Source organism: Barnesiella propionica (assembly GCF_025567045.1).
GTDB classification, from domain to species: Bacteria; Bacteroidota; Bacteroidia; order Bacteroidales; family Barnesiellaceae; genus Barnesiella_B; species Barnesiella_B propionica.
Map to the genome: position 1 here is coordinate 1 of NZ_JAOQJK010000002.1, position 57,671 is coordinate 57,671.

Genomic DNA, 57,671 nt, shown 5'->3' on the forward strand with positions numbered 1-57,671 from the left:
AATACACGGAAAGAATAGATGTTACCCGTCCATCCTTCCGTTTTGTCAGTCGAACCGCTAAATAGTTCGCTACCATCTATTAAATGATTCCAGATATACGACTTATTTCCGTTTTGCGCTACAAATACACCGTCAATATACATTTTACCTCCGGTTTCATCTATCACATAAACCATGTGATACGTCTTTCCCAGCTTGATATCAAAGGGAAACCTTGTATCCTCTGAGGCGGCTCCATCCCTCGTAGGATTATAGAAGTATTTCCCAGGTACATGATACGCCAGATAGGTATTATTGTTAGTTGCCGTACTCCATATTATAGGAACGTATGAATTGAAAGAATCAACACGGAAAATAAATTCTACGGAAAAAGGCTTCATCTGTTCCCCTTTACCCAAAAATACCCTGTTATCAAAACGAAAGGTATTATTTATCCCGTATCTCGGAAATTTACTTATCATGCTCATAATACAACAGGTTCTTTAAATGTTACCAGTGCCAATAATTTCGTAGGATCTTGCACACATATTTTAAATTCTACATGATAAACCCCGGGCTGGGAAAAATCGGGGGTTTCCAGCCACACAATATGATCCGGGAATATAATTTGTGATACCAAAGTTTGGTTTATGACAAGTTTTTTCGGCAATTCATAATCTGTACTATCCACCGTAATAGTAAATGTAGATGTCGATGATACGTTAACTATGAATATATTTTTTTCTTTCGAAAAAGCTATATTATTATCTTGCACGATAACCGGGGTGTAAAATACTGGAGTAATTGCATCTCCGGCTTTTACGATTTGTTTAGGATTGTATTTCCGGGCTACATTATCCTTTGTATCCAATCCTATAAATAAAGTGTCAGGATTACTCTCATTCGCCATTTCCAATCCTTGTGAATCGAATAAAGCATGATACGCCCCCTGCGGTACAACATCTCCATCCTCTTTGCTGGAAATGGCATCTGGAATAAAGTTATAATAGTTATCTGTGGCGTAAAATTTCAGAGTATACCAGTCTTTTGTGTCACCGTTGGCTCGAAAACATACATCGATGCTGCAATTTTTTTCGAATACAGAACCCGATAAATTATGTTCAGTTATCTCTTCCTTAGTGGGCGAATATATCCAGGTAGTACCCGTTACCAATGAGAAAAAATCAAATCCATCATCATTCTGTCTTTTAAAATCCAAAAAATCAGTATATGAAATGGGGCCGCATGGAGTAGGGGAATATATCAGGCTCCATTGTTTCCAGTCGTTAAAATCGTTCGAATCAGATAAAGCAACAAATTCGAATATGTTATTTTTATAAGTACAAGTTACCTTAATTACATCGTCCGCAAAATCGCTATCATAAAGAGGAATAACTTCTACTACACCGCCAAAAAATAAACCCAAAAACTGATTCGAAGTTGCGAACGGATATTTAATGTTATATTTCCATGCACCAGTATTATCCTTTAAATACCCTATAATTTCTTGTAACGATACATCATCTAAATACTCTACTTCATTATTAGAAGATGCGAGATACATCCCATTTTCAGTAGAAAAAAGATAGATTTTTGCCGGATCATTTTTGTAAATATAAATACTATTATCGATGGGGGCATAATCTTCGGTAATGGGGCTTTTCGCAGGTTCGGTAAATCCTACAATCTCACGTATCTTTTTGGTATCGGTTAAGTACCATCTGTCATGAAGATTTCCTCCCGCAATAAGCAGATCGGATGTAGTATTACCCTGTAGGTATACCGTATTTGAACGGTTAATTTTAGCGATAGCATCCGCATTGGCTTTTCCTTTACTACCTTCATACGCCGTACCTGCAGTTTCGCCCAGAGATAAAGTATTTTTTCTCATCCCTTCTTCGGGAGAAAAAGTATATATTTCATTCGGATTATCCTTATAAATAAAGATGCTGTCAGGGTAAGGAACGTAATCCGTCGTACGTACACCGCCTATTTCCGATACACCTGTTATCTCCCTGATTTGCTTTGTGTCAGTCAAATACCATTTATCATGAAGATTTCCTCCCGCAATAAGCAGATCGGATGTAGTATTACCCTGTAGGTATACCGTATTTGAACGGTTAATTTTAGCGATAGCATCCGCATTGGCTTTTCCTTTACTACCTTCATACGCTGTACCTGCAGTTTCGCCCAAAGATAATCCACCACTTCCGCCGGACATAGGTGTCATTCCATTTTCAGTAGAAAAAAGATAGATTTTATCCGGGACTCCTTCTTTTAAATAAATACTTTCTGGAAATGGGGGATATTCTATTGTATCATTTATAATACCGATAGAATCAACTTTAGTTACCTCACGAATTTTTTTCGTGTCAGTTAAGAACCATTTATCACCAACAACACCAAATAACACTTGTATATTAGAAGTTATAAAATCTTTTAAATATACTACATTTGAGCGGTTGATTTTTAGAATGGAAAACAGTAAGTTTTTGATGTTCGTTTTGTCGGTAGAACTCATCAATCCAGCAGTCTCGTAACTTGCTGCCGGATAAACTATCGAAAATGGAGTATAAGTATTGTCGAGCTTTTTGATATTAAAATTTAATGTCATTTTGTCGGTAAAATATTCCATCTTTACGCTGTTTACATCAATTAGCCCGATCGAAATAAAATCTTGCAGGGATGTGACCATACTTTCCAATTCCGACAGATTCTCTATTTCTAAGACAGGGTTTCCGCCTGTCTCTCCGGTTGCTACCCATGCGCCCGCATCTGCCCGGTAAATAGCAGCGGGAATAGCGTTGCCCACCATGGCCCACCACCCATTGTGAGGAGTAGGATAACTCTGGTTAAGTCTGGCTTCCGTAACGAATAAACCTTTGCATGCTCCTTTTATATTCCGAGCCTTTAGCCACCCCTTGACTTCAAAGTCCCTTTCTATTACGCCGCTACCTCTTACCGTAACATTACCGCCTGTGGTTAGATTTCTTCCAACCGATACATCACCTTCAAGTTCGGTTGTTTTTATTGCTTTCATATAATCAAACTCTTTGATATTTCAAAAAACGATGTTGCATCGATGCCAAATTCTTGTTGTACTAATCCCGCTGCGTAATAAACAATGGCACGGTAACATCTTTCACATATTTCTATTCCTCCATCCTTCAGTTTGGGTATAGGTAAATACACCGCTTGCTTTACGTTGGCATTTTCGGTTTTGCACGAATAGAATTCAAGAACCTTACCCTCGGCTCGGACAACGATCGCACAAACCGGTTTTTGTGGTGTACCTCGTAAACCTTGCCATCGGGACGATTGTAATTCATATTGTGGGTTGTTTTCCGGTATGGCTGAATATACGGCGCGAGTCCAATCGTTCATTTTGAATACGATTAGACGCATAAAGTCATCGGGTAAGATAGTCCAGCCCCAATAGCCATCTTCCCAATATATAGCATCTGCAAAATTATTTCCGCTGTTAAGCATATAAATAGGTGCGGACATTTCAACGATTCTCACGGCATCTTCTATCTTATTTTCGATGATTTCATCAAGAGTTAGAGTATCGATATCGTCCGTGACGATAAGTTGCGTGCTACTGTTGTTCTGGTCAATAGCTATTCGGATTGATTTCTTAATGTCGCAAATATTGTATATCATGGTATCATGAATTAAATACCTTCAAAGGTGATACCGTTCGCTTCCGCAGCCTCTTTAATAGCTTTGGTACTTCTTAATTTAGTACGGCTGATGCCGAATTTTTCACTAAGATAATCCTTCGCATCTTCCAGGCATGATACATAAATTATTGTACTACCGTTGGTTCCGGATTCTTTGTTATCTTCCATATCCCTGTTTATGGCTCCCTCCGTTTCAGTAAGAATTATCTGTTTTTCTATTTTCTTAATTTCAGCCTCCCCGGGTAAAGCATCTTCTTTAAACAACTTGCCCATTTTGCGGTGCTGTTTGAGACCTTGCTGTATATCTTTGTCATCGGTATAGAATACGCTGCTTCCCCCGGTTAAAGGAGAGAATGTGATGTGAGTGCTCTTTCCGCTTGGCAAAATAATGTTGACGCTGATGTTCGTCTTTGCTATATATCTTTTAAGCATATCGTTGATAGTTATGGAGTGGTAAAATATTAACCGGGATGGGCAGAGTTGCCCGCCCCGGTTATGGTTTATCTTAGAATGAGAATCTGTTAAGAATTTGATGAAGGTGCTTGGGCAAGCTGCATGCGGGCATGCGCTTTAGCATAACGCAAATATAAGCAAGCGACTTCTTGGATAACTACGGCATCGGTTCTGCGCACTCCGGCTTTTTGCAAGTCGAGAATGTTGCGGCTCCAGGACACATGAGTTTTCTTTGTCAGATATTCGGGATCGAGGGCAAAACCGCAATCACTCATGCCGTTGGAATCAAAGAGTTCATGATGGATAGTAAGAACCTCGCCAAAGTCTGTGTCCCAGCTCTTGAACTTTAAGTTCCATACCTCTACAGTATCTTTTAGGCGAAACTTCTCACTCTTAATTTTTGAAAATGCAGATAGCATATCACTGCCGCAGAACAAAATCTTACGCTTGTTTCCTATACCTGTTCCTACAAAAAGGTCCTTAGTAATATCTACAAGGTTTTCGTCACTGATAACGGCGCATTTCTTTGTATCATCCCATTCTCCCACCTCGATGTCTTTACCGGCCATCCACCAAATTCCTTTAGTAAACCAAGTAGCCGCACCATTTTTAGTAGTGTGATGAATAACATTGCGTACACCAAAAAGGAATGTGTTCTCTTGGGAGAGGCGCATATCATAAATACCGTCCTCTTCGATGTCGCTAAAGTTCCAGTCTACTTCTTTGGCGGCGATTTTATCGAATGTAGACTGTTCGACTTGTATCATAAAATTCTGGCAGTATTGGATTTCGGCCGTTGGTATATTATTAAAACGTCCGGTTTGTACGTCCAGCTCTCCGCAAGCCTTACCCATTCTTACGAGAGTTGTTCCGCTTGGAATGGCAGGAACATAAATGGCTTGTTTATTGCTGTCTAGGTTTCCATTGACCGCATAAACCGTAGGCATATTCGTACTGTCGTTACGTCCGCACACACACAAGACTAAGTCCGGAGTGTTTTCGTCGTCAGCATCATAGGCATTTCCTTTGTCATCATATTTAGCTTTTACTCCTACAACACGTATAGTATCGTCTAAAGTAAACATATTCGCATCATCTACGCTCAGTGTCACGCTTGCACCGCTTGTTTGAACGGTTGTGTCAGAGGTGGTTTTGCAACTAATGGGACGAGTACCAACACTGTAATATTTTACTTCGAAGCTGTCGCTTGGCTGTGCCTTGGCATATCGGCTTATTTGGTCGATAGGGGTTGCCATAGGACGAATTTTGATAATACGTTTATCAATGTCTTTAGTGTACATCTCCGGATCACCGTCACGTCGTCCTTGAGTTTCCGTAGCAATACCGCTGGTTCCGTCCGGCCCACCCGAGTCGGTTATACCTGCATCAGGCAATGCGGAAGCATCCGCCATCATTACTCCTGTTCCGGCTCCCGTAAGGAGAGTAAGAAGAGTAAGGAAAATTCCCCACATAAATTTAAATGTTTTCTTTGCGTTACTCATTTTTTGTTGAAATTAAAAATTAATATTGTGTTTCAAAATCTCGTTATATTGTGGTCTTTCGGCGTTTTTCCCCTCCTCGTTCCCATATGCTTTGGTTCCCCTCTCCAAATTGGTCGAGGGCTCCGAGATTAGGCATAGATTTGCGCTCTCCGCCGTGGCCGTTCTTCCCGTCCAGTTGTGCTGTACCGTCAGTTTTCTTGTTGGCACGCAGCTTTTCTTCGATTTTTGTATTCTTGCCTTTCAGTTCCCCTTCTTGGATAGCTTGCTCCACATCTACGTCATGTTTAATAGCTTTCATCGCCATTTTGATGCTTTCCGGTGTGAACTTTCCCATAACACCGTCACGTACTATGGTAATTAGAAATTCCATTGCATTGTCGATCTCTTCATCGCTCATTCCCTCATTCTGTTGCAGGCTGTCCAAAACGGAGAGCGATTCAGCCAGATTTTTCTGATAAGTTTCGTCAAGTTCCTTTTCTTTGGCAACTCTCTTAATAAATTCTTGATTTGCGGCAGCAATTTCTTCCTGCCGTTCAGGGTCGTCAATGACTTCTTTGATTTCTGTCCCGAACTGACGAATTAATCCAATGGCAGGATCTTCGCCGTTCTTCCAGTTCATAATAAAATTAGCGCTGCGTGGGTCGCTTGTAAACATCTCCGAAAATTTACCCTCACGTTCTTTGTACCCTGCTATTTGTTTATCGTAATCATCGTAATCGTCATTAATTTGACCGAAAAACAAATCTTCGTCGTCGAAATTTTTATCCGGATATTTCCCTTTCATTCTCTCTAAAGCCAAATCTCTTTTGCTCTTAACTGTGTTGTTATCAACGTTTGCCATATTTTTATGATGATGTTATGAATTTATGTCATAAAAATAAGTACAAACTTTAGTCGGCTACTTTTATTTATTAATTCTTGGTTTGTCTATCTTAGTAAGTAGTTAATAGCTTAATTGTCATATAACTAAATATGAATTTTAATTCATTTAGGCTATATATGGAGCAATGGGTACTTAAAATTTAATTCTATATATTATAAAAAACTTTGGCTGTATATTCGAATACGAAGATGAGCGGAATAAAGACCTGATGAGGGTTTACCGTGAACAAATCTTGCACTGTGATACCATAAAATTACCACAGATATTTGACCTCGTGGTTAATACTCCTTCAGTTCGTTTTTGGGTATCAGAAGAACGGGCGGCCATTGTCATTGCAAATATGATGCGTGGCGATAAATTATTGAAAATGCGCAATACCAAGAGGGAAATGTTTTTTGAGATTTATAAACGTGCGATGAAATTGCGACAAGAATATCCGGAAATGTCGGTCTATGAGCTGGCTTTTCACGTTGTACGCCAGCCGGCACCTAAATTCTACCTCACAGCAGGATCTGCAAAAGTCATAGTTCACAAAATAAAGAAAAAATGGTACGAAGAACGAAAGCGAAAACAGCGGTACTTGTTTTAGCCGTTATTATTATCGTATTACATAGCGTAGGCATATCACCGGAATGTGTCGGTATTTACAAAGGCTCGGCCGTATTTACCCGGTTCATATACCCGTTTTTTCACGCTACATGGTTGCATACATTACTCAATATGTGGTGTTTGATTTCTCTGGTATTCAATTACAATATTTCTTTATATAGCTTGATAATTGCATATATGATAACTATATCTTTTCCGGTCGATACATTTAATTTAATTCTGGGTCCTGGGAATTTCCTTTTACCTACAGTAGGTTTCTCTGGCATATGTTTTGCTTTGATGGGGCGTGTCGCTTTATTTGTTAAAAAAAAATGGCTCTTTCAGTCGTGGATTTGGGTGTATATCATTATAGGCTTCTTATTTCCGGCTTCAAACGGATGGTTACATCTTTACTGTTACAGTGTTGGGCTGTTTGCCGGATACCTTAATAAGCCTGTCAGATGAGACAAGAAATAATGGACATACTAGCTGAAAACCGTCGGCGTAATGACCGGATAAACGCAAAGTTCAATCCTATTACAGGCGAAGGAGCAATTCTTGAACGTATCAAGATTGAAATTTCCGATTTTTCCATACCGGTACAGTACATCCCAAAGGAGATGATGCGTGTACCGCTAGTTAGTAAATTAGCTAAATTAGGCTCTATCCGGATATTTATTGAAAAATTAGGTGTTGAATATTCCGATGAAGAAAAAGAAAAAGTAGCACAACAGTTTGTTCGCGTGCGATGCCGTTACGATTTTTGTTTTTGGGCGGCGCTTTTCGTCTTCATAAAAGGAAAAGGAGAAGGAGGGGAAGATATTCGTTTTCGGCTTATTAGTCCGCAGCGTAAACTCATTCTTTGCTTTGAGAAAAAACGTATAGCAAACAAACCCATCCGGCTCATACTCTTAAAAGCCCGGCAATGGGGCGGATCTACAGCCACGCAAATTTATATGGCATGGTTGCAACTCATTCACAAAATAGGACTCAATTCGCTTATTGTAGCCCAGGTTAGTAGCACATCCACCGAAATAAAAGATATGTTCGACCGGATGATAAATGCTTATCCGACATATATGCTGCACAAATTAGGCGATATCTACGATGACAATGAACCTAAAATGATAGGGGTAGGGCAAAGCGGAAGCATTCACCGCATACCTCAGCGAAATTGCAAAATAAAGATAGGTTCGGCCGAAAGCCCTAATTCTTTCCGTGGAGGCGATTACAATCTCGTACATTGCTCCGAGGTAGGACTATGGAAAGCTACGGATGGAAAATCACCGGAGCAGATTGTGCGATCAGCCTGTTCCGGAATACTTTACAAGCCTTACACGATGATAGTTTACGAGAGTACCGCCAATGGAACCGGTAATTTCTTCCAGCGTGAATACGATGCGGCCAAAGAAGGTAAATCACAGTTTGAAGCTTTGTTCGTAGCATGGTATGAAATTGATTGGAATACCGTTGCAGTTGAAAATATCGAAGAATTTGCAACAATGTTGTATGATAATAAACAAAATGGCAATGCTAATTCCAATCGGGAGGAAAACGGAAAATATCTCTGGTGGCTATGGGAACAAGGTGCAACCCTTGAAGCTATTAATTGGTACATTTTGGAACGCCGTAAATATACCGATCATGGTGGAATGGCATCCGAATGTCCGTCCGACGATGTAGAAGCTTTCGTTCATTCAGGAGCTCGTGTATTCGACAAATATAAGGTCGAGAATCTTAAGTCTGCCTGTCGTGAACCTCGATATATAGGAGATGTCTGTTCCGAAGCGGACAATGGAGAAGGTGCATTGCGTAATATTCGTTTTGAACAAGATAATCAGGGCTTATTATGGATATGGTCGTTACCCGAGATAGATGAAGAAGAAGACGTTACCGACCGCTATTTGGTAGTTGTTGATGTCGGCGGCCGCTCTTATAAAGCCGATTGGTCGGTTATCTGTGTATTCGACCGCTTGTATATGGCCGAAGGAGGAAAACCCATGGTAGTGGCGCAATGGTATGGGCATATCGATATGGACTTGCTCGCTTGGAAAGCTGTACAAATTGCGGCATTTTACGATAATGCATTACTCGTTATCGAAAGCAATACACTCGAAACAAAAGATAAAGAACGGCAAGTTGATGGCGATCAGTCCGTTTTCATACTCAATCAGATTAAAGATATCTATCCCAATCTGTATGCACGAAAACAGAATGAGCAGGAGATAGTCGAACGGGTACCGAAAAAATATGGTTTCCATACCAATATGGCCACAAAGCCTATGATTATTTCGACATTGGTGAAGGTAGTCCGTGAAAACCTGTATATCGAAAGAGATAAGCGTTGCTTGGATGAATATATAACCTATGAAAAGAAAAAGAATGGGGCATTTGGTGCAATAGTAGGGAAACACGACGATTTGTTGATGACAAGAGCGATAGGTCTGCACATCTGTTTCTTTGAGATGGAATTACCGGTGTTTGTCAAACGTGCGAAGAAACTTAATCATGGTAGAAAACGGAAAGCGATATCCGCTGCAACAATATAAACTTAATATAAAATAGTTATGAAATTTTCAGTAAAAAAAATGCAGAATGAGAATAAACTTCATTCTCACGGACAAAGGAAAAATAGAGCTGCCCTCAACAAGTTTCAAAAGTTTTTGGCATGGCTTCGGTTACGTAAAGCCATAAATATGGCGGATGAGGCTCATGCTAAAAACGGAGAGCGTTATTATGTAATGCCTTCCAGTAGCTCGAAGTCTGAATTAATAATCATGGATAGACGTAATTTTCGCATCCTTAAAAACAAATATTATATAACTTCCGAAGCCCGAGTACGTGATTTAGTTGCAGAATCCTTCTATTTCACGCCATATAAAAACGGATACGGTTATATGCCAGCGGAGATTCGTCGTATAAAGATGGAACAATATTTCCGTTGGTGTGAGGGAAAATTGAACGGAAAAAAATGAATAAATCAAAATGAAGGGAGTAAATACATCAGTTGCATTACTCCCTTTGTTAAATTAGTTTGATTTTGCTTGTTGCTCCCCTCTAAGCATTCCATATGCTTTATTGACAGCATCCATATTTGCACCTTGTTGAATTTGTGTAAGCATTTCTGGTGAAAGCTCGCCGGGCGTTTGGCCTTGCTCCATCTGCTCCTGTTGGCTTTGAAGACTCTGTAGCAGTTCGTCGGCAAATGGAAAATCACCGTGTTGCAAAAGTTGTTGCAACGAAATCTGGCCTGTACGCCATATTTCCATGAGGAAGTCATTGGCCATTTGCCGGTAGGCTGGAGTAGAAGTACTCTCTGTAATACTAAGGTCAAACTCTATATCCCTTATCTTTTTGGGATCATACTCTATTTGTGCTCCGCTCTTTCCGGCGATATTAAATACCCGTTTGGTGTCGTAATATTGTTGAATATTTTTGACATCTTTATAAGCTGAATCTATGACAAACATGCTGAAACTTTCAAGCAAGTCAAGCAACGAAGTTGTGGCGTTTTGTGTCTGTTGGGAGTATAGGCTGGCGCTCATGCCCGAAAAACCAGGTTTTCCTTGCAGAGCACCATTTACACCGGATATATCCTCAAAGAATTTAAGTTGTATATTCAGCAATTCAGTTATACCGATATTGGTCGAATTATTAGCTATCTGCTGAGGTAATGGGTTACCTGCTTTAGCTTTGATAGCTATAACACCGTTAAATCGGCTCCATTCATCTGCTATATCTTCAAGGCTCATACCCTTGGGTAAACATTCTTCAGGAAATAATAAGACTCCCTTCGCACTGGCCCGCATAATCCAGTCGTATAACGTTATAAGGCGGTTCGTATATCGTTGCTGGTCTATAACATCACTCACAAAGGAATGTATTTCACTGTCTATATAGGGGTAAGCCTTAAAGACATACGGATGGCTTTTGTGCTCATATGGCGTTTCACCTTCCTTTAGTATATCACCGAAGGGAGTGAGATAATAAAAATACCAGTAATCATCCATAAACCAGGTTGCTTTTATAAAAGGAATCTCCTCTTTGGGTATTCCACAGGCAACACCTTTTTGTAGTCGATCCCTATTTACAGCCTCTACCATATCCGCATAATCTTCTGTTTCTATCTTATATACGTCCCCGTTATTATAGTCGTGGCAACGGTAGCGAGGTTTACTCTCTCTCCGCCACACCTCTATGACCCGGCACCGTGTCGGATCGCTCGTAAAAAGAAAATCATAATTTTCCATTTTCGAATAACCGAAACGCTCACAGTTCGTACTGATGAATTGTCTGTTATGGGCAAAAGTGTAGATGCGTTTCAGCCGTTGGTAATCATCCGGACTTTCTGCAAATTGTTGACATAAAGTTTCAAAAGTAACGTCGTGGACTTCTCCCAGACAGTTTACGTCCCATCCCCGGAAATCCCTCATATGGTTGTCGATAAAAAAATTATTCGGTTGAACATAGTCCGTCCAGCAATCACATTTATCGTTACGCCAGCCAAACCATTTACGATGAACAATTAATCCGCTTATTAAGAACTCTTCCATAGTACGGGCATAAAGTTCGTTCATTCTGTTCATCTGCATATTACATTGCAGAATGATACTCATCGTTTCGCCGAGTTTCTGTTCATCTCGGTCGCGGGCCGTACAAGTGGGTTCTTTTGCTTGACTGCGGTACACTCCGAGCACGTTGCGAACCAGTCGGCGGATAAGGTTATTTTTTAAAGGAACGTTCCCCTGCTCCTTAATATATTCTTCTTCCGTTTTATAACACCCGTCCACTTTGATTACATCTTTCCATTGGTCACCGTATGTATAACGTTTGTTGCGTTCTCTGTCTTTACGAAAATAACTCATATTGTTCCAGTGCTGTTGAGCCTCCATAAGCACTTCAAATGCCCTGCGATAGCCATTTTGTCTCGCTCTTTCTACGGTATCCATTTCCACGCTGGGCGTAATTTTACTCAATCGGTGTAGTATTTCTTTTGCCATTTATTACTTCATATTATAGATATAGCTGTAAAGTTAGTACCAGGCAACCATAACCTTGTTTTATTTGTTACTTTCCGTAGCTTCGAGTTTTTCGACCAATTCTTTTTTTAAATTTCGCAACACTTCCGCCAATTCTTTTTTCTTATGAGGATCCTCTGTTGTTCTTAATTTTTTTATCAGGTAATTGATATCAGGCTTATAAGCCTCAAAGATGCTGTAACGTTTAAACTCATGGGTATTCAGAAGACGGTCGTAACGTTCGGCATTTCTCCATACGTCGTTGTCCATTTCATTCTCATAGCCTTTCACCTGCTTTTTAGTAATACTATATTCATTTCCATAATATTTGTATGCAGCGTCTATCTGGCTGCTCTGGGCATAATCATTATCTGTGCTGGATACCATTTTGCTTATAAAAGGATAATTCCTGATGTCTTGATATTCTTCATTTCCAAGCAAGGCTCCGCCCATTTTCCAGCTCTTTTCGGCAAATGTCGCAATACCACCCAAATAACTTACGAAGATGTGCTCTATGGCACTCGGATTAAATGCATAGCCGAAAGAGCGGTCGATCCAGCCTTTAGAATAATCCGTTCCCCCTGTGGCGTTGTTCATCCATCGGCTTGCATCGACAAGCCACTGTAAAGTGCCTCTGCTTACTTTCCGGTATTCAGGATCTAAATTGTCGTCATATGGGGTATGGCCCGTTATAGGTCTTCCCATAAAATCTTTATTCCATAAGTAGGACTCAAAGATGGGCTGTGCCATGGAAGGAGTGATACCTTTCGCAAAACCTTTCCAAATAGATTCGTTATTTTGTACGATTCCGTTTGCATCCACTATGTCCAAAGGCATAAGCTGGCTTAACTGGCTGATGATAGCGGCAAATGTATTTTCATATTTGTCATGTCCTGTTAAAGAACCGTAAGCGATTTCTCCAAGTCCGTACATAGCCCTGATTTCAGGGGGTAATGCGATTTTTCCGAACTTATTATTACCTATTGGAAAAACAAAGTTATTTCTTCGGGTCCAGGCACTAAGGTTATAATAATCCTCGTCATCACCGCCCATGGCTGAAATGATGAGACGTGTAACAATAGGCATCAGTACCCCTATCCCTATAACACCCCCGAGAATAGGAAGCATATGTTTCGGATATTTTCTGGTTAAGTCGATATATTGCATCAATCCCTGTATGGCAGGATTCAAAAACATAAACCAGCTCTTTGCGATTTGATTGCCCATCGCTCCGCTCCCTTTTCGGTTGAAGTTCACACTAGTCTCTTTGGCGTCCGTGATACTCTCAAGAACACTTCTTCCCATTTCCCGGCTCGTAACATAGGCTGCAAAACGGCAGGAATTTTCTATACCCCTGTTGGCAAATTCCAGCGCAGTACCTACAGCACTCATCGCACTTTCGGCATTTCCCCGGATGGAATATTTACGCAACGCTTTTTTGATTTTTTTCTCGTAGTCGTCGATAGTCCAGAGTTGGCTGTATCCCGTTTCACCTCCATTTTTTATGAACTCTGCAAAGTACCTGTCACGTTTGTTGTTCATATCTAAAGCACCGTCTTTATATCTGCGGTAAAGAGCATAGATGCTGTTATGCTGGACCGCCCGGTCGCCCCGGACATCAACCAGGCTAAGGTTATCTTTTAGGTTTTGGTTGAATTTTCTGAAATACTTAAGCCCGTATTTAGCAAAACCCACCACATTGGAAGATATAATATCACGTTGCAAGTTTGAAATCAGAAACTCTGGACTCAGTGAGGTTACATTTTTAGCTCTGAAACGGTTAACCTTATTGATAAAACTATTCAACATATTTAATTTAGCCGCATCAGGATTAAGAATGCCGTTGATGGCCTGAGCAGCTCTCGGACTTCCGTTTACCCATACCTGATACTCCATGCCGTTACGCATCACCCTGACACAATGTTCGTTGGCCTGCCACTTTTCAGAACGCCTGTTAATCTCAAGACCTCGGCTGCGCTTTATAACTTCACCGGATTTTTCTTTCTCTTTCATTTCCCTGTCGAAACGTTCCACCTCCTCACGCTGTTCCTTTGCCGTCATGTTATTCGTGATATTTGGCTTACACAATTCGTCCGTTGTTGCGTCATACCAGGTATGCGTAACGCTCAGTAACGGGTCGTCCGCATTCAGGGCAAGGTTAAGCAACTTTTGTTTTACCAGGTTTTTGTTGCCTTGGACGATAGCAGAATGACCCATCGACATAATAGTAGCAAAAAGATTATCCGCCTGGCTGGTTCGTCCACTTGCCTTCTTATCGGCTTTTTGAAAGGGATTTATTTCTCTGGTTACATACTCGTATACATCATCAGCAGTTTCCTCCTTAAAGCCACGTAACGGAACATAATACTCGAACATCGAACGTATCTCGTTATATTGCTGCTTGCTGATATTGCCGCATAAATAAGATTTTTGTAACGAAAAGTTTGTCAGCTTGCCGATCGCATTCCACAGCGCATCAGTTTTGTCTTTTGGAACCGTTTGTTCAAATTTATACACATATTCCTGTGCCCGTGTTTCAAGCTCTGCATTGCTCATTTCCGTCTCTTCAGGATCAAATATGGCCGTCAGCCCGCTGTAATCACGTTCCCGGTTCCTTTTATAATCGTCAAGTTCCTTCTGCTCCGCATTTTGTTTGGCGGCATCATATTTCACTGGATCTATTTCACCTTTGGACAACATTCGATCCAACTCGTATATCTTTACATCCTTTATCCGTTTGGCATCTCTCAATGCAAATTTTTTATTGCGTTCCAGTCCGTGCTTGCAGTTCAGATAACACTCGGCATCCTCTTGCTCTATCCCTTTCCCCTCTATTTCGTAATCACCTTTGATGATATCCGTCAGAGCATCAGACAACGGTTCGACATAATTTTCTTGCATTTCATTAATCTCCCGCATATCCACGCTGCTCTTATGCATAGCATGCAGATATACGTTTTCAAAATCAGCCGTTTTTCTGCCGGTCGATTGCTCAAAACTCTCCTGTAAAGCTTTCACACTACGCAGATGATCATGCCACGCTTCATCAAACCGGTGTACGAACGATAGGGTAGTAGCCTTTTCATAAAGATTTTGAGCCTCGCTTCCGGGATTGTTGCCTTCGCTCCTGAATAGTAAATCACTATCATTCAAATTATTTTCATCACCTATAGTTGGATTTTCAAAGTTTTCAACTATCTTTATGGCAGAAGAAAGGTCCTGAGTGTCTGTTTCCTGCTGAACCGGTTGTGATGCTGAGGAGATCAACTTAAGACTTTCAAGCTCTTGTCGTTCTTGGGCGCTCGCAATTGGAGCGAGAGTGCCGAGATAAGCAAGGGCTTTCTTTTTGTCTACGGTCAATAGTTTACCTTCATTAATCCACCTAACAACAGAGTTGCCATATTTGCCATAGACAGAGGTCACAAGATTAAAGTCTACTGCACCCTCTTTGTCGGCCTCTATGGTTACAAGAGTTTTGTTGCCATTTATTTCTATTTCGGTCAAGATGGCGAAACTTTTAACTCTGCTCCCTTTTAAAACAGCTATAGGATTATTAACCGCAATCGGTAGATTCCGTACCTGCTTTACATCGAATTTATGCTTTTTAGCCTTTTTCATAAGTTTATTGCCAAAAAGACGCATAATTTTTGATGGTAATCCCGCACTCAGCAGTATGTCAGACGGCATTCCCAAGTCAAGTATGATTGAATCTGCAGTTTCATCGGTAAGTCCCTCAAGCTGCTTGTTGAAACGTTCATTGGCATAAGTCTCCTCAGGCTCTGCCACAAGTGCAACATCACGTGTCGATATTGGAGTATAGTTACCAACTTTTAACTCGTATTGCATTGCGACATCGGTAGCTTCTCCGAACAGGCTGCTGTCCTTGCCCTCTTTCAAATTCTCATAACTGCGCCATAGAATATAGCGGAGTTCATTGTCAGTCAGAGTAATCCCTCTGAAATCCGAAAAGCCCAATTTGTCGAGCATTTCGGAGAAGAGTTGTTTGATTCTCTGCCACCAACCGCTCTTTTTCGCCTCCTCGAAATTCGTACGCTCGGCAAGTCCTGCAAGGTATTCCTCGGTAGCCTTACGGAAATCCCAACCGTTTTTTACCGCCATATCAACCATACGTCTGCGTACTGTCTCATCAGCATGATTGAATACATTATCGAGGAAGTTGTCAAAGTGAGTGCCGAACATCTTGCGTAGTCCGTAGTGGGCGACAGCTTCGTGCAACAAAGTCTGCTCCACATCGGCAAGGCTCGTATGGTTAGGAATGACAATCGTAATCTTTCCGGTATTCTTGGTGTAGAAACCTCGTGCCTTTTGGGTTCTACCTTTCAGTCCGCTCACATTCGTAAGCGCTTCTATATTGTCAAGATGCAACATTTCAGCTAACTCTTTCACACGCTCTGCCATTTGTTTGCGAAGCATGCGAGGACTTATCGGCCTATCATGCGTTTTGGCAAAACGCAAGTTTTCATCTTCGATGCTTGGATTCTCAAAATTTTCCACTATTTTTGTAACGGAATCCAAATCCAAGTAGTCCACGTCAGCGAGAATCGTTCGCTGTTGGTTTATTAGGTTTTGGATTCTTTCTTTATCCACATACAGCAACTTTTCTTGGGTTATCCAATTCAACCATTCGGCATTATCTTTAGGAAACACGTTCCTGATACTGTTTATTTCCAAAGTCTTTCCTCCAATAGTCGGGTTCAATGACAGACCCACAACAAAATTTTTGTCGTTACTTGATAACTCAACAATAATATTTTGTCCTTTCGATTTGTCACCATAGGCAAATACTGCTATTGGGCTTTGAAGAGCAACTACCAAATCCTTGATTTCTTCAAGTCCGTAGTTGTGGCCGAACTTGGTAGCCTTGTCTGTCAGCCTTGTCGAATTGAGCTGTATCGGGAGATTCGGCACACCGGTACCTAATAACACATTACCGGGATTACCTAACCGATAGATATGTCCTTTGGGTAACGTGCCGTCAATTTGCTGCTGTAATTCTTCATTAAACTGCGCATTAATTAAGGATAATCCGCCGTCACGATACAGCATTCTGTTTCCATCCTTACCCTCACATTCCTGTACGGTATCAAAGAAGCCCTGCAAGTAAACACCAAGCTGTTGCACCTCTTCGGGTGCAGCATCCCTATAATTACCCAACGCCTCCGGTCGCTTCTTGAACTCTTCAAACGTCTCGGCAAACTTCTCACCGCGAATCTCTGCAAAGCCCTGCGCCAAAGTATAACAGGACTTTTTCCACTCCTCGGCCAGCATCGGGTTATAAGCATCACAAAGGAAATTGTTACGCTTGCCCTCTTCGGCAAGTTTCATACCCACCCAGGCGTCAAACAGACGTGCGCTCATTTCGACAGGGTCACGCCAATACTTGCCATTGCTCAACTGACGCTTACCGAAATCACTCTCCTCAATGGCATCTATAACCCCGGCATAAGCATTCCCCATCTCTTCGCGCACAACACCATTCCTCATAACCATCCTGCGCTGCTCCATATTCGTCATCATACCCAAAGGCATACCACCCATACGTGCAAAATAACTATCCAAGGCATGCCACCATTCGTGCGCCAGCGAACCTGCACCCCTTGTCTTGGTAAGGTTAATCACCACATTATCCCTCTCATAATGCGCGTTAGCATTTCCCGTTCCACGCGCACCAAAAGCAATACCAAGTTCACCATTCAGTGAAATCGCCTTAGGCGAAATACCAGTCACTTCCGCCAAGTCCATGAGCGCATCATACGCACTATTCAGCGCCGCCTGCCTGTCAGCATCATTCGTCCAGTTGCCAAACTGCACACCACGGAAAAAAAATGTCTTTCCAAACTCCTCTGGCGTAACATCACTGCCACCGCGATAATCAGCACCCTTGCGCGTCTCATCCTTCAGATAAACCTTGTTAAGCCTCATTGTGGTATCCTTTTTCCTTAAAATCTGTGCATCGACAGTTTCGCGGTTACCCTTCATCCACTCCTTGGCCTCCCTTACAGAGCCAAAGAATGGCGATACCTGCAACCATCCCCCCGTCATACTTTTCGCTGGACTGATACTGTAGGCATACCCCTTTAGCGGATAGTGGTAAAGCGTATAAGGCGATCTCTTCTCTTCATTCCCGTCATCGTTCTTCGCGTTCTTTTCGGTATAGACTTCCATCAATCTCTCGCTCCACTCATCCGAATGCTCCTCAATAGACCTCCGCGCCTCTTCGTTACTCTCAAAGCTCTCGCCGACAATCACTCTTTTTCCGTTCTCTTTGTCATATCTGCTCTCACTTGCAAAATACTTCTCCCCATCAATATCAAAGAAGACCACCGTCCATCTATCGGGTCTCATCTCCTCAATCTCGTGCACAACAGTCGAAACACCCTTATTTTGCTGCTCGGATATAAAAGCCTCAGCCTCAGCCTTCGATTTGAAAGTACGGTTTTTTATCGTCGTGCCTCTGCCATAAGTCACATGATACTGCCCCGTACCAATACTCTTTCTTGTAAGTACCATCGGACTAATCATCTCAACAGGAATATAAGCATCCCTGTCACCACGATGCAACTTGTTTACAGCCACAATACACTCAATCATTTCATCTACGTTCGTAAACGACGGTAAGCGATGTACTGCCGCCCCCGTATTATCATACGCCGTGTAATGTGTAGCTGCAGAATCATGTCCGATAGTATATAGTGGATAATCCACCTTATCTCCCGCCTTATATCCCATCTTCATTAGGATCTGCATTGTCACATACAACGGGTGCGGAGTAAGACATTTTCCCCAAGAGGTAAAATGCTCTTTCGGGAACATGTCCTTGTTCAACTCCTTCATCTTCTCCACCGCCCTTTGCTCCTCCTCGGCCATGGGAAACGACAACGTATCGGCGCTCTCAATCAACCCATTGCGGACAGTCTCGTCGCCTTCGACAAACTCCTTGAACAAATTAAGTTTTTCTGCTGTGTTTTCTGCCCATACCTTAATCTCCTCACCTCGTCTTGCCCGACGATATGTGCCACTTTTCAGCACCGTAGGTTTCTTCATGGAGACAACCCGCTGCGCTACCGCCTCAAGAAAGACAGCCTCCTCTTCGGTTATAGCCTTGTCATCAACCATCTTCCTAAGGTTAGGTTTCTTCCATACCTTGCCAAGCGGCTGAGTAATCAACGTTTCCACTGTAATATTACCAATACCCTTGGCAATCTCTTTCATTGCATCCTTCCTGGCGCCAGCAATCACCTCTCCGTAGTCCTTAATCTTTTGGCCGCTTCTCTTCTCTCTTTGTTTTTGGGTTGTTTGCGGTACCTCCTTGTCCTTTTTTTCGTTCTCCTTTGCAACACGCCCGGCAAACTCAAACAAATCCTCACCCTCTTTCTGCACAGGCATCGCCACCTGCTCTATCTGTTTGGACATAATTAGCATCTGGGTCCCCTTGCGTCGATTCAACCACTCCGTGAACCTTATAGCATCATCAACATTGGAGAAATTAACACCCAGCTCATCTTTGCCATCCCATGCAACCACCCTCCCGTAGTATTCGTTGTACTCATCGGCCAGCTTTTCCGCATCCTCATAAGTCAATCCGTCGGCAAAGTAACGCACGCCCTTGCTATGTTCATCAGCCGTCCTACCCTCAGAGTTATACAGCCAAAGGTCGCTTCTCTCGCCATTCAGAATAATACGGACCAGCGCTTCCGATTCATTATCGTCAAAATTATCCTCGTCAATCTCCACATTATACTTACTCTGAGCAATCAATCCCGAAAAGAGTTCTCGAACAGGGTTGTCGGAATCAGAAATTTCACTATTTGTTTTGCTGACATGATTGGTATGTGTTTTCGGCTTATCTGCCTCCGCGGTCATAGGCTGTGCGTCTGCAGCGGCTTCGTCCGACTGGTCTGCAATCATTTTGCCTGCCTTGTGTGCGTCCTTTTCTGAACGGAACAGCCACTCGGAGTATGTTTCTTTGTCGGAACACCAACCGCGTGTCTTGCGTCCGTCGGTTTTCTCGCGTGCGAAAGTTGCCAACGCCTTGCGCTGTTCATAGGTCGGTGCAGTGTTGAACTTGACTTGATGAACATTGGTGGTCTTGCCTGCCTTATTGGTGTAGGTGGTAGGCGTAATCGTGTACAGTTCAGAACTTTCTTTGCTTTCAGTTTGGTTATCTGCCGACAAAGTATTACCTTTACCGTCAGAAGATATATTGTCGGACGTAGGAATAAGGTCCGGTCCCTCCGATGCTATCGGAGTCTCGGTTAAGCGCCTTTCAGAACTGAGAGACAAATCATTATTGGCAGACGAATTGACACCGAGCAAGGCAACCCCATTGTCGGATTTAGTAAGGTTGTTCGAATCGTTAAGGGAAACCGACTTCTCGACCTGTGCTGTCGGATACAGGCTGTCATCTTTTATCCAAGTTATTTTGCCTTGTTGCAGTAACTTGGATATTCTTTTGCTACTGCGTTCTTGATTTGATATAACAACCTCACGTCCTTCTTTTTTTACAGTCACAGATGTAAAATGATAATAGCGACTACCATCTTCCTTAATGAATGTCTTTACAAAAAGTAGAGAAGTATCACGTTCTGAATTACCAGCCTCTGCAGGACGATAGTCTTCAATAACAACATCGGGATTCTGTAGTGTTGGCTTTATCATGCCAAATTTTCCGTTACGCCCCTGCTGTGCTATTTTGAAGTATTGGTTTTCTCCCATCTTCACAACTCCGACAGGAGTTTCAACAGTGCCGTCCTCTCCGAACTGGGCAATCCAGTTTTCGGGAGTAAGTTCAATCGTGGAAGCAACTTCTGCGTTTGCTTCCATTTGTGCAATCAAATCCGTTGCTTCCTGCTCTGAAAGAGAACGACCAATGCGGTTATCTACCTCTTCTGATACTTCTTGAACTCTCGTTCTACCCTCTGACGATAGGTCAGACCGTTCTCGTCCTTGCTCGCTATCGCTTTCAGTTCGTCCTGTATCGTCAGCCCTCCGGCTTCCACCCTCATCTCGTTCTCCTGCCGCAAGATTTCCTGTGCTTCCTTGTTCCCTTTGTTGGCTTGCTGCACTATCGCCAGCCAATACATTGCTTCGCTGTTGTCCATTATAGTCAATATTTAATGTTTCCTTAATAGCCTGTGCGAGAGTTCTCGGAGTATTGTCCGGCTTCTCAAACAGATTTTCCTCCTGCGTACCTTGGATAAGGTCAAACAGGTGGTTGAATGTCCCTTGAATGAAACTTTGGCTCTCACCCTTGTACATTGTGGCAAGATGCAGGGCAAAGTTACTGAATTTCTCTGCCGGAAGATAGCTCTTCCCGGTAACGTCGTCCATTGCATACTGCCTTTTCCAGTCCTCAACCGCCATTCGTGCCTCTTTCCAATTCTTGGCATTCATAAACGCTTCATCCTGTGACAAGGCCTTGTAGGCTCGGATGGAATTCTGAATTTCCTCCACCATGCGTTCACTGTTAGGGCTGTCGTAATCACGGAAAGCAGTAGAAAGGATGGCACGTTGAGCCTTGGCCGGCATGGCATTGAACATCTCTTCCAATCGGATATTTCCACCTGTGAAGGTGCTTTGGTACATGATTCCTTTCAAGTCGTTCTTGGCTTCGGCTGTCAAACCGCCCTTGCTGTCAAATGCGCTCTTGAGCTGCGTGGAAGTGATAAATCCACGCTGGCTCATCCACTTTAGTACCTCTGCACCGTTGTTATCCACAAGACCGGCAAAAGAAGTTTCATCGTCAGCAGATTTCAGCAACAGGCTCGCAAACGTGCGCATATCCGCACCCATTTTCTGAACCGCATTTTTCGGTTTGATACGCTCCACACCTCCACTTTCCGTGTCTTGTGCCACAAACTGCCCCAGCGTGAGGGCATCAGCATCTTCAACATCGAGCATATTAACGAGGACAGGACGCTCCATCGCTTCCACTTCCTCGGCGTTCAGCCCAAATTCATCGGCATGGTCTTTAATATACTGCTTATAGATAGCCGCCTGTTCTTTCTCGTTCTCCCACATCAAGCGTAGTGCATCACTTCGGTTGTTGCCCTGTATCACCTCGCCGCGAGTGTTCACAGTAGGTGCACCCGTGTAGGCGGTAACAGAGGTTGTAATTTCCTCCGGACGAATATTCCCGGCAATCTTTCGGGCAGACAACACGCTGACCTCATCGTTGCGCTCTTTCGGCTGTGCTTCATCAATGAAGTGAGCAGGATTGCGCATACCTTGAATATGGCTCGGTTGTAACTCTCCTGCATCAATCACGGCGACACGACCGTTTGTAATGGCTTTATCGCTGAATTTAACCTCAACTTCTTTGCCCTGCAAGTGCTGAATAGGCTGCTGACGGTCTATCTTATGTCCTGCAACACGTCGGTAACCTCTTGCTCGTGCGTCCTGAGGAGTATCGTCTGATACATCGGGAACACCGTTGAGGGCTTCACGCTCGATGCGCTCGGCTTCCTCACGTTCAGCACGAAGTTTTTCCTCCTCAGCCTTACGCAAAGTTGCCTGTTCCTCTATGATGCGACGGCGTTCCGCTTCTGCGGCACTCTTTCTACGTTGTACGGTTCCGGCTATCTTCTGCCAAATGGCAAGCGTACTCTTGGCATTGTCAATGGCCGCCTTGCGCTCTTTCTCGGCGGCAATCTTCTCGGCAATGGTAGTGCCACCCTTTGCTTTGGATTTTTCAATCTTCTTCAAAGCGGTTTCCATATCGGCTACCATTCCGTCGGCTACCGTTTTCGCCATAACCTCATCGCCCTCGGTCTGCTCAACAATGGCATCCCAAGCAAGGTCGGGAGTTTCCGCTTGCTCATAGATGGGGTTGCCCTGCTCGTCCTTTGGAATACGTTCCAATACCGATACCTGCGACTGCTCTGTGGGAACGCTTTCGGGCATTTCAACTGCATTTTCAGTCGGATTTTGTACATTTTCACCCGAAGCGGGAAGGCTTTCCGTAATTTCGGGAACAGGTTGCTCTATGGTTTGACCGTTATGTTCCATAAGCATACTGTCAAGTTCATCACGTGTAAATAGGTTCACACGCTTGCCGTTCACGGCATCTTCGGTATAGACCTCATAGCGTCCGTCTGCATCAGAATCGGCTGTGATATTACCACGAATGCCATTGCCGTTCTCATCACGGAGCATTATCAGATCTTTTATAGCATACTGCGGTCGGTTAGCTTCTTTTTCCTGTTCGTCAATGGCCATCTCTTCCAGAGCTTTTTGTTCGTGGTATTTTTTAAGCCGGGCAAGATTTGTATAATCCACCATTTGTTGTAATTCCGCCTTCGGAATAACAACAGCCTCTTTCGCCTCGTCAATAAGTACCCATGCGTTTTGCTCGTCCGCGGAAAATATCTGTGCAGACTTCTGGCCACCATGTTCGTCAGTCAATAAATAAATATCTCCCGGATTGAACGGAACCACACCGTCGATTTTGTCGGCCGCTTCTTGTGAATAGATTTCACGTATCTGTGCCTCTATTGCCCGCATTTCTTGAGACGGATCAATACTTTCATCCACGCTTAATATGGAAGAAGGATCTGAAAATTCTATATTTTGAGTTTCAGCATCACGAATAATAATACTTTCATCCGAATGCTCATTATCTATAGTACCATCTCCGTTCAGCACGATATTACCATTCACTACATAAACCTTACGTTCGTTAATCTTCATGGTAGCAGCATGTATTTGCCCGTCTTGCAAATGCGTATTACCCTTGATTAGAGCATGGCTTGCGCTTATTCTGCTTTCTATATCATCCTGGACGTGTTGTATCATGCCGTCATAAGTGGCACGGGCATTCAGGTAATCTATAGCTTTCTGCACTTGCTTGTCGCTATATCCGCTTTCTTTCAGTCCCAAAACATTATAAATAGAGTTATCTCCGGATAAATATCTGTCTACGCTCTCCTCATTCCAGCCAAACTCTTTGGAAGCTTCTTGCCGTAAGAAGTCCAGATTGATTTTTGAATCTGTCATTTCTTGCGGAGTTTCGAGCAAATAACCATTGTCAAAAGAAATTTCAGCATCAATCTGGACTCTATTCATTTCAGCATCGGTACGACGTTTATTCTCACCTTGCAATATGCCCTTATAGTTCTGTACCGATTTAGCGTAATCCATTGCAGATTGCTTTTGCTCCGGAGTATAGTTAGGATTATTTACTACTTCACAAAGCTTCTTTTGTACATCCGCATCGTTGCCGAATGCAAGCGTGTTCCGGATATCGCCCCAGGTATCTTGATTCCCGAAAACCGTTGCAGCATGGTTGTCCATGGCTGTAATATCCCTTTTTTCACGGTATTTTGGAGGACGGTAACCTATTGTTTTTGCAGATGATAAAAAACCACCCATCAGAGAAACCCCCAGAAATGTATCGATATTCTTAGATACGTTGAAAACTCCGGTATCAGGATCTGTATCTAATGTTTGGTCACCAACAATAAGCGCATTTTCGATATTTCCGGTAACCTCCTCTGCATACTCGCTAAATAAGCCGTTCCATTTTGCATGTTTTTCAAAATCTCCTATAAGCCGTCCGGCATCACTCATCGCTACATCGTCAATGAATTTATTTACACTTTCGAGTCCTAACTTTCCAAGACCTTTTCGGGTATATTTTCCAACCATACCTAATACAGGAGCAAAATAGTCACCTATCATTTCGGAATGATTTTCAATAGTTGTAGCAGCAAAAGCCTTTGAAAAGGCCGTAATAACGTTATCCCCATCCGTATGACCTGCAAATACACTTTTCCCCTCCTCATTAGTATCAAATTGCACCTGACCACCCATTCTGTCAAGAGCATCCGCAGCCGTCCTTATCGAGCCCGTTGTTGCAGTCATACCAGCAGAGCCGGCAATATCTCCGGCAATCCGGGTTGCGATCTTTGCAGAAGCATATTTCTTGGCGTTTCGATTTATAGCTTGTTTGCCATATCTTTTTATGGCATATCGTGCAAGTTTCGATGTTGCCGCCGTACCTGTCGTTGATAGCGGGTTGATACACATTTCCACCATAAACGGAATACTCTCTGCTGTCACGCTCCCTGCCTGGTAACCTCTGCCTACGTATGATCCGAAATAAGCTTGAGTCGCCATTTCCACCGCTTTTGCATCCAGTAACATTTGTTGGGACCGGGAAAGCTCTCTCCCTTTATCAAAATCATCCAGAGCTTGTAGCAACGTAACGTTATCAGATAAATCCGACATTCCTAAATCCCAGGTACGCACATCAAATAATTTCTGTCCGAAACCACGAGTTGCCCCTCCTGCAAAAGAACTTTCGAGCCATTTCCCTAAAGTTCCCCTTTGTGCATTGTGGTCGGCTTCATCAATAATTCGTTGTGCATCCGTCATGCTGTTACGGGCGGCTTGAAGATTTCTATATTCCTCATCGGCCAGACGTCCGTTATTAGTAGATGCATTGAACGTATGCACCGCTCCACCACTTCCGCGGGGCAAATCTCCCCAGGAAGCTTTTCTGGATTCCACATCGAGTTCTTTACCCCTGCGGTTAAGTTCCGCATCAATCTCTTTTGATAAATTTGCAACCTGCTCCCGGTTTTGAGCCGGAACGTTCGTGAGTTGCCGTGATGTAGTTGCGAATTGTTTGGCCTCTTGCACATTTACATCTTCCGGATCATAAGTCTTTCCCGTTAGTACATCACGATATACAGGAGGAGCAGTAACACCACCGTTTTCAGGGTCGAAGTTCGGAATAAGCTTAGGAGAAGTAACCCTGTTGCCTTTTTCGTCTATGGAAATGTCCTTTTCAAGAATAGGCATTTTATAAAATGACGGCATATTTTCACTCGATCCTGGGGGAATAACGTTCGTGAGTTGCGTATTTATTGGTTGCGTGTAAATATCCTGGACCTCCGAAAGATCCTGTTTTTTAGATGGGAGAGGTTTTCTGGCCTTACTGTATTCTATGGTGAAAGGATGAAGGCCGTTATCCATCATGGGTCGCACACGGTTAATTGGAACGTCATAGTCCGCTTTGTCATTATCTCTCATTCTGACAGTCGCATCAGGATATGCATTTGCATAGCTGTCCCAACCGTATTTGTCAATATTTGCTTGGCTTACTTCGTGCGTTTTACCATTAACAGTAAATTGATATTTGCGGTTATTTGCCATATTTAATTGAGTGGAGGAATAGTAGTTAGTTTTTGTTCTGTTCTCGGTGTTGCCCCTTTTGGCTGTATTCTATATGACTCTTTTTCATTTATCTGTGTTGCTTTATCTTCTACCTCTGCCGCCAATTGATTAAGAGGCTTTCGGTGTGGTGTTGAAGTCTGTTCTCTGCCGTATTTCCCTGTTGTTTTGACAACAGTATAGAGAGGAATACCATATTCTTTGGCATAGCCTTGTATAGCACGTTCATAATCTTGATTCGTATCGTAAGTATGAATTTTCGAACCGATTCTCAATGTCGGCTTTTTACCACCCGAACCACCACCATTGTTGTAATAGTTTGCTCTTGCCTGTGAAGCACTGGAAGATGCTTTGTTCTTGCCAATCTTGCTCATCTCGTAATCCTCTGCATACTTGGCGGCAATACGTTCCTGCTCTGCTTTGTACTTAGCAGAGGTAATTTGATGCTGCTTCAACCTCTCGTTGAGATTTTCCATCTCCTTATTGCGTTTTTCATTTATGTTATACCGCTCATCCTCAATGCCCTCACGCTCTAATTTGTGCCGCCAGTTGCGCTCATCCTTTTTATTAGATTCATCCATAGCTACCGCCCGGAGATACTCCTCCATATATTGGCGTTGGTTATGCTCACGCTCTTTATTCAGCTTATCCCAGCGCTCACGAGACTTTGCCGAAAGACTGTTTTTGGGATCATAAGTATTAGGAGCATATTGAGTGGTGAAATAAAGATTCGAAAGTGCAGAAATACCATCGCCGATGGCTGAGAAAATAGCCTCTCTCTTTTTCTTTTTCTTTTCCTTTTCAAGTTCCTCCGGAGTCGGTGAATGGTAAGGATGCATCCGCTGAAAAATCTCGGCATAACTCAGTCTTTCGGGAACTTGTGATAAGTTTTGTGCGGGCTGTTTCAAGGTAGGAATAGGAGGTGGAGAAATGGCTTCGGTTGCTGTTCTGTTATTATTTGTGAGCAGGTCTCTCTGTTGTTGTGGTTCAGGAGTTGCCACCCGGTCTGCGTTGAGTTGCATATTTGTCTTTCCGGAACCTATCCCGCTATTGTTCAGTATATCATCCTTTGTTGCCATAATTGTAGTCTCTTATAAAATACTTGCAATGTTAACCCCTTTATCAGCAACACCCTGAATAGCTTGTTTTATATTTTGTGCTTTATTTATTTGTAAATCATTAAGTTGCTGGTTGATATTTGCTTTATTGGACTGATATTGGTTTTCTATAGCATCTTTTCGCCATTCAGCATTTGCGGCAATTTGGCTTGTTGCGTCAGCAAGAACCCCGTTATTTTTTGCTTTTGCAGCAGCCACACTTTCCTCCGTACCTCCCATTACCGCTTGCGTACCTGCAGCCTGTTTATTCCTGTTCTTGATACTCTCTTCAGTCAAGGTCAATATACGTTGAGCATCGGCACGTTGTGTCGCATCCTCGTTGTATCGACGATCATACCAATTTTGATTTTCCTTTAACTGTGTGTTAAGGTTGTTTTTTATCTGCTTCATCGCTTTAGATGCACTTATACCGCCGAAAATATCTCCGACAACTCCTAATCCTGCACCTATTGCTTCTCCCAAAATACTCATACTTCTAATGATTTAATTAAAACTTAAAATTTGAGAGCTAAATTAACGAGCTATATTCGCACAATAATTTTAAGTATTAACTAATATGGCAATCGGAAGGAAAACAGGAGGAAGAAAGGCCGGAACGCCCAATAAAGTTACATCCGACGTACGGCAAGTAATAGCAAAAATGGTGAGCGGATATTACACGAGTAAACAGTGGAAAGAAGATATGAAAGCACTGGATCCGAAAGACCGTGTAAGCGCATACGAAAAATATACAAATTATGTAATGCCTAAAATTCAAAGTGTCGCCCTTGATTTCGGAGACTCCGAAAAGAAAAAGACAATAGAAGACACACTTTCGGAATTAGCAAAAGAAAATGATTAAATTATGTAGGCCGTCTAAAAATTTCTGTTTTAGACGGCTTTTTTTTATGTTATTCAATTGAAATGTTAATGAATCCTTAACTATACAATAACTACAGTTGAACGGAGTTATTGCATACAATAATGTTGTTTAAGAGGAGTTATTGTATACATAAACTATTTTTAACGCGAAAAAAAAGGGTTATTGCATACATAATGTATACAATAACCCCTCACGAACAGGGTTATTGTATACATTAATCCCTAAAGTAGATAAAATATATCTACATCTACCGCGCGCGTACGCGCGTGAGAGAAAAGAATTTGAGAATATTTTTTAAGAAGAAAAAAGAGAAAAGAAAAAGTTGCGCGAAAAAGAAAAGAGAAAAGTCCGGCTATGAAAAATTCCAGAGTCGGGCGAATGAGTTTCCACCCTTAAAACTTGGGTGGCCTTGGTCAGCCAATGCAATACCCAGGATTCAAGGATGTCGGTATGGTTGTTTCTTGGTTTTTATCTGACTTCGACCCCGAAGAAGCACCGCAGGAAATACCAGATTTATAAAAGATTTTCGTTAGTTGACAAAAATTATTATCTTTGTAGAGAAGGAATGTATATCAGTTGCAGGTAAACCTTACTATTTGAGGCTAAATTTACAGAATTTGTAGCGTTTTTGTTGCGCTTGTAATTGAGTATGAGATGTAATTATTTATTATTCAAATAGATATAATTGCTGTTTAAAATTTCACGAGCGAGTTTTAAGTTGAATTAAAAATAGAAAAGAAAGAGGTCCTTAGTTTATACTATATGACCTTTTTCTTTTTTCCTGTGTTGCGTGTATTAAGAATAAAAAGAGATGCGAGCGTTGCGCGTACCATGAGCTTTTTATATCTTTGTAACCATATAAACGACGGTAATGAATTTGCTTGATGATTTTTTAACCGCTATATCTGCAACCGAAGTCACGGCCCCTTCCGCAGTCTTCAAACTTTTTATCAGCCTTATTCTCGGCGGGATTGTCGGAATGGAGAGAAAACGAAAAGGCCAGGTCGCCGGGATACGCACTTTTGCGCTCATTTCTATGGGAGCTACGTTGGCGATGCTCGTTTCTATATATATACCCCAGGCTTATTTAGGAATGAAGAACGGTGATCCCGGAAGGATAGCTGCGCAGGTAGTAACAGGCGTGGGATTTTTAGGAGCCGGAGCTATTATTCAAACGCGCGGTTCCATACGCGGATTAACTACGGCGGCCGGAATCTGGATGGTTGCGGCTATCGGTATGAGCATAGGGGTAGGTATGTATTTAGTTTCTGTAGTGGCCACATTTTTTATTTTATTTATTCTGGTCAGTATGGAACATTATGAGCACAGGAATAATTTCGAATGGAGAGGTAAGATTATACGGATGAATGTACCGGGTATACTGGAGAGCCTGACGGAATATAAACAGGTTCTGAAACAATCCCGTATAACAGTTTACGACATACTTCTGACTTATGATTACGAGAAAAGCGAGACCATTGTGGATTTCATTATACTGGCAAAAGGCTCGACCGATTATGTTTCATTATTCAGGTCGATGAGTGCCGTGAACAAGATTAATAACATAGCATTAAGAAACGATATTAACTAAAAGGATTTATGGCTCATTTAGACGCTCTTATTTCGGATCTTGCGTTAATTCTTATTTTGGCAGGGATTATAACCCTGCTTTTTAAAAAACTTAAACAACCGGTCGTCTTAGGGTATATCGTCGCCGGTTTTCTGGCCAGTCCCCATTTTACGTTCCTGCCTACTGTAACCGATGTCGCCAATATAGATATCTGGGCTGAGATAGGCATCATCGTACTTCTGTTTTCCCTGGGTCTTGAATTTAGTTTCAGGAAATTGCTGAATGTGGGAGGTTCGGCGGTTATAACCGCTTTGGTTATCGTTATCGGGATGATGCTCTCGGGTTACGCTTCGGGTCGTTTGCTTAACTTTTCATATCTCGATAGTGTATTTCTCGGAGGTATGCTTTCCATGTCTTCTACTACCATAATTATAAAAGCCTTTACCGATCTCAATCTCCGGAAAAAGAAATTTACATCATTGGTGTTCGGTATTCTTATTGTAGAAGACCTGTTTGCTGTTGTCATGATGGTGATTCTTTCTTCCATCGCAGTGAAAAATTCTTTGGAAGGAAGTGAATTTATAGGGAGTATCGCCAAACTTGGTTTTTTTCTTATTCTCTGGTTTGTAGTCGGTGTATTTTTATTACCGTCTTTTTTGAAACGTACCCGTAAATACCTCAATAACGAGACGCTCTTGGTCGTTTCTATGGGGTTGTGTCTGGGAATGGTAGTGCTGGCTTCTTATGTGGGATTTTCGTCTGCCTTGGGAGCTTTTGTCATGGGGTCTATATTGGCCGGAACTAATGAAGCCGAACGCATAGAAAAAGTAGTCCAGCCTGTTAAAGATCTTTTCGGAGCCGTTTTTTTTATTTCAGTAGGTATGTTGGTAAGTCCCGAAGCGTTGGCGGAATATGCGATACCCATACTTATTCTGTCGATAGTCGTTATCGTAGGACAGATTTTATTGGGATCCGGAGGATTGTTATTATCCGGACAGCCTTTGAAGATTGCAGTGGAATCAGGTTTTAGCCTTTCCCAGATAGGGGAGTTTGCTTTTATCATAGCCTCTTTAGGAATGTCGCTCGGGGTTATAGATAAATATATTTATCCTATTGTAGTAGCTGTTTCGGTGATTACGACTTTTACAACTCCTTATTTTATTAAAATGGCCGATCCGTTTTATAACTGGTTGGAAAAACATTTGCCCGAGCGTTTTCGCTTCGTCATAGAGCGGTATAGCGAGTCGGCCGGTCAAATGGAAGAATACTCCAGAAAAAAAGTATGGAAAATGATCATAGGGACTTATATCTGGCGTATCGTACTATTTTCCACGATCATTTTAGCTATTATATTATTGTCCAGACTTTGGTTTATTCCTTTACTGGTGGAGGTGCTTCCCGACTGGGGTATACATATTGCAGTGCTTGTGACCATGGTTATTCTGGCTCCTTTCCTGTGGGCTTTGGCTATGAAGCGGGTACGTCCGTCACTTATGATGCAACAATGGGAAAAGGGAAATCATAGCCAAGTTCCTTTAATGGTCATGATACTTTTACGTTTTGCTTTATCATTTGCATTCGTTATCTATTTTCTTTCTTCGGTATATTCTCAGCGTACCGGTGTATTGCTGGGGCTTTCGGTATTTATTGTGTTGATTATCATTTTCTCTAAAAAGGTACAGCAGCAATTTGGACGTATCGAAAGTCTTTTTATGGCGAATCTTAACGAACGTGAACTGCGTCGTACCGGACGGAATAATAATTTGGTGCGTAATATGCACTTGGCGTATATGGATGTGCAAGCCGATTGCCCTTTTATCGGGCGCCGTTTGAAACATACCAACCTGAGCAGCGAATACGGGGTGAATATCGTATCTATTCAGAGGGGGACACACCGCATTAATATTCCTGACGGTGAGACTCGCATATTTCCCGGAGATACTATCGGAATTATAGGAACCGACGAGCAGATACAGAAATTGCTTGAAGTAATAGAACCCGGAGAAGATACGGCGGAAGAAATAGACGGAAAAGAAGTTATATATACTCATTTTATTGTTTCTGAAGATTCTAAACTGGTAGGGAAAACGAGTGCCGAATCGGGGATAAGAGCCAATAGCGCTTGCCTGCTTATCGGCATTGAGAAGAATGACGGTCGTTTTATCCAGCCTAACGGTAAGGCTGTCATTGACGCAGGAGACATCGTTTGGATCGCCGGAGAAGAAGAAAGGATAGCCGAATTACGAACACAATAATGTAACTAAATTAAACACTATATACATACAACCATGCAGGAAAAAATTATCATTCTTGATTTCGGTTCGCAATATACGCAGCTGATAGCACGCAGGGTACGGGAGCTCAATACCTATTGCGAGATATTGCCTTATAACAAGTTCCCTCACGGTACCGAAGGTATTAAAGGAGTCATACTGTCAGGCAGTCCATATTCGGTAAACGACCCTAATGCATTATATGTAGACCTGTCTGAGATAAGAGGCAGATATCCCGTATTGGGAATTTGTTACGGAGCTCAGTTCCTGGCTCATTCTTCGGGAGGAAAGGTCGAGAGTGTGAATACCCGGGAATATGGACGTGCCCATTTGGCATGGCATGATCCTGAAGATATGTTGTTCAGAGGGGTGAAAGATAACTCTACGGTGTGGATGTCTCACGGAGATTCTATCACGATGATTCCTCAAAATTTTCAGCTCGTAGCAAGTACCCACGAAGTAAAAATGGCCGGATTTCATATTGAAGGAGAAAATACATGGGGAGTACAGTTTCATCCCGAAGTTTATCATAGTGAAGACGGAACGAAGCTTTTGAATAATTTTGTAGAGGATATTTGCGGGTGTGCCCGGGACTGGACACCGGCTTCTTTCATTGAGAATACGGTAGCTTCATTGCGGGAACAGATAGGTAATGATAAAGTTGTCCTGGCACTGTCGGGAGGTGTGGATTCCACCGTAGCCGGTGTTTTGCTGAATAAAGCGATAGGAAGTAACCTGACGTGTATATTTGTAGATAACGGTCTGTTACGTAAGAACGAATTCGAAAGCGTGCTGGAGAATTATGAGAATATGGGCCTGAACGTAATAGGAGTGGATGCGAAGGAACATTTTTATTCGGCTTTAAAAGGAGTGACCGAGCCCGAGAAAAAACGTAAAATCATCGGCAAAGGATTTATAGACATATTCGATCAGGAAGCACATAAGCTTACCGATATAAAATGGCTTGCTCAGGGAACTATATATCCCGATGTGATAGAGTCCTTGTCAATAACAGGGATGACTATCAAATCTCATCATAATGTAGGAGGATTGCCGGAAAAAATGAATTTGAAGATCGTAGAACCTTTACGGCTTTTATTTAAAGACGAAGTGCGCCGGGTTGGACGTGAATTGGGGATAAGCGATAAGCTTATCGGCCGTCACCCTTTCCCGGGTCCGGGTCTGGCCGTACGTATTCTCGGGGATATTACTCCGGAGAAAGTCAGGGTATTGCAGGAGGCCGATCATATATTTATCCAGGGACTTATAGATAATAACTTGTACGATAAGGTTTGGCAGGCGGGTGTTATTCTGTTGCCGGTACAATCGGTAGGAGTGATGGGTGATGAAAGAACTTATGAGAATGCTGTTGCGTTGCGTGCCGTGCTTTCTACGGACGGAATGACCGCCGATTGGGCTCACTTACCGTATGAATTCCTGGGAAAAGTATCGAATGATATCATTAATAAGGTAAAAGGGGTAAACCGGGTCGTTTACGATATCAGCTCTAAGCCGCCTTCGACTATAGAGTGGGAATAAAAAATGTAACGAAAAAAGGTTTCTGTATAACTACAGGAACCTTTTTTATATTTATCTCTGTAAGCTGTCGTTTGATGTGTTGTGGATTCTCGGATATGTCTGAAATATATATAATTAAATTATCTTATATCTAATATCTTATGCGTCTGAAGGCTGAGTCTCCATTCGGGATGGGACAAGATATAGCTTACAGTTTCGGGAATATTTTTACCGGAGCAAGGTTGTAAAAAGCGTACTTTGCAACGGAAATTACTCAGTATGTCGAGATTTTGTTTCCGGTATACGACTTTTAATTCGTCAGCTTCTTGTAATAAAAGGGGAACATTTTTTTCTTTTTGGCAGTCTATTTTCGGAGAACAAGTAATCCAGTCTATATTACCGGGTATGGTATGTGTGCCATTCGTTTCTATATGGACCCTGAACCCCGCTTCGTGCAATTGATCTATAAATTCCTTGTCGATGAAAAGAGATGGTTCTCCTCCGGTAAGGATAACGATGCGGGCCGGGAATCTCGATATTTGTTCGATAATGGCTTCGTTGCTCAGGAGAGTTCCGTTTTTATTATCGGTATCGCAAAATGCACAGGATAGGTTACAGCCGGAGAAACGGACGAATACGGCCGGAGTTCCGGTATGGAATCCCTCTCCCTGTAAACTATAGAAAATTTCATTGATCTTTTTCATACCAGGCAACGTTGCTTTCGCTTTCTTGTATCATGACTTTATAACACTCGGGTATCTGGTCGCATATCCATTTTGCCAGATTTTCTGCGGTTGTGTTCATATCGGGGAAAATATCGTTGAGATTACGATGGTCTAGTTGCGATTGGATTTTTTCTTTTACATGCCCGAAGTCGATAACCATTCCGTCACGGTTCAGTTTTTCTGACCGTGCATGAACTTCGATAATCCAGTTATGACCGTGAAGTTGTTCACATTTACTTTGATAGGATAGTTTTAAACTGTGTGAGGCCGATATTTCGAATTTTTTTATGATATAATACATTTCCCTGTATTTTTAATGGATGCAAAGATAAGAACTTTAATGAGAACCCGAGGGTCGGAATGCTGTTTTTATAGAAGCGGAACATCGGGTAATAAACGGAACTGGAATTTACGATTTTCAAAAACAATTTCTATCAGTTTGAAACGTATAAATCTCGCCAGAGTTGTTTCTGCTTTTATTTTAGAAATACGGGCCAGCTTGCAATATCGGTTTAAAGTTATGTACTCATGTTCCTGCAGATAATGAAGAAGTATCTCTTCTTGTTCGCTATATCGCAATAGAGCCCCCTGGGGACTGCCTGTCTGTTTCCATATTTTGAGATGTACCGGTGACGCCAGGATATTTTCATCGGCAATACGTATGTATGCCCATTGTTTCCCGTTTTCATCTTTTGCACAATAAGGCTTGTGAGTTCCTTCGGGTATGTGGGCTATCAATACAGTGCGTCCTTCTACTGTGAATGTCTGCATGGAAAGGGGAACTTCAGGTTTGCAATATAGGGTAGCGGCAGCTTCTATCATATAAATTTCTTCTTCGGAACGTACACCGGCTATTTTACCGTTGTCTTTTACTCCTATCAGTAATCGTCCTCCCGAGGTATTTGCGAATGCCGACAAAGATTTGGCTATTTTATATACGTCCGATATTTCGAATTTGAAATCTTGTTGCAGATGTTCTCCTTCGGAAATTAGTTGATATATAAAGTCTGAATCTGTTTTCGCTTTCATTTTGAGAACTGAAAATGATTATTTTTTATTTTTGCAATAACGTTGCCAGCCCTGCCTGAGAAAAAGAAAACCGGTAACGATAAGTGCCAGAGATAGTCCGGTATAAAAAACCGATATGAAAGAATTGGGAAGTAATTTGAATTTCCTTATCACTATTCCTAAAGTGATCATAAAAGCCATGATAACCCATCCTTTTGCGTCGAAAAAAGAAAAAGGGCAGTTCTTGTCGTTTTTCCGTTCTATACGTTTTGTGTGCTTATAATATAGTCTGCGAAATACCAATGTAAAGAATAAAAGAAAAATGACAGAAGCCTCGCCAACTTTCGATAACCAGTTGGGAGCATCATAATTCCAGGTAACGATTCCTATCTTTAGAATATTGCTTCCGGCGATGATCCATACGATTCCTGCAATTATTAGTAAAGATGTTCGCCCTGTACCGAATTTTCTGAATTTCATTTTTACGGATAATTACAAAATGATTTTTTGAGTTTTTTTCTTAAAACGCATATAGAGAAGTATTCCGGCACTGAACAGTCCGAAAGGAAAAGCCATCCATACACCGCTTAAACCCCAGCCGAACACGAATCCGCATAGATATCCCACAGGTAAAGCTATGATAAAATATGCGATGAAAGCAATTACCATCATGGGTTTTACATCGGATATCCCTCTCAGAGCGTTGGCAAATGTAATCTGCATGCCGTCTCCCAGTTGGTATGCGATCAGGAGCGGAACTAACATGGTTACTAATTTGTTTACCTCTATATTATCGGTAAACCATCCTCCCATAGTATTCCTTAGGGAGTAAAATAACAGACTGGCTATTATGGCGAGGGTCGTAATAATATGAAAACCCGCATTGGCCGTTCGCCTTACATTTTTCATATCTTTCTGTCCCTTGAAGTTGCTGACGCGTATGGCGATGGCTGCCCCCATACCATAATATATCATATAACCTATGGTAGATACAGTCACGACGATTTGGTGAGCGGCTAGTTCCATACTTCCCAGCCATCCTATCATAATGGCACTCAGAGAGAATGATGCGGTCTCCATACCCATTTGTAATCCTACCGGCCAGCCTAATGCATTGAGACGTTTAAAGTCTGGACGATTCAGTTTTGATTGTTTGAATCCTTCGAAATAAGGATGATAACGGGCTGAAAAGAAAAAAAGAAATATGAAGACAGCCAGCATGACGATTCGGGAAAAGAGAGTGCTTAATCCGGCTCCTAATAATCCGAGTTCAGGAAAGCCTAATTTGCCGTATATCAATATGTAATTTCCTATGATATTAAGAATATTGCCTCCGATAAGTATCCACATGGAAGTGCGCGTATCTGTGATGCCGTCTGCGAATTGTTTGAACGAATTGAATAACATCACGAAAATCAGCGAAATCAATAAGACAATGTAGTAGGGGCGTATGAAAGGGAGTAGTTCTGTCGGCTGTCCCAGGCGGTCGATGTAGAAATATAATGTACCCATGATAATCGTGAGTGCAATGGCAATTAGGCTGTTGGCGAAAAGACTGTTTCGCAGCACTCTTCCTATTCCGCCCGTATTATTTCGACCGAAAAGTTCTCCGATGACCGGAGTAAGACCATACGAAAAGCCGGTACCGAATATGATGGCCAGAGTAAAAATGTTATTGGTAAAAGACGCGGCTGCCAGTTCTTCTGTCGTATGATGTCCTATCATCATAGTATCGGCAAATCCCAGGACGATAATACCCAGTTGTCCTAGCATGATGGGAATTCCCAGGTATAGTAACTGCTTATAGTGAGATTTGTAGATATCAATATTCATAATGATATAGTTGGATAACGGGATGCAAAGGTAATTATAATGCGCGGAACAGCAAAAGGGTTTTCACCGAAGAAAGGAATCCGGGTAAATATTACTCTTTTTAATCATTTAAAGATTCTCTTGTTTGAAAAGGTAAACTTCTCTTGACCTTTTATCGCTTAAATGTTACCTTTGTACAAAACAAGAAAATCGGAAGAAGAATGAAATTATCTGCGTTAGTTTTAATATTTTGTATAGCGGCTGGTTATTGTCCGGGAATATATGCCCAGGGCGGGATTACTCCCGGTATGATGAATGAGATCAGGAAAGGTTATGAAGGCACTTCTGCCGATAAAGCGTTACGTAATGCTTTGGGGGGAACTGACATCAATACGATAGCTTTTAATCAGGAAAATCGTGCAGCATTTGACACGCATTTTACTTATAAAGTGCCGTCTAATGGCATTACCGATCAGAAATCGTCGGGACGTTGCTGGTTATTTACCGGATTAAATATTTTGAGGGCCCAGGTCATGGAATTTCAGGGTATACCTAAACTCGAGTTTTCTCAGAACTACTGTTTCTTTTACGATCAACTTGAAAAGGCTAATCTTTTTTTACAGGGTATCATAGATACGAAAGACAGACCTATGGACGATAAAGTGGTGGAATGGCTTTTCCTGCACCCTATTAGTGATGGAGGTCAGTTTACGGGAATAAGCGATATCATAGGAAAGTACGGGGTCGTGCCAAAAGGAGTTATGCCTGAGACCAGCAGCAGTGAATCTACCCGTACCATGTCTTATTTGATTTCTCTGAAACTAAGAGAGCAGGGGCTGGCATTAAGAAGCATGAAGAATGCCAGTGCCGAAAAATTACAAAAAGAAAAAACGGCAATGCTCGCGGTTATTTACCGGATGCTGGCTTTGACATTGGGTGAGCCTGTGCAACAATTTACCTGGAAGAAAACCGATGCTCAGGATAATGTGCTGGAAGTGAAAGAATATACGCCGCTTTCTTTTTATAATGAATATGTCGGCAATGATCTGGCGAACGGGTATGTAATGTTTATGAACGACCCCAGCCGGGAATATTATAAATTGTATTCTATCGATTATGACCGGCATACCTATGATGGCCGGAATTGGACCTATATTAATTTACCTGTAGACGAAATCAAGAAGATGGCGATAGAATCGCTGAAGAATCATGTGATGATGTACTTTAGTTGCGATGTCGCTAAATTTTTGGATAAAAAGAATGGAACTTTGGATATTAATAATTACGATTATGAATCGTTGATGGGCACTGCTTTCGGCATGAATAAGGAACAAAGAATCATTTCATTTGCGAGTGGTTCCTCACATGCCATGACCCTTATGGCGGTTGATCTTGATAATAATAACAAACCCGTGAAATGGATGGTGGAGAATAGCTGGGGTGCTTCCAGCGGTTATAAAGGACATTTGATTATGACAGATAAATGGTTCGATGAATATATGTTCCGTTTGGTTGTGGAGAAACGTTTTGTACCGGAAAAAATATTGAAGATACTGAAAGATGATCCCGTTTTATTGCCGGCTTGGGATCCTATGTTTGCCGAAGAGGAATAAACGGTATAAATTAGTTTTTCTTTTTTTCTATAAAGAAATATTTTCCGAAAGAAATAGCTTTTACGAGTAGTAAAAAACTGTGCAGTATATATAAAGTAAATTATTCATATCAACAATTTTATAGCTTAGAGAGGATCATTCAACTTACGTTTTTAATAAATAAAAGATCGATACCATGAAAATAAAAATAGCATTTCTTGTTGGCATGTTATTTCTGTCAACGACTGTCAGTGCCGAAATTAAGTTACCGTCGATTCTGGCTGACGGGATGGTACTGCAACAGCAAACCGATGTAAAATTGTGGGGAAAGGCAAATGCCGGATCTAAGGTAAAAGTAAGAGTTTCGTGGGATGATAAAACCTATGATACCCGAAGTGATAAGGAAGGTAACTGGATGGTTCGGGTGGGAACTCCGGCGGCAGGCGGCCCGTATGAAATTACGATCAGCGATGGTAAAAAATTGACTTTAAAGAATATTCTGATCGGGGAAGTATGGTTGTGTGCCGGGCAGTCGAATATGGAAATTCCGGTGAGGGGGTATCCTTTTCAGCCCGTGCTGAACTCGAATAATATTATAGCAAAAGCGAATCCTCGGGTCCCGATAAGGATGTACACGACCGATTCGGACGAAAGCGGAGAATGGGTATTTCAGTTCAGCCGTGAACCTCAGACCGATTGCATAGGCCGATGGATGGACAATTCTCCTGAAAACGTAGCGAATATCAGTGCCGTTGCATATATGTATGCCCGCTATTTACAGGAAGCACTGGACATTCCGGTTGGGATTCTTGTTTCTACTTTGGGCGGTACACAGATTGAGTCGTGGATGAGTAAAGAAGCGTTTTCTGCTTTTCCCGATATAGATCTTGACATCCCGGATTTTGATAAAATTACCAGGCCTTACGGCCAGCCTTGTGTATTGTATAATTCTAAGTTGGCGCCATTAACCAATTTTACGATAAAGGGTTTGATCTGGTATCAGGGAGAGAGCAACAGGCATGATCCGGAAAAATATGGACAACTGATGCCGGTTTTTGTAAAGGATCTACGGAATAAATGGGGGCTGGGGGAACTTCCGTTTTATTATGTACAGATTGCTCCCTATAAATATTCCGGTCCTGATGTGGCGGAGTCGGCATATTTGCGTGAAGTACAGTTACAAAATATGAGTAAGATTCCGAATTCCGGTATGGTAACAACTTTAGATGTAGGAGAAATGAACGGAATACATCCGTCTAATAAAGAAGCCGTAGGAGAGCGTTTGGCATATTGGGCTTTGGCAAAAACATACGGAAAGAAAGGTTTTGAATATTCCGCACCGGTTTACAGTTCTATGGAAATAAAGAATGGAAAAATTTATTTAAGTTTTGATAATCTGGGATATGGAGGTTTGATCCCGGCAAAAACTCAGTTGGAAAGTTTTGAGATTGCCGGAGAAGATAAGATATTTCATGAAGCCAAGGCTGTTTTTGTTCCGGAGGTTAACCAGGTAGTTGTATGGAATGAGAGCGTACCGGTTCCTGTAGCAGTGCGGTATGCATTTAAAAATTATGCAAAGGCTTCGTTATTTACTGTTTCCGGACTTCCCGTTTCTTCCTTCAGAACTGATAACTGGTGAAGATAATTCGGTAATTATTGATGTATTTAAAAACCAAGGATAAATAATTTTATTTTTATCCCGTAAAATCCGTATCTGCGAAATGAGCGTAGAAAGTCCGATCAAAAAATCTTTTTGCTTGTTATTATATCATATGCAGTAAGTATGGAATATATAATAGAACATCATCCCGAAAGAAAACGTTTTGAAACGACATGCGATGGTTATACCGCATATATAGAATATGTGGAAGTCAGAAAAGGACTGGACCTTGTTCATACGATAGTACCGCCTCCGATAGGAGGAAGAGGAGTTGCTGCGGCTTTGGTGAAATATGTTTTGGAATATGCAGAAGCACATAACCTGTTTATCGTACCGAGCTGCTCTTATGTCGATGCTTATATCCGGAAGCATCCCGAATATGATTCATTGGTTCTTTAACGCTTTTAGAGATTAAAAATAAACCGGAAAATATTTTTCTTTTCCGGTTTATTTTATACATTTGACCTATACTTAGGGTCGTATAACGATGAAGGTTGCTGAATATTTATAGAAGTAATTGTTAAAAATTTCCTGACGTCTTTAATTAAATTAGTGTCCGGTGTAAATAAAGCGGTCTTTCTGAAATTTCTAAGTATATAGAGTCATAATGCTATTAAAAAAATTGAATAATTTCAATAACATATGTAAAGTGCCCTGTATTGTCTTTATACTGCTCCGGCAATTTGTTTTTGGGTATGACAATCTTATAATAATAAGAGGAAGAAGTCTTTTTGTTTATCATTATAATTTTTACTGATATATGATTCTATGTTGATAAAAGTCGGTTATCTATTGTTGCTTCTCCATAATATAAAATGTTCGTGTTTCCTTGTTATATTATAAAAGTGCTGTGAAGAGGATTAATATGGAAAATTCAATGCATTGGTATCTGATTGCTAATGATCAGGATTTATTTTGGGGATTAACCATTAATACAATAGGCAAACAAATATGTTTGAAAGGCGATAGTTATCCCCCTCCCGATCATCCTGTACACTATATGTTCTCTACAGAAAGAGGACGCATTCTTAACGAATATCAGTTACTCTATTTGACACGGGGAAACGGCGTATTCGAATCGACATCTTTTAAGAAAACAAAACTAAAGGCCGGCAATGCCTTTTTACTTTTTCCCGGAGAATGGCATAATTACAGTCCCGATCCGGAAACCGGATGGGAAGTATATTGGATCGGTTTTAAAGGCAAAAACATAGATAACCGTGTGAAGAGCGGATTTTTTCTAAGAGAAAAACCTGTTTTTTATGTAGGTATTCTGGAGGAGATCGTGCAGCTTTATAACCAGGGAATATCAGTGGCAAAGGAGCAGAAAACAGGATATCAGCAAATACTGGCAGGCATTGCAAATCATTTATTGGGGCTATTTTATTCTATGGATAAGAATCTGGCTTTTGATCATTTAAAAGTGGAAGATTGTATCGGCAAGGCTAAGATTTTGTTCATGGAAGATTTTAAAGGAGGAATAAAATTAGAAGAAATAGCTGCCCGGGTTAATATGAGTTATTCCCGTTTCCGTTATCTTTTCAGGGAATATACGGGTTTTACTCCGGTGCAGTATATTCAGGAATTGCGCATTATGCATAGTAAAGAGCTGTTGGCAAACACGATGATGAATATAAAAGAAATAGCGTTGGACTGCGGATTTGAAACGAGCCAGTATTTTTGTACGGTATTCAGGAAAAAAATAGGTTCGACTCCGGCCGAATATCGTGAATTTGTTCAAGGGAAAAATATGCATTTAATATAAAAATATACGTAATAGGATAATTTTTTATTTTATCAATTACTGAATTATATTTAAAACAAGAATTTATTATGGAAGACTCTATACACCGTTATCTGGTTGCTAATGAACAGGACCTTCTTTGGGGACTGACAATAAATACGGTAGGACAGCAATTGTGCTTGAAAGGGGAGAGCTATCCTCCCCGGGATCATCCCACTCATTATTTGTTCTCGATAGATCGTGGGCGTACATTGAATGAATACCAGTTATTATATATTACTCAAGGGGGAGGGACTTTTATTTCGGATTCAATAAAAAAGACCGAAGTAAAGGCGGGCAATATGTTTTTGCTTTTTCCCGGAGAATGGCATAATTATTGGCCTGATCCCAAGACCGGCTGGGAAGAATATTGGATCGGTTTTAAAGGTGAAAATATAGATAACCGTATAAAAAATGATTTTTTTAATAAACAAAAACCCGTTTTTTATGTAGGTATTCTGGATGAAATGGTTCAGCTTTATAAACAAGGCATATCGGCTGCTAAGGAACAGAAGGCCGGATACCAGCAGATATTGGCTGGTATAGTGAACCATTTGTTGGGAATGGTATATTCTATCGACAAGAACCAGGGCTTTGACAATCTGAAAGTAAAAGATTGTGTCAATAAGGCAAAGATTATATTTATGGATAATTTTAAAAAAGAAATAAAATTGGAGGATGTGGCAGCGAGAGTCAATATGAGTTATTCCCGTTTCCGTTATCTTTTTAAAGAATATACAGGATTTACTCCGGCTCAATATATACAAGAGCTGCGCGTTATGCATAGTAAAGAACTATTAACCAATACTGTTATGAATATAAAGGAAATAGCGTTTGATTGCGGGTTTGAGACATGCCAGTATTTTTGTACGGTATTCAAGAAAAAAGTAGGTTCTACTCCGATAGAATATAGAGAATTCACACAAGGGCGAAATATATAATATATAAAATATATAGATAGAAAAAGCGGCATTTCCATTTTTTCTTTTCGGCATATATGAATGGGATATATGATGGAAATAAAAGACCGGCTTATAGAAATAGCCGTGAAAATCTGAAAAAATTACCCGAAGCATATTTTATAAATTAAGATTAGCGAACTAAATAATAAATGTTTCGCTAAGCTCCGTTTTTATTCAAAATATGTGATGCATTGATAACTACCTATATATAATGTTTATAAGGCAGAAATATTATAACATATCGGGCTTGTTTTAACATAAAAACTTAGAAAACAGTAATTTCGTTTCTTTCTTTGAAATATAAAAACAGTCAGATTTTATAATAACTCAATCATATTTATAAATAAAATCATATTTCCTTCCTTTATTTTTGCTACAGTAATTCTAATATCAAAAACAAATTTGCGGCCTTTTACTTTTAGCGGTCAAAATTTACAAGAAATAAAAGTATAATTTATTATTAAAATAGCTTGTTGAAATCACATCTTTAGTTTTTATACTTAATACAATAATACCCATGAAAAAACTATCACACCTGCTACATGTAAACAGTAAAATAATAGCTCTGTTGGTATGTGTGCTGTTTATCCAGTTACCCGGAGGTTCATGTTTTGCGCAATCATCAACAACGAAGATCAAAATTTCGGGAAGTGTGGTCGATAGCGATGGTCCTATGATCGGCGTAACCGTAAGAGTGCAGAATACCGGTATAGGAACGGCTACCGATAATTTCGGAAAATTTACATTAAATAATGTCGCTTCCGATGCCAATATCGAATTTTCTTATCTGGGTTATGAAGCCCAGGTTCTTCCTGCTAAAGATGTAAACGGAAAAGAAATCGTTATGCAGTTGGAGGTTAATAAACTGAAAGACGTTGTAGTAACAGCTCAGGCGATAGGACAGAAGAACGCCATTTTTAAACAAATCAATTCAAATACGATAAAAAATGTCATCTCCGCTGAGAAACTTCAGCAAAATCCGGATGTGAACACCATCGAAGCAATAGGCCGTCTGCCGGGAATTTCGGTAACGCGTGTGGGAGGTGAAGGTGCCGGCTTTTTATTAAGAGGACTTGACGAAGCTTATTCTAAAGTACTTATTAACGGTGAACCTCTTCCGGTTAGCTTGGGAACCATATCTACTTATAGCCTACAAGGAGTTGAAGTATTTAAGAGTCTTACCGCCAATCAAGAAGGTAATGCGGTAGCCGGTTCGGTGGATCTCACTTTGCGAGAGACCCCTAAAGGGCTTCATTACAGTATTATAGCCCAAACAGGCTATAACAGACAGAACAATGATTTTGGGAATTATAATTTTGTAGGACAGGTAAGTAACCGTTTCTTTGACGATAAGCTTGGTTTTTTCCTCTCTCTCAATGCCGACCGTGTAAACCGGAGTACCAGTTTGATGAATGCCGGATATAATACGAACTATACGACGAATCTTAACGATCCGTTTTATATCAACGCTATCAATTTGAGTCTGAATAAAAGAATAAATTATAAACAGTCTGCTGTATTGACACTGGATTATATAGCCAGTCCCTCTACATTACTTAATTTCCAAACATTTGCTTCGACAAGTAACTCTAATGTTTCTACGCAATCCAAGAGTTTCAATCCGGAAGGAGGAGCAGCAACAGTTCCTATTTATGTAAATATGAACGAAACGCCCGTTTCCCGTAATTTTGGAATTACGAATAATCTGAACGGAAAAACTAAATTCGGTTTTTTGAATTCGATCCTGCAATATGGAGTCAGTTATTCATACAATCGTTCCAAAAATCCCGGAACAAGAAGCTGGGCCTATTCATCATCGACGCGTGCAGATGGATTAAAACGGGACGATCTTAAAGTTTTTTCTCCGGCTGAGGTTGCGAATAGTTTTGAATCCATATTGAACAATTTGTCCGGAACCAAACTGGAATCCATGAATGAAGACAGGACCGAAACAAGCAATTGGAGCATTACTCCCCGCATCGATTATGAAGTACCGTTTGAAACAGATAACGGTTGGTTGAAAGGAAATATAAAAATAGGGGCAAAATACCGTTACTCCCGTAATAAAGTAGATAGGACTTATTCGCATGCTTATGCCGGCAGCAATGCTCTTTTTAGTGATTTTGTAAAAGACAAATATGGCTATTCTTCGGGCTATGTAGAACTGCAGACCGATGGACAGGAAAAGAATTTCCTGGGAGGCGATTATATCTTTGGCGATAAATATTCTTTTGACAGGAGCAATCAGGTATTTGATGACTGGAAACAAAACGGAAAAGATAAATTCTTGTCAGGGGCTACCGGAGGATTGAGCGATGACCCCAGATATTCCGGGTTTGTCTATGATTTGGAAGGTTCGGCTATGGGCGACAGGAATGATAAGAATCATTATGCGGCCGTATATATCATGCCCGAGATTAATTTAGGAAAATGGCTGATGGTTATACCCGGTTTGAGATTTGAATATACGAGGTCCGATATGAAGGCATACAAGGGAAATGAAGTGACGCGTTTTTATTCGGTGTATGAGGATATGAAATCAGCTTTCGGATTACGTGATACGACGCATACCCGTACAGATCGTTTCTTATTGCCGATGATTCATGTGAGAGTGAAACCCACCAACTGGTTCTATATCCATTATTCGTATACCCATACCGTAAGACGTCCTTCGGACGGTGTAGCTCCGTTCGAGTTCTACAGTACCCAGGATCCCTCGAACTACAGATATAGTGCGGGAAATTCAGATCTGAAAACAGAACTTTGGCGCAGTCATGACCTGCAATTCACATTCCACGGCGGTAAATTGGGACTATTCTCAGTGACTGGTTTTCTAAAATCGGTTGATAACAAACTGTGGTCGAGAGCATATACGAGAATAAAAGGAGACCCTATTCCCGATCCTATTTTTAAAGATAACGATTTGGTCAAAATGACAGTATATGAAAATCATCCTTATAATATTACATTAAAAGGATTTGAAGTAGAATGGCAGTCTTCATTCGGATATTTACCGAAACCTTTATCATATCTTACTTTGAGTGCCAATTATACCTATACGTTCGGGAAATCTCCCAATCCGTATACGAGACTTTATAAATACAAACCCGAAGGTTCCCGGTATGAAGTAACCGGACGTCAGGATTCGGTAGTAATAGAACCTATGACGGGAATGCCTAAACACATGGTGAACGTTACGCTGGGAGTCGAAGTAAAGGCCTTTAAATGTTATCTCTCTTATCAGTTCACGTCGGACAAGATACAGACGACCCATCCTAACGATTTACGTCTTTATATTATGAATGAACCATATAGTCGTCTTGACTTCAATGCCTCTTACGGATTTGATTTGAAAAGCAAGGGTCTGATCGAGATATTGCTTAAGGTAGGAAATCTTACCAATAGTGAAGACCGTATCAGGTACAGAGGAGAATCCCGGCCAATAACGGTAGAACAGTATGGAGTGACGGCTGATCTTGGAATTAAGTACAGATTTTAAATAATTTTCGGGAAACGTTACAGAACCCTGCGTTTCCCGGAATAAAATAAATATTCAGGGTTCTATTAATACTCATGTGCCATGAAAAAGATTACTTTTTTATTACTTGCATGTATGATATCATGCGTTTCTTTTGTGTCGGCAAAAGAGATTTTGGATGTAGAACCCGGTACTGGTACTTTGAATGCTGCTATCAAACAATACAAAGGTGACAGGATTTATCGGTTGCAGGACGGATATAACGGTTATTATGCCTTGGATGAAATTATAACAAACGAGGATTTTGAGCTTACTATTATCGGCGGCGGTACTCCCGATGCTGATGATCCTCATCCCGAAATTCCTGCTACTTTACAAACGAGCGGAACCGGAGGCGTACCATTCTCTTACATGTTCCAGGTCTTTTCTAATATTACCTTACAAGGTATATATTTTGTAAATGCTTCGACGGACGGTGTTTTCAATACACAATTCTTTATGTGCATTGAAGGAAATAACGTAAGAGTAAATATTGATAATTGTGTTTTGGATCCGGCCGGAAATCCTATCCATTCTCCCGGTGGAAGTCCTAAAATTTACCTTACCAATAACTTGTTCAACAGACTTACAGCCCAAAATGCGAGTGTGAACGGTCCGGTGAATTTCTTTTTCCCTAATCAGGAATTTGGAGTAGATACGCTTTATGTGGAAAATAACACATTTGTAGGTTTAAGCACATCTATTTTTTCAGATAATTGCGCTCCTGTAAAAAGTAATTTTACTTTGATAAACCACAATACGTTTATTCATCACATGTCCCAGATCGATTGGATGTCCAATCAGGAAAAATTCTTTTTTACCAATAACCTGCTGTATGACTGCCATGTAATTCCTTATGAAAAAGCATGGGTAGGCGGTTGGGATAACTATCCTACGGGAAGTGTTTCAGAGTTACTTTGGTCGCATCCCAGTGCTCAGGTAAAAGAAAACGGGGTGATGATCGATTGGGGATTCGATAAGATGACAAGTTATGTAGGTTACAATATCGAATTTAAAAATCAGGCCTTTTTAGATAATCTGGATAATCTTAAAGCCTGGTGCGCAGCAGAAGGAAAACCCAATACATTCTATTTCCAGCCTTTGGTATGGACCGATGATGCTCCGGCAAGGGGAATAGAATTGTCCGAAGCATTGGCTAAAAATCCTCAGGCGAAGATATATAATAGCGGAGATCATCCTACCTGGAAAGCCGTAAGCAACAAATACGATATAAATCCTAATTTTACCGATTCCCGTATCAAAGAACATTCCGATATTATGGCGAAATGGGTAGTACCGGCTATGAAGAAAGACTATTTTAGCACAACAGGAGAAGATTTTACTCAATATAACTGGTATTGGGATCCCGATGGAAATGCAGGTCAGAATGAAACATGGCCGTTATTCGACGGTTCTTATACCAATGAAACAGCAAAGACATTCTCTATAGAATCTCTACCGGCAGGTGACCTAAACTGGTTCCCCGAAGCAAAAGCTCAATGGCTGAAGAACAAAGAAGCTATTGAAGATCACATGATAAATCAACTGAGAACAGATAAGATAGATATTACAGATGGAGTAGAATCGAATAAAATACAACAAAAGGTTAATATTTATCCGAATCCGGTTCAAGGTTCGTTTAGAATTGACGGGGTTGTTGACGGAGCTGTAACTGTTTACGATGCTACAGGAAGATTGGTTAAATCGGTACAACAATACGAAGGTTCTGTTTCGGTTGATAATCTTGTACAAGGTTTGTATTTCGTAAAATTCGAATCGAACGGAATCCATATAACACAAAAATTCATCAAAAAGTAAAGTGCTGGAGTATTTGATGCACGATCTATTATCCGTTTTCAGGATAATAGATCGTGATAAACAAGAGGAATAAATCACATTAAAAAGACTTACCATGAAAATCATAAAGCTCTTTTCTTTTTTGTTCGCTCTCTCATTGTTATCCCCACAGGTTTTAATTGCAAACGATATAGAATGGAGTTTTGACTCCGATGCACAAGGTTGGCACGATATGGGTGATGACCGTGACGTTGTGGCCGGCTGGGAAAATGGGAAGTTGACAATGACATATACAAAACGTTCTTCCGGAATGGGATCTCAGCTTTGGTTTCCGGCAGTTAAGGTAGATGACCTGGATTTCAGTGCTGCCGATTATCCCTATTTAGAAATATATTATGAAGCTAACTGGCCCACCGTTATGCCGGTTAAGTTTCTCATAACACTGGTAAAAACAGATAATACGCTCGTACATTCTTTTGCCGATATCGATCCTTCCAAACATTTCGTTTCAATAGATATATCGGCAAATGTCAGGACCGATTGGGGAGGTACTCCGTATGCGGGACAAATAAAATCGGTGGAACTGGAACTTCCTCATAATTCCGATCCGGCTTCAAATCCCGCAACGAACTGGTTTAACGGACGATATACTTACATAGATAAAGTCGTATTGACAGATACGCAGAATACTGATCCTGAAGAAGGAGAACAAGTACGGATATGGAACTTCGATAAAGATTTTGCAGATACACAAAATGAACTTGTTGCGGAAGCTACAGGGAATCCGCAAATATCGGCTGTTGCCGCTAAATCGGGAGATGCAGGACTTTTACTGGATGGTGAAAGTTTGCTTACCATGCCTGAATCTAAATTATTTACATCTGCAGAAATGACGGCAGCCTGCTGGATAAAAACGACCGGAGAAGGTCAAAAAGATTCGACTGTGCCTGCAGAGATATTTTCTTATAACAATGGTGATTTTACTATTGCCATAAAAGGAGGAAATCTGGTATATAAAAATAACCGCTTGTGGGAACATATCGCCACATTGAAAAGTAATACATGGCAACATATCGCTTTCGTAGCCGGTAGAAATATGATTACATGCTATGTTAATGGGAAAAAGGTCGGTGAAATTTTGGCAGTTCCGGCAAATGCTCGTACAGGTAATTTTGTTATAGGACGTAACGGGTTGATGGCCTCTGTGGATGAACTTTCTGTCTATAACTATATACTTACCGAAAAAGAGATAGCCGAGTTGGGAACTATTCCTTTGAATACGGTCTCGGCATGGACTTTCAAAGAAGATCTGGAAGGCTGGCACGAAATTGAAGATGGTTCGATAAGAGATGTTTCATTAAGCTACGAACCCGGGGCTATGGTGATGACTTATGTTGATAAAGCTCACTCTACAGCTCAGTTGTGGTTCCCTCAGGTAGAAGTGCTTACCAATTTCGATGCAGAATTATATCCTTATTGCGATATTTCTTACGAAGCTGTAAACTGGCCTGTGAATACGATGTCAAAAGCTTTGTTCGAGCTTAAAAGAGCAGACGGTACCATCGCGTATGCTTATTTCGATCTTGATCCGGCACAACGTTCCGTATCTGTCGATTTGGCAAAAAGCGATCCCGGGTGGGGTGCAAAATATTCGGGAGAGATTGTATCTGTTCGCCTTGAAATCCCTCACAACGGATCAGCTAATCCGGCAAGTGACTGGTATGGAGCATCGACGAGAATTACCAAAATTGAATTTAATGCTAAGACTCCTCCTGTTTCGGAAAGTTGGAATACGATACTGGAAAACAGTTCTTTCGTAAAATCGGGATTGGATAAGCTGAATCGTACCGATTACCAATATCAGCCTATCGGTCTGGGCGGTACGGCTTTACGGGTAGATCCCTGGGGATTTGCCGGAACAAAGGCTCCTCAGGCATCCGCCGGTATTACCTGGCACATTCATAAACCCTATTACGGCTATGAATACTGGTGGGATAAAGAAGGCCACCGCTTTAATCCTTTCATTATAAAAGGAGGATATGGAAATGAATTGAATCCTGGTACTATTACCGATTTCAGCCAAAAACTGGATATTCGTACAGGCTTATTGAATATCGATCTGGGCTTGAATGTCGACGGAACACAATTTACCACGAAAAGAACGGTTTTTGTAACCCCCGATGGCGTTTTAGTTATTCATATAGAGGATGCAGGAGCTCCGTCTCCTGTAAAATTGAATTTGATGGTAGACGAGGTAGTGAGAATCTATGGAAATAGCGGTATATACGATACGGAACATGATCCGTGGACAGGCAGTGCCGTACCCAGGAGTGAGGACGGTACATATGGAACCGTAGTTACGGCTACCCGCCCTAATACGTCTGTTGCTTCTCTGGCTGTAGCGGTCGAAACTTCTTCATCTGTTGTTTATGATAAAGATAATACCGTTGTAAGTGCTACAGATGCGAACGGTGCAGTTACCTTCTATATCGCACCTGCGTCTACGTTTAATCCGGCTACTCCTGAAGTACCTCACGATCATGCCTGGAACAAAGCTTATGCAGCCCGGCTGAAAGGCTACGAAGCCGTAAAACAGGAAACTTCCGACTGGTGGCGTGATTATTTAGGCAAATCACAAATATCTATACCTGATGAAAAAGTTGCTAAGTTATATGCGCAATCGTTGTTCTATCATGGAATCTATTTCGGGAATACGTCTATTCCTCCCGGATGTAACTCTACCGATATAGAAAGCTTTGCCGGAGCAATTTGTCCCGAGTATGACTTAGTATTAAGCCAGATGGCTCTTCTATATACCGGTCATTTGAACGAAGCTAAAAATATAGCTGACTGGACGTATAGCGTATTACCGAAGGCTAAATCCAATGCCGTGGATGGTATATCTCATTACGATGTTACGCGCCGGTACCCTTCAGGTGCTATTTACACTACGCTTATGGGATATGACGGAACTATGTGTAAACAACCTACCCCAGGAGAAGGTATTAATCTGAAACAAAATTATCCGGGGGCGAATGCTTCATTGATAGCGCTGTCCTACCTGGACTATAGTAACGATAATGCCTTTAAAGATAAAGCTTACGATATCCTTAAATCGACAACCTATGTTTCATTGGCCGACCTGATACAGGACGGCAATTACTACCGCTGCGGAGCCATGCCGAACGTTGTACAGGAATCGGCAGCACGTATGGGATATAACGAATGTGTGAAAAGAGGCATCGCCGATCCCGAATGGAGTAAATATGAAAATAAGATATTGATTCCTACGACGACACTCTTCGGAGATACTCTGATCGCTGGCGGAGTAGGGGCCGTAGCCGTGGAAGGACAAGGAGATGCGACGTGGTTGTCTCCGCTCTGGTGGTATGGCGTGGTAGATAAGAGCGACAGTAAGATTTTACCGAGTTATATTAATTCTGCAAAATCCTCTACGGGAGATTATATTTTCAATAACGGAACAATGGGAGTTATTGCTTCCAAGCTCGGATTAGGAAATGATGCTTTATCTTGGTTAAGGAATTTTGAGAGCAGCGATGTTCTCTATGATGAAACTTGTTTTACCGAATCGAGAGGCCAGTTATTCCTGACTCCGGAGATAGGAGCGCACGGAGGATATATATGTAATGTTTCGCAGATGCTTATGGATCCCGATAATGATGAGTCCATAGATATTTTCCCGGCCGTCCCTACCGATTGGGAATATAAGAAAGTAGGATTCAATAACCTGATGGCTAAAGGCGGATTGGCTCTTTCTGCTGAGCGTGATCTGCATGGAATGAGAATAGAGATAGAGAATAATTCGGATAATACATTAACGCGTGAATTACGTGTTAAAATCCCGGCGTCGCTTAAAGTTTCCGGTTCGGATGATTCCCAGATGAAAGACGGGGCTTTATTAATACCCGTAACGTTGGGTTCAAAAGAGAAGCGTACGTTCGAATATACATTTACTTCGGGAGGTACGGACTGGATAGAGCCTCAACCTCAAAAGGAGAGTGATGGATTCAGAATATATCCTAACCCTAACCCGACAGGTACGCTCTATATAAGCGATAGTGAGAATATAGATGAAATATGTATTTATTCTCTGTCGGGAAACGTTGTTGCAAGGTTCAAGGGAGGATATAATTCGTATAACATTGGAATGCTGGATGCTGGAGTGTATCTTCTCACTCTGAAAACTACGGCTAAAGAATATGTAAGTCGTAAATTAATCGTCATGAATTAAGACTGCAAAAAGGGTGTATGTAACCCATGCACCCTTTTTAATTCTTTAAAACAAATTTATTTGCTATGAAAAGATCCTTCTTATTTCTTTTGATGATTTCCCTGTTTTTTTCCTGCGGAAAGAAAAATGATATATTGGTTACCAGACAGGATGACGGCAGTATTGTGCTTTCTTTTACGGCTGATAAAAAGTATCTCATTCTTCCTCTTGAAGAACCGGGTCTGGAATTACCCGTAGATGTAAAAGTGGACGGAAAACAGGAACATGCTTATCTGATAAGATTTGCCGGAAAAAATATCGATTACCGTATCCCAATGGATATATCGGCCTGGAAAGGAAAGAAGGTTGAATTAGTGGTGAAGAACGGGAGCAATGCGGATATTTTCTGTTCAGACATAAGGCAATCGGATACGTTCGAAGGAAATAAAGAAGAAAAGTATCGTCCGGTATATCATTTCACACCTCCGTACGGATGGATGAACGATCCTAACGGCCTGTTATATTACGACGGTAATTATCATTTATTCTTTCAGCATAACCCGTTCGGTTCCCGTGGGCAGAATACCAGCTGGGGACATGCAGTAAGTGGTGATCTGGTTACATGGCAGAGCTTACCCGAAGCGATCTATCCCGACCAGTTCGGATTGATTTTTTCAGGAAGCAGTGTGGTGGATTGGAATAATACATCCGAATTGCAGACAGGAAAAGAAAAAACATTTTTAGCACTATATACGCAGTACAATGCTGCAGAAAAGAAATTACATCAAAGCCTGGCTTATAGTAATGACAAAGGATTAAGCTGGACAAAATATTCCGGAAATCCGATTTTGAAACACAGGTCTGCCCCCGATTTTCGCGACCCGAAAGTTTTTTGGTATGAGCCCAATCAGGAATGGGTAATGGCAGTTGCCTGTAACCGGGTTCTGGAAATATATACTTCCCCAAACGCTATCGACTGGACATATGAAAGTTGCTTTGGTAATGATTACGGCTTACCTCAGGGCGGATGGGAATGTCTGGATCTGTTCGAGCTTCCTTTAAACGGAGATGTTACGAATAAGAAATGGGTATTGATTTGTAACTGTACCCTCGGTGGCCCGTCAGGAGGACCGGTTACCCAATATTTTGTAGGTGATTTTGACGGGAAAAAATTTACCTGTGATTTTAAAAAAGAAGAAGTGCATTTGCTGGACTGGGGTAAAGATAATTATGCGACCGTGTCGTGGTCGGATATACCTCGGGAAGATGGTCGCAGGATTATTATTGCCTGGATGAGCAATTGGGATTATGCCAATGATGTTCCGTCCGTCAGTTTTAAAGGGGCTATGACCGTACCCAAGGAACTGAAACTGGTTACTAGGAATAATAAACCTGTTTTAATTAGTTATCCTGTCATAGAAATAGACAAATTGAGAAGAGACCCCAAATATATAAATACGAAGATAGAAAAAGAATACGTAATAGACGATTTATATCCCTATGGTAAAGGGGCTTATGAACTCGATTTTACGATAAAAAATATAACTGCCGGTATTGTAGGGTTGAAACTGATTAACCCGAAAAATGAGTTTACAGATATTTTTATCAGTATTCCGGAAAAAAGATTATATGTGGACCGGACAAAAAGCGGCGTAGTTGATTTTCATGCTACATTTCCTGCAAAAGTTCATGCCGATATTGAGGTTAAAGATACCTATAAGCTGCGTATATTGGTGGATAGAGCTTCTATTGAATGTTTTGAAGGAAATGGAGAAACCAATATGACCAATATCGTATTTCCCGAATTGCCTTATAATAAAATTATATTTTATGCGCAAGACGGAAGTTATGATCTCGATATGAGAACATACCGGATGGCTGCACCAGAGATTAGATAACTATTAATAACACTTAATATTAATTGACAATGAAAAAGTTTGGTTTTATTACGCTGAGTATCGCTCTGCTTTTTTCAATGCAGAATATGCAGGCTCAGAAAAAAAATGATCCCTCGAAGAACGGACGTGCCGGATTTGACTATTTCATCGGGATAGTCGGGAATCCGTCTGTCGTTGAAGATATAAAATGGGATGATGAACAATTGAAGGGGTTGAAGGATTTAGGAGTTAACATGCTGCAGCTAAGTATAGCATGGGGCGGAAAGCCTGCCAATGAAGTGATTAATCTGGAAGATCTGCAGGATCCTGAACAGATGGCCAAATGGAAATTCCGTGTCGCACAATGCGAAAAATACGGTTTTAAACCTATTGCACATTTCGGTATTCCCCGGGTACTTAATGCCGACCCAGTGAAACCTGCCTGTATATCGGATGAAGCTGTTCAGCAAAAATATGTGAAGATGATCAAACAGTTCATGGCAGACTTTCCTACGGTGAACGATATTCTTGTTTATACTTTTGACCAGCAGGCTTGGATTTGTAGTGAATTCGGTCCTTGTCCGCGTTGTTCAGGTATACCCATTAGCGAACGCGTATCGCATTTTATTAATTTGTTGAAAACAGCTATGCAGGAATCCCGCCCGAATGCGGAGACGATGCTTTGGTGGAAACCCTGGGAATTGTCTAAGGGACAAACTATCGAAATTGTCAAAGGTATAGATCCTACAGGTTTCGGACTTATGTTGAATTCATCTACCAGTAACGAAGTTTATCCGTTTAACGACGGTTCTTTGAAATCCGACCTGGGTGTAAAACGATTGATACAATATGCTTATGAAAGAAATATACCGGTTATCGGAGAATTCGACCACACCTTGTATAACGGACTTTATCAGATAGACGATTATTTCCCCCGTCTGGTTTATGAACAAATGGCCGGATGGAAAGAACTGACAGGAGTTGTAGGTGTGAAAGAGTATTATGGCTTTGCCCCTTCTATCTATTCTGTGAATTTTGCCATGTTGCAGGCCTGGATGAAAAATCCGAATGCTTCTTTGGACGAATTACTTAAACAAATCGCTGCTCCTTATGGTAAAAAAACGGCTCCTCTTATGATTAAAGCATGGGAATATGTAGCTCAGGCGGTAGAAGCTTTCCCTTGGGATGTAAGTTATCTCATCGGTCCGTTGGGATTGGATAAGGGCGAAAAAGGTGAACATGACTGGGATTATGTGAAAATCGTGAACGGTACTTGGGATACCCCTATCTGGGAATCGAACCGTCGTGCAAACTTCATTCTGACCGATGCTAAGAGCGCCCATCCCTGGATATTCGAAGATACCGGAATCCGTTTGCGGGATGCCGCTCAGCTGAATAAAAAAGCAGTGGAATATTTCGACCGGGCTATTGCCATGAATGAAGGAAAGGCTGATGATATCAGGAAACAACGTGATTTTGTGAACAGTACCGCACGTTCATTAGAAGGCAAAGGTATTCATTATATGCTTACCTTGGCTGCTCAGGATGCCAGAACTGTTCAATATGACCAGAATCAGTTCGATAAAGTATGTGCAAGAATCAGAACTTTATTGCAGGATGATGCCAAGAACGGTTATAAAATGGCCGAAACTAAATTGGCGGAATTTAACCGTGATCCTAAAGCCTGGTTGAAACAGAATTTCTGTCCGAATACATGGCGTTCGGAAGCAGAACCGAACTGGAGCAAATGGATCGCCCCCAATAATTAACACAATCTGCTTATTTTAAGGTTTGTAGCTTTAAATAGATCACCGGGATTATGGTTATAATCCCGGTGATAAAGCTACCCTTTTACTAAACATTATCTGTCAGTAATCTTTTTAATCTTATACCTATATGAAAAATCCAGGAATTTATCTCGCGTTGATATCGTTGCCGTTCTTACTCGGAACTTGTACTGGCGACGGAGCGAAAAAAGACGATATAATGTATCGGGTAGGAATATTGGGTGCTCCCTCTAAGCCTGATATTGAATGGAATGACCAAAACATAAAGCTGATGAAAGACCTCGGTTTCAATGCTATGCAGTTAAATATCGCGTGGGGATACAGACCGGGAGACGATCCGCTTAATCTGGAAGATGTTCTTCCTGTTCCCGATAAGTATAAGTTGCCGGTAGATATTGATTCTACGTTGAATAAAAATACGGGATCGAGTACTACATTTATTCATTCCCCCCGGAGCGTAGCCGGCCGGGCTGCCGAATTGAAAAAACGAATAGGCTTGTGTGAGAAATACGGTATGCGCTCTATATTTCATTTTGGGGCACCTTTTGTGGAATATCCCGCTATAGAACCCTTGTCGCAGTGTATTACCGATTCTATGACCCTGGAGCGTTATGTGACTCTTATACGGAATTTTCATAAAGAATTTCCGGGGGTGGATGATCTGTTAATGTATACGTACGATCAGAATGCTTGGTTATGCAGTGAAGATGGAGAATGTAAACATTGTAGCGGAGTTCCCTTGGATAAAAGAGTGACCGCATTCGTAAATAAGTTGGCACAAACATGGCATGAACTTAATCCGGAAGGAAGGCTTTGGTGGGAACCCTGGGAAATCTCGGGCGGACAGACCTATAAAGCTGTTGAAATGCTTGATGCCGAATGTGTAGGATTATCTATCCATTCCAGTATAACGGAGGTACAGCTCGCTCTTTCAGCCGACAGGTGGTTTAAGAATATGCTGACTTTAGCAGAGAAAAGAAATATTCCTGTTATAGGCGAGTCCTGGCTGGGAGGAGCTACCGAAGAAACAGAACCTTACCTGTCCATTCCTACGCCGTTGGTTACTTTACGTGCCTTACGTGCTATGGACAAGGCCGGAAAATTGAGCGGTATGAAAGAATATTATGGGAACTTGCCCGGTAGGGAAGACGTAAATCTGCGCACTACATCTATTTTTTTCAATGATAAAGATATAACCGATAAAGCAGCTTTGGACATATTGGCTAAACCTTATGGGAAAGCCGAAGAAAAGGTAAAGTCATACTGGACGTCTGTTT

Annotated in this window: 34 protein-coding genes (1 of these 34 running past the window's edge); 19 read left to right on the forward strand and 15 right to left on the reverse strand. The window is 41.4% G+C overall.

Features of this window, described 5'->3' with window-relative positions; genetic code table 11:
- The 6 genes from OCV73_RS02510 to OCV73_RS02535 all read right to left on the reverse strand — a co-directional run.
- Window positions 1-467: LamG domain-containing protein (locus OCV73_RS02510; RefSeq protein ID WP_147548736.1), on the reverse strand; the 467-nt coding region annotated here is incomplete at its 3' end.
- Window positions 464-3,019 (reverse strand): hypothetical protein, encoded by a 2,556-nt coding sequence (locus OCV73_RS02515; RefSeq protein ID WP_147548738.1) that lies wholly within the window; start codon window positions 3,017-3,019, stop codon window positions 464-466. The genes OCV73_RS02510 and OCV73_RS02515, both read right to left, overlap by 4 nt.
- Window positions 3,016-3,642 carry a hypothetical protein gene (locus OCV73_RS02520; protein WP_147548740.1) on the reverse strand — a complete coding sequence of 209 codons (627 nt, stop codon included), beginning with the start codon at window positions 3,640-3,642 and terminating at the stop codon, window positions 3,016-3,018. Before OCV73_RS02520 ends, OCV73_RS02515 begins: the two co-directional genes overlap by 4 nt.
- An 11-nt stretch (window positions 3,643-3,653) precedes the next feature.
- Window positions 3,654-4,094, reverse strand: coding sequence for a hypothetical protein (locus tag OCV73_RS02525; RefSeq protein WP_147548742.1), 441 nt, complete (start codon window positions 4,092-4,094; stop codon window positions 3,654-3,656).
- An 89-nt stretch (window positions 4,095-4,183) separates the two neighbouring features.
- Window positions 4,184-5,587: an SU10 major capsid protein gene (locus OCV73_RS02530; RefSeq protein ID WP_147548744.1), complete on the reverse strand. Its 1,404-nt coding sequence runs from the start codon at window positions 5,585-5,587 to the stop codon at window positions 4,184-4,186.
- A 73-nt stretch (window positions 5,588-5,660) separates the two neighbouring features.
- A complete protein-coding gene (locus OCV73_RS02535; protein WP_147548746.1) occupies window positions 5,661-6,458 on the reverse strand; it encodes a hypothetical protein in 798 nt (265 codons plus the stop codon).
- Window positions 6,459-6,708: 250 nt separating this feature from the next.
- Between OCV73_RS02535 and OCV73_RS02540 the strand changes: the two genes are divergently transcribed.
- From OCV73_RS02540 to OCV73_RS02555, 4 genes are read left to right on the forward strand one after another with little or no spacing between them, the layout of a single operon-like run.
- Window positions 6,709-7,089 carry a hypothetical protein gene (locus OCV73_RS02540; RefSeq protein ID WP_262512848.1) on the forward strand — a complete coding sequence of 127 codons (381 nt, stop codon included), beginning with the start codon at window positions 6,709-6,711 and terminating at the stop codon, window positions 7,087-7,089.
- Window positions 7,047-7,553, forward strand: a complete 507-nt coding sequence (locus OCV73_RS02545; protein WP_147548750.1) for a rhomboid family intramembrane serine protease — start codon at window positions 7,047-7,049, stop codon at window positions 7,551-7,553. Before OCV73_RS02540 ends, OCV73_RS02545 begins: the two co-directional genes overlap by 43 nt.
- A complete protein-coding gene (locus OCV73_RS02550; protein ID WP_147548752.1) occupies window positions 7,550-9,637 on the forward strand; it encodes a terminase in 2,088 nt (695 codons plus the stop codon). Before OCV73_RS02545 ends, OCV73_RS02550 begins: the two co-directional genes overlap by 4 nt.
- Before the next feature lie 18 nt (window positions 9,638-9,655).
- A complete protein-coding gene (locus OCV73_RS02555) occupies window positions 9,656-10,063 on the forward strand; it encodes a hypothetical protein (RefSeq protein WP_262512849.1) in 408 nt (135 codons plus the stop codon).
- A gap of 54 nt (window positions 10,064-10,117) precedes the next feature.
- Here the strand turns inward: OCV73_RS02555 and OCV73_RS02560 are convergent, their stop codons facing one another.
- Genes OCV73_RS02560 through OCV73_RS02575 form a run of 4 tightly spaced genes read right to left on the reverse strand, consistent with a single transcriptional unit; the run spans window position 10,118 to window position 27,891 of the window.
- Window positions 10,118-12,088, reverse strand: a complete 1,971-nt coding sequence (locus OCV73_RS02560; protein WP_147548754.1) for a portal protein — start codon at window positions 12,086-12,088, stop codon at window positions 10,118-10,120.
- 60 nt (window positions 12,089-12,148) lie between these two features.
- The gene (locus tag OCV73_RS02565) at window positions 12,149-26,284 is read right to left on the reverse strand and encodes a MuF-C-terminal domain-containing protein (RefSeq protein WP_147548756.1); all 14,136 of its coding nucleotides are present in this window, start codon (window positions 26,282-26,284) and stop codon (window positions 12,149-12,151) included.
- Window positions 26,285-26,286: 2 nt separating this feature from the next.
- On the reverse strand, window positions 26,287-27,381 hold the full coding sequence (locus OCV73_RS02570) for a hypothetical protein (RefSeq protein ID WP_147548758.1): 1,095 nt from the start codon (window positions 27,379-27,381) through the stop codon (window positions 26,287-26,289).
- A 12-nt stretch (window positions 27,382-27,393) separates the two neighbouring features.
- Window positions 27,394-27,891 carry a virion core protein, T7 gp14 family gene (locus OCV73_RS02575; protein ID WP_147548760.1) on the reverse strand — a complete coding sequence of 166 codons (498 nt, stop codon included), beginning with the start codon at window positions 27,889-27,891 and terminating at the stop codon, window positions 27,394-27,396.
- 85 nt (window positions 27,892-27,976) lie between these two features.
- On the opposite strand from OCV73_RS02575, the gene OCV73_RS02580 reads away from it, so the two are divergent.
- The 4 genes from OCV73_RS02580 to guaA all read left to right on the forward strand — a co-directional run bounded on the left by OCV73_RS02580 (window position 27,977) and on the right by guaA (window position 33,664).
- Window positions 27,977-28,261, forward strand: a complete 285-nt coding sequence (locus OCV73_RS02580) for a hypothetical protein (RefSeq protein ID WP_147548762.1) — start codon at window positions 27,977-27,979, stop codon at window positions 28,259-28,261.
- An 892-nt stretch (window positions 28,262-29,153) separates the two neighbouring features.
- Entirely contained in the window at window positions 29,154-29,873 is a 720-nt protein-coding gene (locus OCV73_RS02585; RefSeq protein WP_147548764.1) for an MgtC/SapB family protein, read from the forward strand.
- Between the two features lie 8 nt (window positions 29,874-29,881).
- Window positions 29,882-32,107, forward strand: coding sequence for a cation:proton antiporter (locus OCV73_RS02590; RefSeq protein ID WP_147548766.1), 2,226 nt, complete (start codon window positions 29,882-29,884; stop codon window positions 32,105-32,107).
- Window positions 32,108-32,140: 33 nt separating this feature from the next.
- Window positions 32,141-33,664 (forward strand): glutamine-hydrolyzing GMP synthase, encoded by a 1,524-nt coding sequence (gene guaA, locus OCV73_RS02595; RefSeq protein ID WP_147548768.1) that lies wholly within the window; start codon window positions 32,141-32,143, stop codon window positions 33,662-33,664.
- A gap of 119 nt (window positions 33,665-33,783) precedes the next feature.
- Here guaA and OCV73_RS02600 read toward each other — a convergent pair whose 3' ends face one another.
- From OCV73_RS02600 to OCV73_RS02620, 5 genes are all read right to left on the reverse strand, one after another.
- Window positions 33,784-34,347 carry a 7-carboxy-7-deazaguanine synthase QueE gene (locus tag OCV73_RS02600; RefSeq protein ID WP_147548770.1) on the reverse strand — a complete coding sequence of 188 codons (564 nt, stop codon included), beginning with the start codon at window positions 34,345-34,347 and terminating at the stop codon, window positions 33,784-33,786.
- The gene (gene queD / locus OCV73_RS02605) at window positions 34,331-34,669 is read right to left on the reverse strand and encodes a 6-carboxytetrahydropterin synthase QueD (protein ID WP_147548772.1); all 339 of its coding nucleotides are present in this window, start codon (window positions 34,667-34,669) and stop codon (window positions 34,331-34,333) included. Before queD ends, OCV73_RS02600 begins: the two co-directional genes overlap by 17 nt.
- A gap of 68 nt (window positions 34,670-34,737) precedes the next feature.
- The gene (locus tag OCV73_RS02610) at window positions 34,738-35,397 is read right to left on the reverse strand and encodes an AlbA family DNA-binding domain-containing protein (protein WP_147548774.1); all 660 of its coding nucleotides are present in this window, start codon (window positions 35,395-35,397) and stop codon (window positions 34,738-34,740) included.
- Between the two features lie 18 nt (window positions 35,398-35,415).
- Window positions 35,416-35,856 (reverse strand): hypothetical protein, encoded by a 441-nt coding sequence (locus OCV73_RS02615; protein WP_147548776.1) that lies wholly within the window; start codon window positions 35,854-35,856, stop codon window positions 35,416-35,418.
- A gap of 12 nt (window positions 35,857-35,868) precedes the next feature.
- A complete protein-coding gene (locus OCV73_RS02620; RefSeq protein ID WP_147548778.1) occupies window positions 35,869-37,209 on the reverse strand; it encodes an MATE family efflux transporter in 1,341 nt (446 codons plus the stop codon).
- A 200-nt stretch (window positions 37,210-37,409) separates the two neighbouring features.
- Here OCV73_RS02620 and OCV73_RS02625 point away from each other — a divergent pair, with 200 nt between their 5' ends.
- The 11 genes from OCV73_RS02625 to OCV73_RS02675 all read left to right on the forward strand — a co-directional run.
- Complete coding sequence (locus tag OCV73_RS02625; RefSeq protein WP_147548780.1) at window positions 37,410-38,801, forward strand: C1 family peptidase; 1,392 nt, start codon at window positions 37,410-37,412, stop codon at window positions 38,799-38,801.
- 175 nt (window positions 38,802-38,976) lie between these two features.
- Window positions 38,977-40,419, forward strand: coding sequence for a sialate O-acetylesterase (locus OCV73_RS02630; protein WP_147548782.1), 1,443 nt, complete (start codon window positions 38,977-38,979; stop codon window positions 40,417-40,419).
- Between the two features lie 144 nt (window positions 40,420-40,563).
- A complete protein-coding gene (locus tag OCV73_RS02635; protein ID WP_147548784.1) occupies window positions 40,564-40,839 on the forward strand; it encodes a GNAT family N-acetyltransferase in 276 nt (91 codons plus the stop codon).
- A 466-nt stretch (window positions 40,840-41,305) separates the two neighbouring features.
- Window positions 41,306-42,205: an AraC family transcriptional regulator gene (locus OCV73_RS02640; RefSeq protein WP_147548786.1), complete on the forward strand. Its 900-nt coding sequence runs from the start codon at window positions 41,306-41,308 to the stop codon at window positions 42,203-42,205.
- A 68-nt stretch (window positions 42,206-42,273) separates the two neighbouring features.
- On the forward strand, window positions 42,274-43,164 hold the full coding sequence (locus OCV73_RS02645) for an AraC family transcriptional regulator (protein ID WP_147548788.1): 891 nt from the start codon (window positions 42,274-42,276) through the stop codon (window positions 43,162-43,164).
- A 538-nt stretch (window positions 43,165-43,702) separates the two neighbouring features.
- Window positions 43,703-46,684, forward strand: coding sequence for a TonB-dependent receptor domain-containing protein (locus OCV73_RS02650; protein WP_147548790.1), 2,982 nt, complete (start codon window positions 43,703-43,705; stop codon window positions 46,682-46,684).
- A gap of 81 nt (window positions 46,685-46,765) precedes the next feature.
- Window positions 46,766-48,520, forward strand: coding sequence for a T9SS type A sorting domain-containing protein (locus OCV73_RS02655; protein ID WP_147548792.1), 1,755 nt, complete (start codon window positions 46,766-46,768; stop codon window positions 48,518-48,520).
- A 94-nt stretch (window positions 48,521-48,614) separates the two neighbouring features.
- Window positions 48,615-52,751, forward strand: a complete 4,137-nt coding sequence (locus OCV73_RS02660; RefSeq protein ID WP_147548794.1) for a LamG-like jellyroll fold domain-containing protein — start codon at window positions 48,615-48,617, stop codon at window positions 52,749-52,751.
- Between the two features lie 65 nt (window positions 52,752-52,816).
- Entirely contained in the window at window positions 52,817-54,628 is a 1,812-nt protein-coding gene (locus OCV73_RS02665; RefSeq protein WP_147548796.1) for a GH32 C-terminal domain-containing protein, read from the forward strand.
- A gap of 29 nt (window positions 54,629-54,657) precedes the next feature.
- Window positions 54,658-56,376: a hypothetical protein gene (locus tag OCV73_RS02670; RefSeq protein WP_147548798.1), complete on the forward strand. Its 1,719-nt coding sequence runs from the start codon at window positions 54,658-54,660 to the stop codon at window positions 56,374-56,376.
- A gap of 127 nt (window positions 56,377-56,503) precedes the next feature.
- On the forward strand, window positions 56,504-57,671 hold the 5' portion of the coding sequence (locus OCV73_RS02675) for a hypothetical protein (RefSeq protein WP_147548800.1). It continues 608 nt past the right edge of the window; only the first 1,168 of its 1,776 coding nucleotides appear in the window; the start codon lies at window positions 56,504-56,506; its stop codon lies beyond the right edge, outside the window.

Coding starts and splice junctions, on each gene's coding strand:
- OCV73_RS02660 (WP_147548794.1), top strand. CDS start 48,615: ATGAAAATCATAAAGCTCTTTTCTTTTTTGTTCGCTCTCTCATTGTTA.
- OCV73_RS02555 (WP_262512849.1), top strand. CDS start 9,656: ATGAAATTTTCAGTAAAAAAAATGCAGAATGAGAATAAACTTCATTCT.
- OCV73_RS02600 (WP_147548770.1), bottom strand. CDS start 34,347: ATGAAAAAGATCAATGAAATTTTCTATAGTTTACAGGGAGAGGGATTC.
- OCV73_RS02585 (WP_147548764.1), top strand. CDS start 29,154: ATGAATTTGCTTGATGATTTTTTAACCGCTATATCTGCAACCGAAGTC.
- OCV73_RS02615 (WP_147548776.1), bottom strand. CDS start 35,856: ATGAAATTCAGAAAATTCGGTACAGGGCGAACATCTTTACTAATAATT.
- OCV73_RS02580 (WP_147548762.1), top strand. CDS start 27,977: ATGGCAATCGGAAGGAAAACAGGAGGAAGAAAGGCCGGAACGCCCAAT.
- OCV73_RS02515 (WP_147548738.1), bottom strand. CDS start 3,019: ATGAAAGCAATAAAAACAACCGAACTTGAAGGTGATGTATCGGTTGGA.
- OCV73_RS02650 (WP_147548790.1), top strand. CDS start 43,703: ATGAAAAAACTATCACACCTGCTACATGTAAACAGTAAAATAATAGCT.
- OCV73_RS02570 (WP_147548758.1), bottom strand. CDS start 27,381: ATGGCAACAAAGGATGATATACTGAACAATAGCGGGATAGGTTCCGGA.
- OCV73_RS02530 (WP_147548744.1), bottom strand. CDS start 5,587: ATGTGGGGAATTTTCCTTACTCTTCTTACTCTCCTTACGGGAGCCGGA.
- OCV73_RS02655 (WP_147548792.1), top strand. CDS start 46,766: ATGAAAAAGATTACTTTTTTATTACTTGCATGTATGATATCATGCGTT.
- OCV73_RS02540 (WP_262512848.1), top strand. CDS start 6,709: ATGAGGGTTTACCGTGAACAAATCTTGCACTGTGATACCATAAAATTA.
- queD (WP_147548772.1), bottom strand. CDS start 34,669: ATGTATTATATCATAAAAAAATTCGAAATATCGGCCTCACACAGTTTA.
- OCV73_RS02610 (WP_147548774.1), bottom strand. CDS start 35,397: ATGAAAGCGAAAACAGATTCAGACTTTATATATCAACTAATTTCCGAA.
- OCV73_RS02665 (WP_147548796.1), top strand. CDS start 52,817: ATGAAAAGATCCTTCTTATTTCTTTTGATGATTTCCCTGTTTTTTTCC.
- OCV73_RS02670 (WP_147548798.1), top strand. CDS start 54,658: ATGAAAAAGTTTGGTTTTATTACGCTGAGTATCGCTCTGCTTTTTTCA.
- OCV73_RS02535 (WP_147548746.1), bottom strand. CDS start 6,458: ATGGCAAACGTTGATAACAACACAGTTAAGAGCAAAAGAGATTTGGCT.
- OCV73_RS02575 (WP_147548760.1), bottom strand. CDS start 27,891: ATGAGTATTTTGGGAGAAGCAATAGGTGCAGGATTAGGAGTTGTCGGA.
- OCV73_RS02630 (WP_147548782.1), top strand. CDS start 38,977: ATGAAAATAAAAATAGCATTTCTTGTTGGCATGTTATTTCTGTCAACG.
- OCV73_RS02520 (WP_147548740.1), bottom strand. CDS start 3,642: ATGATATACAATATTTGCGACATTAAGAAATCAATCCGAATAGCTATT.
- OCV73_RS02620 (WP_147548778.1), bottom strand. CDS start 37,209: ATGAATATTGATATCTACAAATCTCACTATAAGCAGTTACTATACCTG.
- OCV73_RS02560 (WP_147548754.1), bottom strand. CDS start 12,088: ATGGCAAAAGAAATACTACACCGATTGAGTAAAATTACGCCCAGCGTG.
- guaA (WP_147548768.1), top strand. CDS start 32,141: ATGCAGGAAAAAATTATCATTCTTGATTTCGGTTCGCAATATACGCAG.
- OCV73_RS02645 (WP_147548788.1), top strand. CDS start 42,274: ATGGAAGACTCTATACACCGTTATCTGGTTGCTAATGAACAGGACCTT.
- OCV73_RS02525 (WP_147548742.1), bottom strand. CDS start 4,094: ATGCTTAAAAGATATATAGCAAAGACGAACATCAGCGTCAACATTATT.
- OCV73_RS02625 (WP_147548780.1), top strand. CDS start 37,410: ATGAAATTATCTGCGTTAGTTTTAATATTTTGTATAGCGGCTGGTTAT.
- OCV73_RS02590 (WP_147548766.1), top strand. CDS start 29,882: ATGGCTCATTTAGACGCTCTTATTTCGGATCTTGCGTTAATTCTTATT.
- OCV73_RS02550 (WP_147548752.1), top strand. CDS start 7,550: ATGAGACAAGAAATAATGGACATACTAGCTGAAAACCGTCGGCGTAAT.
- OCV73_RS02545 (WP_147548750.1), top strand. CDS start 7,047: ATGGTACGAAGAACGAAAGCGAAAACAGCGGTACTTGTTTTAGCCGTT.
- OCV73_RS02635 (WP_147548784.1), top strand. CDS start 40,564: ATGGAATATATAATAGAACATCATCCCGAAAGAAAACGTTTTGAAACG.
- OCV73_RS02565 (WP_147548756.1), bottom strand. CDS start 26,284: ATGGCAAATAACCGCAAATATCAATTTACTGTTAATGGTAAAACGCAC.
- OCV73_RS02640 (WP_147548786.1), top strand. CDS start 41,306: ATGGAAAATTCAATGCATTGGTATCTGATTGCTAATGATCAGGATTTA.